Here is a 56,328-nt window from a genome sequence, read left to right on the forward strand (position 1 = left end):
TGGGCTCGCTGAAGGTCAACCTGCTGCCCGACCTGAGCTATCCCACGCTCACGGTACGCACCGAGTACACCGGTGCGGCGCCTTCGGAAATCGAAACCCTCATCAGCGAACCGGTGGAAGAAGCCGTCGGTGTCGTGAAGAACCTGCGCAAGCTGAAGTCGGTCTCGCGTACCGGCCAGAGCGACGTCGTGCTCGAGTTCGCCTGGGGCACGGACATGGACCAGGCCAGCCTGGAAGTCCGCGACAAGATGGAAGTGCTGTCGCTGCCGCTGGAGGCGAAGGCGCCGGTGCTGCTGCGCTTCAACCCCTCCACCGAGCCGATCCTGCGCCTGGTGCTGTCGAACAAGCAGGACCCGAAGAACGACGCGGATTCGATCCGCCTGCTGACCGAGTTGCGCCGTTACGCCGACGATGACCTGAAGAAGAAGCTCGAGCCCGTCACCGGCGTGGCCGCGGTGAAGGTCGGCGGTGGCCTGGAAGACGAGATCCAGGTCGATATCGACCAGCAGAAGCTGGCGCAGCTCAACCTGCCGATCGATACCGTCATCCAGCGCCTGCAGCAGGAGAACATCAACATCTCCGGCGGCCGCCTGGAAGAAGGCTCGCAGCGTTACCTGGTGCGTACGGTCAACCAGTTCGCGACGGTCAACGAGATCCGCGAAATGCTGGTGACCACGCAGAGCGGCGGCGACAACGCCGCGGCGTCGGCCGCGGCGCAGATGGCGGCAATCGCCGCTTCCACTGGCTCGGCCGAGGCCATGGCCGCGGCGGCATCGGTGCAGAGCGCGTCGGGCGGCGGCGGCAGTGTCGTCGCCGGCGGCATGCCCGTGCGCCTCAAGGACGTGGCCGACGTGAAGCAGGGCTTCAAGGAACGCGAGGCGATCATCCGCCTGGCGGGCAAGGAAGCGGTCGAACTCGCCATCTACAAGGAAGGCGACGCGAACACCGTCTCCACCGCCGAGGCCCTGAAGGCCAAGCTGGAGCAGCTGAAGCAGCAGGTTCCGCCGGATGTCGAACTGACGATCATCGACGACCAATCGTTGTTCATCGAGCACGCCATCAGCGACGTCAAGAAGGACGCGGTGATCGGCGGCGCGCTGGCCATCCTGATCATCTTCCTGTTCCTGCGCGATGGCTGGAGCACCTTCGTCATCAGCCTGTCGCTGCCGGTGTCGATCGTGACCACGTTCTTCTTCATGGGCGAACTGGGCCTGAGCCTCAACGTCATGTCGCTGGGCGGCCTGGCGCTGGCCACGGGCCTGGTGGTGGACGACTCCATCGTGGTGCTGGAGAGCATCGCCAAGGCGCGCGAACGCGGGCTGGGCATCCTCGAAGCGGCCATGGTAGGCACGCGCGAAGTAAGCATGGCGGTGGTGGCGTCGACGCTGACGACCATCGCGGTGTTCCTGCCGCTGGTGTTCGTGCAGGGCATCGCCGGACAGCTGTTCCGCGACCAGGCGCTCACGGTGGCCATCGCCATCGGCATCTCGCTGATCGTGTCGATGACGCTGATCCCCATGCTCAGTTCGCTTAAGGGACGCCCGCCGCTCGCGTTCCCGGACGAAGCCCCGCATCCGCAATGGAAGCCCGCCTCGCGCTGGCAGAAGCCGATCGCGGCCAGTGGTCATGGCATTGGCGCGACGTTCCGCTACGCATTCTTCGGCATCGCCTGGCTGGTCGTGCGCATCTGGCGCGGCGTGGTGGCCGTGGTGGGGCCGGTCATGCGCAAGGCCTCCGACCTGACGATGGCGCCGTACCATCGCGCCGAGTCCGGCTACATGCGCCTGCTGCCGGCCTCGCTGCAGCGCCCTTGGCTGGTGCTGGGTTTCGCGGCGGCCGCATTCTTCGCGTCGCTGGCGATGGTGCCGTTGCTGGGCGCGGACCTGATCCCGCAGCTGGCGCAGGATCGTTTCGAAATGACCGTCAAGCTGCCGCCAGGTACGCCGCTGGCGAAAACCGACGCCCTGGTGCGCGAGTTGCAGAACAAGCACGCCAAGGCCGAGGGCATCCATGCGCTGTACGGCGTGAGCGGCAGCGGTACGCGCCTTGACGCCAATCCCACCGAGAGCGGCGAGAACATCGGCAAGCTCACCGTGGTGATGGCCAATGGTGGCAACGAGGCGATCGAGGCTCGCGAGACCGAAGCGCTGCGCTCGACGATGAAGAACCATCCCGGCGCGCAGGTCGACTTCAGCCGCCCGGAGCTCTTCAGCTTCTCCGCGCCGCTGGAAGTCGAATTGCGCGGACAGGACCTGGCCAGCATCGAGCGCGCGGGCCAGAAGCTGGCGGCGCTGTTGCGTGCCAACCCGCACTACGCCGACGTCAAGTCGACGGTCGAGCAGGGCTTCCCCGAGATCCAGATCCGCTTCGACCAGGAACGTGCCGGTGCACTGGGCCTGACGACGCGCCAGATCGCGGACGTGGTGGTGAAGAAGGTGCGCGGCGAAGTGGCCACGCGCTACAGCTTCCGTGACCGCAAGATCGACGTGCTGGTGCGCGCGCAGGAGAACGATCGCGCGTCGGTGGAGAGCATCCGCCGCCTGATCGTCAACCCCGGCAGCGCCCGCCCGGTAACGCTGTCCGCGGTCGCCGACGTGGTGTCCACCAGCGGCCCCAGCGAGATCCACCGTGCCGACCAGGTGCGCGTGGCCATCGTGTCGGCCAACCTGCGCGATACCGACCTGGGTAGCGCGGTGCAGGAAGTGCAGAAGCTCGTGGCGGAGAACCCGCTGGGTGCCGGCGTGGGCATGCACATCGGCGGCCAGGGCGAGGAACTGCAGGAATCCGTCAACTCGCTGCTGTTCGCGTTCGGTCTGGCCGTGTTCCTGGTGTACCTGGTGATGGCGTCGCAGTTCGAGTCGCTGCTGCATCCGTTCGTCATCCTGTTCACCATTCCGCTAGCCCTCGTGGGTGCGATCGGTGCGCTGTTCCTGACCAATTCGCCGGTCTCGGTAGTGGTGTTCATTGGTCTGATCCTGCTGGTCGGCCTGGTGACGAAGAACGCCATCATCCTGATCGACAAGGTCAACCAGTTGCGCGAGGCCGGCGTGGCCAAGCGCGAGGCATTGGTGGAAGGCGCACGCTCGCGCCTGCGTCCGATCATCATGACCACGCTGTGCACGCTGTTCGGCTTCCTGCCGCTGGCGATCGCGCCGCTGTTCGGAAGCCCGGGCGCGGAAGTGCGCTCGCCGATGGCGATCACCGTGATCGGCGGCCTGCTGGTATCGACGTTGCTCACGCTGCTGGTCATCCCGGTGGTCTACGACCTGCTGGACCGCCGTGCGGACGAGTACTACCTGGAGCGCGGTCGTCGCGCCCGCCGCCTGCAGGCCCTGCAGCCCGACGGCGAGGGTGAACCCGCATGAGCGTCGCGGAGTTCAGCATCAAGCGACCCGTCACGGCGGTGATGTTCTTCATCTCGCTGTTCGTGATCGGCCTGATCGCAGCGATCCGACTGCCGCTGGAAGCCTTCCCCGAGGTCTCGCCGCCCTTCATCTTCGTGTCGCTGCCCTACACGGGCTCGACACCGGAAGAAGTGGAGCGCACGGTGCTGCGCCCGGCGGAAGAAGCGCTGTCGACGATGGCCGGCATCAAGCGCATGGAGTCCAACGCCAAGGCGGAGGGCGCCCAGATCTTCATCCAGTTCTCTGACTGGGATCGCGACGTGGCGATCGCTGCGTCGGAGGCGCGCGAGCGCCTGGATGCGATCCGCGACGACCTGCCTGACGACCTGCAGCGCTACTTCGTCTTCAAGTTCTCCACCACCGACCAGCCCGTGTTGCGGGTACGCCTGGCCAGCAAGACCGACCTGACCGGCGCGTACGACATGATCGAGCGCGAGTTCAAGCGCCGCATCGAACGCATCCCGGGCGTCGCGCGCGTGGACGTGTCCGGCGCGCCGCCGAATGAAGTCGAGATCGCGATCAACCAGGATCGGCTGACGGCGCACAACCTCAGCCTCAATGACCTCACCGCGAGGCTACAGGCGGTCAATTTCTCGATCTCGGCGGGCGTGATCAGTGATGGCCCGCAGCGGCTGCGCGTGCAGCCGGTGGGCGAGCTGACCGACCTGCAGCAGCTGCGCGATCTGGTGGTCGGCAGCGGCAACGTGCGGTTGGGCGATATCGCCGACGTGCGCCTGAAGCCGGCACGGATGGACTACGGTCGTCGCCTGGACGGCCAGCCGGCGGTCGGCCTGGACATCTTCAAGGAGCGCAACGCGAATCTCGTCGACGTGTCGAGCAAGGCGCTGGCCGAAGTCGAGGCCATCCGTGCCCAGCCAGAGATGAGCGACATCCAGGTCAAGATCATCGAGAACCAGGGCGACAACGTCACCTCGTCGCTGCTCGAATTGGCCGAAGCCGGCGTGATCGGCCTGGTGCTGTCCATCGTCGTGCTGTGGTTCTTTCTGCGTCATTGGCCGTCGGTGTCGATGGTGACGCTGGCCATTCCGATCTGCTTCGTGATGACGCTGGGCTTCATGTACTTCGCCGGCGTGACCTTGAACATCCTGTCGATGATGGGCTTGCTGCTGGCCATCGGCATGCTGGTGGACAACGCCGTGGTGGTGGTCGAAAGCATCTACCAGGAGCGCGAGAAGTATCCCGACAATCCCATCTGGGCCTCGATCGTCGGTACGCGCCACGTGGCGATCGCGTTGTCGGCGGGTACGCTGTGCCACTGCATCGTGTTCGTGCCCAACCTGTTCGGTGAGCGGAACTTCCTCAGCATCTACCTGGGCCAGATCGCGATCACCATCTCGGTGTCGCTGTTGGCCTCGTGGCTGGTGGCGGTGAGCCTGATCCCGATGATCTCCGCGCGGTTGAAGACCCCGCCGCTGGTGAAGACGGAGAAAGGCATCATCCCGCGCATGCAGAATCGCTACGCCCGCTTGCTGCGCTGGACGCTGGAGCATCGCGGCTGGAGCGTGCTCGGCATCCTGCTGATCATCGTCGTCAGCTTCGTGCCGATGAAGCTCACCAAGTTCGACATGTTCGGCAACGATGGTGGTGGCGAGGCGGAGCTCTACTACCAGTGGAAGGGCGCCTACACCAAGGAGCAGATGTCGGCCGAGATCCTCAAGGTCGAGCAGTTCCTGGATACCAATCGCAAGAAGTACCGCATCACCCAGGTCTACTCGTACTTCAGCGAGCAAGGCTGGGGTGGCACCCAGATCAAGTTCGATACGGAGAAATCGAGCGAGACCAAGCCGATCGTCGAGCAGTTGCGCAAGGACCTGCCGAAGTCGGCACGTGCCAACATCGGCATCGGCGGCGATGGCGGCAACCAGGGCGGCGGTGGCCAGCCCGGCCAGAGCGTGTCGTTCCAGCTGGTGGGTGATTCCACCCAGACGTTGGGTGAAATCGCGGCCGAGCTGGTGCCGATCCTCGCCAAGCGCAAGGAACTGCGCGACGTCCGCGTCGATGTCGGCGACCAGAACAGCGAGCTCAACGTGCGTGTCGATCGCGAACGTGCGGCGGCCTTCGGCTTCAGTTCGCAGCAGGTGGCGAGCTTCGTCGGCGTGGCACTCCGCGGCGCTCCGCTACGCGAGTTCCGCCGTGGCGAGACCGAAGTGCCGGTGTGGGTGCGTTTCGCAGGCGCCGAGGATTACGGCACCGAGGATCTGGCCGGCTTCATGGTGCGCGCACCTGACGGTCGCACGGTGCCTTTGCTGAGCCTGGTGGACGTGGGCATCACGCCGTCGGCCACGCAGATCCAGCGTACCAATCGGCAGACCACGCTGACGGTGCAGGCCAACCTGGCCGAGAAGGTCACGGTGCCGGATGCGCGCAAGGCCATGGAGGAGACGCTGAAGGGCATGTCGTTCCCGGCAGGCTACAGCTACTCGTTCGACGGCAGCGCCTTCCAGGAGGACGATGAGGCGATGGGGCAGATGATGTTCAATCTGCTGATCGCCCTGGTGATGATCTACATCGTCATGGCCGCGGTGTTCGAATCGCTGCTGTTCCCGGCAGCGATCATGAGCGGCGTGCTGTTCTCGGTGTTCGGCGTGTTCTGGCTGTTCGCGCTGACCGGTACCACGTTCGGCATCATGTCATTCATCGGCATCCTGGTGCTGATGGGCGTGGTGGTGAACAACGGCATCGTCATGGTCGAGCACATCAACAACCTGCGGCGGCGTGGCATGTCGCGGACCGATGCGCTGGTTGAAGGCAGTCGCGAGCGGCTACGCCCGATCCTGATGACGATGGGTACGGCGATCCTGGCGATGGTGCCGATCGCGATGGCCAACACGCAGATGGCAGGCGACGGCCCGGCTTACGCGCCGATGGCCCGTGCGATCGCCGGCGGCCTGGCGTTCTCGACCGTGGTCAGCCTGCTGTTCCTGCCGACCATCTACGCGATCCTCGATGACCTGCGCAGCGGTACCGCCCGGGCCATCAAGCGGGCGCAGGGTCGACGGGCGGATGCGCCGACGGCAGCGAGCGTGGCGGCACTGCACGTCGAATGATGCAGGCGCTGGAATGAAAAGAGCCGGGCAATGCCCGGCTCTTTTTTTGCTGGAATCGGCGTCAGCCGACCAACTTGCCCAGCATCCTCAAACCGCCGGTCCATACGCCAATGGCGGTACCCAGGCTGGTGAGGAAGAAGTTCAGCAGGACACGCGCGACGCGATTCTTCCACCAGCCACGCGTGGTCTGCACGTCGTCGCGCAGCGCCATGAAGTCTGCGTAGGTCGGCTTGCGCAGCGTCGCTTCTACGAAGGCGCTGACGGTGCCCGAAGCCAGTGCGGGATGCAGCGGCGTCAACGGCGATGCGATGAACGCCGCGAGGATGCTCAGCGGATGCCCGCCGGCGATCGCACAGCCGAGCGCGCCCAGCAGGCCGGTGGCCAGCACCCACTGCACCAGCAGGTCGGAGCCGACGTCCACGCCACCCTGCCAGAAGCCCCAGGCGAAGCCGCCGACCAGGAACGCGCCGATGATCAACTCCATCCACGGCATGCGCGACTTGGGTTTCACCGTCTCCAGCGAGCGGCGGAGCTGTGCGGGGTCTTCCGCGTCGTCCTTCAGGTGGCGGACGAGGCCGGGCAGGTGGCCGGCGCCGACCACCGCCAGCACACGATAGGGCGAACCCTGGCCGGTGGGTGCGTTGGCGGCCACTTGGCGCAGCGCGGAAGCCATGTACTGATCGCGCTCGGCGATGATGGTGCTGTACAGCTGTGGGCTCTCCGTCGCGAACTCGCCGAAGCTCGATTCCAGCATGTCGCCCTGCTTGAGCTTCTCGATCTCGTCGTCGCCCACTTCCTCATCGGCGAACATGCTGGCGAGGATGCCGGCGCCCACTTTGGTGCGTTGCCACCAGCCCAGCGACTGCAGCGCGCGCTTGAAGGTCAGGCCGACTTCCCGGTCGATCAGGTGCACCGGCAGGCCGCGCGCCTGCGCGTCCAGCGCGCCGGCCTTCAATTCTTCGCCGGGCTCGACGCCCAGTTGTTCGGCCAACCGCCGCTGGTAGGCGGCCAGCGCCAGATTGGCGGCGAACAGATGCGTCTTGCCTTCGCGGATCACCTTCACCAGGTCCAGCCGCGCGAGCGTATCGGGATCGGTCAGCGACTGCAGGCGGCCGGCATCCAGCTCGACCGCGACGCTGTCGTAATCACCGCTGGCCACGGCGGCGCGCACGGCATCCACGCTGGCGCGGGAGACATGCGCCGTGCCCAGCAAGGTGAAGCGTACGCCGTCGCGCTCGACGATCTCGTAGGGTTGGCCCTGCAGCGGGTCGGAGGCGGTATTCGTGTCGGTCATCGTGTCATTCGTCTTGCGGAGGCGCGTCGGTGCCAGCGCCGAGGGTACGTTGCATCTGCACGGTATCCAGCCAGCGGCCGTGCTTCCAGGCGATGCCGCGGAAGATGCCGACCAGGGTGAAGCCGAACTTCTCGTGCAGCCGGATGGAGGCGGTGTTGGTAGGCTCGCCGATCACCGCGATCATCTGCCGGTAGCCACGGGCTTCGCAGGCATCGATCAACGCTTGCATCAACGCGGCGCCGATGCCGCGGCCCTTCAGGCCGGGCACCACGTACACGGAATTCTCGACGGTCTTGCGGTAGCCGATACGGGCGCGGTAGCCGCTGGCATAGGCGTAGCCCGCGAATTGTCCATCCAGTTCGGCCACCAGGTAGGGATAGCCGCCATCGAGCACGGTGCGCATGCGACGCGACATCTCCGCTTCGTCGGGTACGTCGTACTCGTAGGTATTGACGTGCTCGCGGACTTCTGTGGCGTAGAGATCGGAGATCGCCGGCACGTCGGCCGGCGTGGCATCACGAACGATCAGCGGCACGTGCGGGCCTCAGTCGATGTAGCGCTTGAGCAGGTCGCCGTACGCATCGATGCGGCGATCGCGCAGGAACGGCCAGATGCGACGCACATGCTCGCTGCGTTGCAGGTCGACGTCGGCCATCAGGATGGTCTCGTCGCCACCGGCTTCGGCGATGAACTCGCCCTGCGGACCGAGCACATGGCTGTTACCCCAAAACTGGATGCCGGAGGCGCCGAGCGGCGAGGCTTCGTGGCCGACGCGATTGCAGCTCAGGACCGGCAAGCCGTTGGCGACCGCATGGCCGCGATGGCTCAGTACCCATGCATCGCGCTGGCGGTTCTTCTCGCCCTGTTCGTCGTCCGGATCCCAGCCGATCGCGGTCGGATACAGCAGCAGGTCCGCACCGGCCAGCGCCATCAGGCGCGCGGCCTCCGGGTACCACTGGTCCCAGCACACCAGCACGCCGAGGCGGCCGACGGAGGTATCGATCGGCGTGAAGCCGATGTCGCCCGGCGTGAAGTAGAACTTCTCGTAGAAGCCCGGGTCGTCCGGGATGTGCATCTTGCGGTACTTGCCCGCGATGCTGCCGTCCTTTTCGTAGACCACGGCGGTGTTGTGGTACAGGCCCGCGGCACGACGCTCGAACAGCGACGACACGAGCACCACGCCGTGCTGCTTGGCGAGCTTGCCCAGGCGCTCGGTGCTCGGGCCGGGGATGGGTTCGGCCAGGTCGAATTCCCGTACCGATTCGTGCTGGCAGAAGTAGGCGCCGTTGTGCAGTTCCTGCAGCAGCACGAGCCGCGCGCCGCGCTTGGCGGCTTCGGTCACGCGCGCTTCGATCACCGACAGGTTGGCGTCGGCATCGCCGTGGTTCTTTTCCTGGATCAGGGCGACGGGCAGGGTGGTGCGGTTCATCGGGCGCGGTCGGGCAGCGGCGGGGAAGGGGACGCATGGTACCGCGTCCACCCTTCACGCAGGCGCACGCGGCGTGAACACGCCGTGCCGCGCTCAGGACGTCGCGGCCCGCTCGCGACGGCGGTGCTGGCGGCCCAGCGCCAGGCCGGTCATGGCCCATGCCAACGCCACCCCCGTGCCGATCAGCATGGCGGCGGCGGGGTGCTCGGCGAGCACGTCCAGCGCTCGCTTCACCCAGCCGCTCAGTGCATCGCCACCGCGGTACACCACGGTGTCGATGAAGTTCTTGGCTTTGTATTTCTGCCCGGGCGGCACCATGGTGTAGAGCATCTCGCGGCCCGGGCGGACGAAGGCGTACTCGCCGGCGCGGCGCGCGACCATCACCACCACGAACACGCCGAACACCGGCGCGAGCGCAAGCCAGAGGAAGCCCGCCGCCATCACCAGCGGCACCGCGACCAGCAGCACGCCTACGCCGAGTCGCTGGGCGATGCGGCCGGTGATGAACAACTGGGTGAGGATGGCCAGCGCCTGCACGACAGTATCGATCGTGCCGAAGACGCGGGTTTGTTGCTCCTTGTCGGGGAACAACTGCTCCACCAGTTTGGCTTGTTCGAAATAGAGGAAGGTCGTCACCGTCGCCAGCAGCAGCACGAACAGCGCGATGCCGGCGAGATACGGCGACTTGAAGACTTCGGTGGCACCGGCGAACGGGTTTCCGCCCAGCGGCGCACGTCGTTGCTCGGCGGTGCTGACTCCGCCGTCCTGCAACGGGTTCGCATCGCGCCACTGGTGCAGCCATAGCGCGGTCGCACCACTCGCGCCCATCAGCAGTGCCGACAACAGCATCAGCCCACCATGCCCCAGGCTGCCGACCAGCAGCGTCGTCAGTAGCGGGCCCGCCAAGCCACCCAGGCTCGCGCCGCTGGCGATCAGGGCGAACAGACGCTTGGCCTCGCTGCTGGCCAGTACATCGGCGAGCACGCTCCAGGCGAGCGAGATCAGTAGCAGGTTGATCACCGACACCCAGATATAGAAGCCGCGCGCCAGCCATACGTCGTCCGGCTGCGCCAGCAAGGCCAGGCCGAATGCCAGCAGGCTGGCGACGACCGCACCGAACACCCAGGGCAGGATGCGGCGGCGCGACACCTTCGACGCGATCCAGCCGAACACCGGCAGCACGATGAGCGTGGCCACGAAGGTGCCGGTGAACAACCACTGCAGGTTGTCCACGCCCCCGGTGACGCCCATCGTTTCCCGGATCGGCCGCAACATGAAATAACCGGCGAACAGGAGGAAGAACATCAGCAGGCCGGCGCCCACCGCAGGCGCTTCGTGCGGGGCGACGTTGAACAGCCGTGACAGCAGGCGCGTCAGCGCGCTGCGCGGGGTGAAGTCCGGGGCGTGTGGCATGGAGGGCTCAGGCGAGGGCGGCGATCAGCGCGTCGCGCTGGGCGGAGGTCAGGTCCGGACCGATTCCGGCCTTGAGGTTGTCGGTCTGTCGGTCCGGTTTCCCTGTCGCCGGGATCACCGCCGTGACCGCCGGGTGGCTGAGCGCGAATTTCAGGAACGCCTGCGCCCACGACGTCACCCCGGCCTCGGTCAGCGCAGACGGAACGGGTTTGTCCTTCACTTGCGCGAATAGCTTGCCGTCCTCGAACGCGCGGTTGATCAGCACGGCCACGCCCAGGTCTTGCGCCAACGGCAGTACGCGCTTCTCGGCGCCACGGCTTGCCACCGAATAGTTGATCTGCAGGAAGTCGGGCTTCTCGGCTTGTACGACGTCGGCCAGTTCGTCCTGCGCGCGCTCGACGTAGTGGGTCACGCCTACGTACTTGATCTTGCCTTGAGCTTTCAGTTCGCGCGCCACGGCCATCTGCGTCTTCAGGTCGCCCAGGTTGTGGACCTGCAGCAACGCCACCTTGTCGGTCTTCAGGCGGCGCAGGGTGTCCTCGAACTGCGCCATGCCCGCTTCGCGACCGGTCACGCCGGACAGTTTGGTGGCCAACCAGGCTTTCGTCGTCAGGCCCTGCTCGGCGAGCAAGGTGCCCATGACGTCCTCGGCCACGCTGTAGGTGGGCGCGCTGTCGATCAGCGTGGCGCCGGCGGCGAAGAAGCGTTTGAGCACTTCGCGCAATGGGTCGAGCTCGGCAGGACGTTGACCGACTTCGAAGCTGCCGGAGGTGCCCATGCCGATCACCGGGATCTTCTCGCCGGTCGAGGGGATGGCCCGCGTGTTCAGTGGGCCCGCGGCGGCGGTCGCGCTCGTGGTCGGCGCTTGTGCCTGGGCGGCATCGCGGCAGGCCGCCAAGCCGAGGCCGGCGGCCGCGATCGCGGAGGTGGTGAGGAACTTGCGTCGTGTGTACACGGCCGTCTCCTTCGGGGGAAACGGTCGTTATCGGGGATCAGCCCACGCAGGGTGTAAACGAAACGTTCAATCTGCGCCCAACTGATGTCACGGTGCCACGCGTCGTGGCACGAAGGCGATGCTCAGCCCAGCAGTCCGGCCGGCAGCTGCATGGTGATGCAGTGCAGGCTGCCGTTCTGCCAGATCAGCGCGCGACAGGGCACCTGAACGATCTCGCGGTCCGGATAGGCCTGCGCCAGCACGGCGGCGGCGGCATCGTCCGCGGCGTCGCCGTAGGCCGGCATCAGCACGGCGCCGTTGATGATCAGGTAGTTCGCATACGACGCGGCCAGGCGGCGCCCGTTGTCGATCACCGGCTGGGCCCACGGCAGCGGGAACGCGCGGTACGGGCGGCCGTCGGCCGTGCGCAACGCGGCGATGTCCGCCGCCATGGCCTGCAGCTCCGCGTGGTGCGCGTCGGAAGCGTCATCGCAGGCCTGGTAGACGATGGCATCGTCCGGGGCAAAGCGGGCGAGGGTGTCGATGTGGGCGTCGGTATCGTCGCCCTCCAGGTAGCCATGATCGAGCCACAGCACGCGTTTCTGCTTCAGCCAGCCGGCCAGTTTTTCGGTCAGCACGTCGCGACTGACATCGGGGTGACGCTCGTGCAGGCACTGCCAGGTGGTCAGCAGCGTGCCCGCGCCGTCGGTCTCTATAGCGCCGCCTTCCAGAGCAAAATCAATGCTTTGGACGAAATAGTTATGAAAGAGCTGTAGGCCGGACAATTCGCCCACCAGGCGATCGTCGCGGCTGGCTTCGTACTTGCCGCCCCAGCCGGTGAAGCGGAAATCCAGCAGCTTGAAACGATGCCCGTCGCCCAGCGTGATCGGGCCCGAATCACGCAGCCAGGTGTCGTCGTACTCCGCCGGCACGAAATGCACCTTGTCCATGTCCACGCGCGCAGAGCGCAGGCGCGCTTCGGCATAGGTCTGGAGGTCGTCGTCGGCCACGCAGATGACGGCCGGTTGGAACCGCGTGATGGCGGCGACCAGCGCCACGTAGGTCTCTTCCACGTCCGCTAGGCGGTCGGCCCAGTCGGTGTCGGCATGCGGCCACGCGATCAGGACCGCGGATTGGGGTTCCCACTCCGCGGGGAAGCGAAAGGCATCGGTCATGGCATCAATGTCGCGGCCGCGCCGCGCGGGTGTCAGCGGATGGGGGGCTTCGGGCCGACTTCTTCGGCACTTGCCTTGTTGATCACCACGTCGATGACGCGGCTCTTCTCGAAGTATACGGTGAAACCCGGATACACCCAGCGATGGATCACCGGCCACTGGCGCTTCTGTCCACCGCGCGGCTCCAGCTTTTGCTGCGGGGCGCCGAAACGGGCTTCCACGTCGGCTGCGGTTTGGCCGCGGACGGGTGCGGCGGCAGGGGTTTCCTGCGCACGCTCGACCAGCAGGGTGTCGGCGAACGCCGGGCCGGACAGGCCGAGCAGGGCGATCAAGGGCAGGGCAAGGACGCGACGGCTCATGGTTGGGTTCCCCTAGGTGACCCGCCTTTTATAACAAAAGCCGTAAAACAAAAAACCGCCCGGAGGCGGCTTTCTGCGCTTTGCCTGGGGCGCCGTGAAGCGGCCCGGCAGGCGATCCGTTCTTAGCGCTGACGCGCCTTGAAGCGGGGGTTGGACTTGCAAATCACGAAGACCTTACCGCGGCGGCGGACCACCTTGCAGTCGCGGTGACGGGCCTTCGCCGACTTCAGGGAGGACAGGACCTTCATGAGTTGAAACCTCGGCGTAAATGTATGGGGTGAAGCGAAGCCCGCTATTCTAGCGGCAATTCCATAGCCGGATCAAGCGGTTGCATCGCGTGCTCCGAAAGGCCGCCGCCGGCACCCATCGGCGCCGGGCCGGCGAGCGTCCATAATGAGGCATTCGATCGCTGGAAGCCCCCATGTCCGACCTCGCTCCCGTCCTGACCATCGATGGCCCTTCGGGCGCTGGCAAGGGGACCGTCAGTCGGATCGCCGCCTCGAGGCTGGGCTGGCATTACCTCGATTCCGGGGCGCTTTATCGCGCGGTCGGGGTGGCCGCCAGCTGGGCGGATCTGGACATTTCCGATCCGGCGGCCCTGGTTCGTTGCGCCTTCGACACCCGGGTGAGTTTCCGCGAGACCGAGGCGGGATTGCGCGTGATCGTCGACGATCTGGATGCCACCGACGAGCTTCGTCTGGAAACGACCGGTGCGCTGGCCTCGGCCATCGCGGCTATTCCGGAAGTACGTGCCGCCCTGAAGGAGCGCCAGCGCGCCTTCCGCCAGGCGCCGGGGTTGGTGGCGGACGGGCGCGACATGGGGACGGTCATCTTCCCGGATGCGGTCTATAAGGTGTTCCTGACCGCCAGCGCCGAGGAGCGGGCTGAAAGGCGGTATAAGCAGTTGAAAGACAAAGGGGTTTCAGTCACAATCGACGGTCTGCTACGCGAGATCCTCGCTCGCGACGCCCGTGACGCCCAGCGCACGGTGGCGCCCTTGCGGCCGGCTGATGATGCCGTCCTCATCGACACCACCGGCCTCGGCATCGACGCCGTCGTCGACCGCGTGCTGGCCCTGGTGCCGGTACGCGCGGGCTAGTTCCCGCGTCGCAGAAGGCCCCGTGCGGAATTCTCCGCGCGGTATTCCAACCACAACACTCACGGCCATACGCATCCCGCGCAGGCCGACAACGGGTGGACCGTTGCGCTTTCCGTGCGCACCGGTCTGTGTCATCAACTGAGTATTCAACAATGACCGAATCATTTGCCGAACTGTTTGAACAGAGCCAGACCCAACTGGCCAAGCTGAAGCCGGGCGCGATCGTCACCGGCGTCGTCGTGGAAGTCCGCAACGACGTCGTGGTGATCAACGCTGGTCTGAAGTCCGAAGGCATCGTGCCGATCGAACAGTTCCGGAACGACGCCGGCGAAATCGACGTGGGCGTGGGCGACGAAGTGAAGGTGGCCCTCGACTCGATCGAGAACGGCTTCGGCGAAACCGTCCTCTCGCGCGAGAAAGCCAAGCGCGCCATGGTGTGGGACGAGCTGGAGCAGGCGCTGGAGAAGAACGAAACCATCACCGGCCGCATCAGCGGCAAGGTCAAGGGTGGTTTCACCGTCGACATCAAGGACGTCCGCGCGTTCCTGCCGGGCTCGCTGGTCGACGTGCGTCCCGTGCGCGACCCGGGCTACCTGGAAGGCAAGGAGCTGGAGTTCAAGCTCATCAAGCTGGATCGCAAGCGCAACAATGTGGTCGTCTCCCGCCGTGCGGTGGTAGAGAGCGAGCATTCGGAAGAGCGCGAGCAGCTGATGGACAAGCTGCAGGAAGGCGTGGTGCTGAAGGGTGTGGTCAAGAACCTCACCGATTACGGCGCATTCGTCGACCTGGGTGGCATCGATGGCCTGCTGCACATCACCGACATGGCATGGAAGCGCGTGCGTCATCCGTCCGAAGTCGTGGAAGTCGGCCAGGAGCTGGACGTCCGCGTGCTGAAGTACGACCGTGAGCGCAACCGCGTCTCGCTGGGCCTGAAGCAGCTGGGCGAGGATCCGTGGGACAACATCGCTCGTCGTTACCCGGCCAACAGCCGCGTGTTCGGCAAGGTCTCCAACGTCACCGATTACGGCGCGTTCGTCGAGATCGAGCCGGGCGTCGAAGGCCTGGTGCACGTCTCCGAGATGGACTGGACCAACAAGAACGTCAACCCGTCCAAGGTCGTGCAGGTCGGCGACGAAGTCGAAGTGATGGTGCTGGACGTCGATGAAGAGCGTCGCCGCATCTCGCTGGGCATGAAGCAGGTCGCTGCCAACCCGTGGGAGACCTTCGCGGCCACCCACAAGAAGGGTGACAAGGTGTCGGGCCAGATCAAGTCGATCACCGACTTCGGCATCTTCATCGGCCTGGACGGCGGTATCGATGGCCTGATCCACCTGTCGGACATCAGCTGGAACACCACCGGCGAAGACGTTGTGCGCAACTTCAAGAAGGGCGACAACCTGGATGCCGTGGTGCTGGCCGTCGACCCGGAGCGCGAGCGCATCAGCCTGGGCGTCAAGCAGCTGGAGCAGGATCCGTTCGGCCAGTACATGGCGTCGCACCCGAAGGGCACGAAGGTCGAAGGCACGGTCAAGGAAGTGGACGCCAAGGGCGCCACGATCGAGCTGGCCGATGGCATCGAGGGCTATGTTTCGGCCCGCGACATCAGCTACGACCGCGTGGACGACGCCAGCCAGCACCTGAAGGTCGGCGACAAGGTCGAAGCCAAGTTCATCGGCATGGACCGCAAGGGTCGCACGCTGCAGCTGTCGATCAAGGCCAAGGACGAAGCCGAGACCGCCGAAGCGCTGGCCGAGTACAACAAGACCGCCGCTGAAGCCGCTACCGGTACCACCAGCCTGGGCGCGCTGCTGCGTGCACAGCTGGATGGCGGCAAGTCCGAGTAATCGGCTACCTGTCGTTCGTTTCCCTGCAGTACCGTCCCCACCGGCCCGGGTTCGCCCGGGCCGGTGCGGGTACATCCGCTCTGATCCCTAGCCGATGACCAAGTCCGAACTCATCGAAATCCTGAGCCGTCGCCAGCCCCACCTCAAGGCCGAGGACGTCGACCTTGCCGTGAAGTCCCTGCTGGAAATGATGGGCGGTGCCTTGTCCCAGGGCGACCGGATCGAGATCCGTGGTTTCGGCAGTTTTTCTCTGCACTATCGGCCGCCCCGCATGGGCCGCAATCCCAAGACCGGCGAATCCGTTGCGTTGCCGGCAAAACATGTTCCCCATTTCAAGCCCGGCAAGGAGCTGCGCGAGCGCGTCAGCGACGTCACGCCGATCGAGGAAGCCGGCGAGTAAGCCGCACTCGGGCGCGTGTCCTGCCGCGCCGTCTCCGTTAAGCTAGGCGCCGTCCTGTACGGAGTCGCCTGATGAATACCTTCCGCCTGGTCGTCGCGCTGTTGTTCCTGGCCTACGGACTCATCATCGGCGTACTCAATACGCAGCCGATCACGCTCAAGTTGGTTTTCAGCGAGTTCCAGACCTCATCGGGCGTCGGGATCATGCTGTCGCTCCTCCTCGGTGTCCTCATCGGCGGCCTGATCGTGGTCGCGACCGTGGTGTGGCCCCTTTACGCAAAGCTTCGCAAAGCGAACAGAGCGGCGGTTCCCAGCGTCGCGGTTCCGGCCTCTCCGGACGAGGGTGTTTGAACCATGGCCTTCCTGACCGAGTGGTTCTGGTTCTTCCTGTTCCTGCCACTGGCGGCGCTGAGCGGCTGGATCATCGGCCGGCGTGGCGGACAGCGGCATGGCGACACCCAGGTAAGCCGGCTCTCGAGTACCTACTTCCGGGGCTTGAACTATCTGCTGAACGAGCAGCCGGACAAGGCGATCGAGCTGTTCCTGCATATCGCGGAGCTGGACAAGGAAACGTTCGAGACCCAGGTCGCGCTTGGTCACCTGTTCCGCCGTCGTGGCGAGGTGGACCGTGCGATCCGCCTGCATCAGGGACTGGTGCAGCGCCCGGATCTCAATGACCAGCAGAAGGTCCAAGCACTGCTTGCTTTGGGCGAGGACTACATGCGGTCCGGCCTGCTCGACCGGGCCGAGACGGTCTTCAGCGACTTGGCTCGTATCGACCAGCGTGCACCGCAAGCGCTCAAGCATCTGATAGGCATCTACCAGGCCGAGCGCGATTGGGAAAAAGCCATCGACAACGCCCGGCGCTACGAAGAGGTCACCGGTGAGCCGATGGGAAAGCTGGTCGCTCAGTTCGAATGCGAACTCGCCGAAAGGCAGCGCACTGCGAACAGCGTCGACGCCGCGCGTACCGCGGTCGCGCGCGCCTACGAGGCCGACGCCGGCAGCGTGCGTGCCGGCATCATCGAAGGGCGGATCGAGTCCGATGCGGGCAATGCCGAAGCGGCGATCCGCGCCTTCGAGCGGGCCGCCCGGCATGATCCAGACTACCTGCCTGAGGTGCTGCCCAGCCTCTTGGCGAGCTACGACCAGGTGGGCGACCTCTCAGGCGCTCGCGCGTTCCTCTCCGAGATGTGCGAGCACTACCGCGGGATAGCGCCGGTGCTCGCGTTGACGAAATTGGTCGAGCGCCAGGACGGTGTGGCGGCGGCGCGCGCGTATCTCGCGCGCCAGCTCAAGGATCGTCCCTCCGTGCGCGGCGAAGCCGCGCTCATCGACCTGACCCTGGCCGAGGGTGCCGACCCCACGGCGACGCTCAACGACCTCAAGCACATCACCGACCAGTTGCTGGTACGCAACCCCAGCTACCGCTGCACGCGCTGTGGCTTCGGCGCGCGTACGCATCACTGGCAATGCCCCAGTTGCAAGGAGTGGGGCACGATCAAGCCGCTGCTCAACTACGCGGTGGTCTGATGCCGGCATTGCCTGTCTGGCTGCTGCTGCACTTCCTAGGTGCGGCGATCGGAACCTGGTGGGCACGTCGCTATGCCTTGAAGGGCAACCTGATGGATCACCCCGGCGAACGGCGAAGTCATGCCGTCCCGACGCCGAGGGGAGGAGGCATCGCGATCGTCGCCATGGTCCTGCTGGCTGGCGCGTCGGTCGGCGTGCTTGGCGCCGAGGACCGCTGGCTGCTATGGAGCTTTGCTCCCGGTCTGATGATCGTAGCCGGAATCGGCTGGTGGGATGACCACAGACCGCTCTCGCCTTGGCTACGTTTGGGTGTGCAGGCGATCGCCGCAACACTGTTGGCATTCGGGGTCTGGTCGGCTACTGACACCCTGGGTTACGCCATCTTTGCCTTCATGGCTGCCATGGTGTTGGTCAACGTCTGGAACTTCATGGATGGCATCAATGGCCTGGCCGCCAGCCAGGCAGCGTTGGCAGCGCTGGCATACGCAGCGTTGATGCCCGCCAGCGGGACCGTGACTTGGGTGGCTTGGGCGTTGTTCGCTGCTTGTGCGGGATTCCTGCCCTTCAACTTTCCGCGCGCACGCATCTTCATGGGGGACGTGGGCAGTGGCGCGCTGGGTTACGCCCTCGCGATGCTGGTAACGATGTCGGTCGTCGCTGCGCCCCTGGAATCTGCGCCATTAACCTTCCTGCCGCTCTGTGCGTTCCTTGTCGACGCCGGCTTCACGTTGGCGTGGCGCATGCTGCGCGGCGAACGTTGGTGGACCCCTCACGTGAGCCATCTGTATCAATGGGCCGCACGCCGATGGGGGCACAGTTGCGTAACCGTGATTTATTTGGTGTTCGGTAGCGTTACTTTATTGTTAAGCTTCACATTGCCGAATACGACTCATGGAACACATGCGGCGGTCGTGGCGGGCACCTACGCGGCCGGAGGGGCGCTGTGGGTCTTATTGCGCAGGGGATGGCGCGACTAGTATCTGGAGAAGGATCTGATGGAATCCTGGCGGGACCGAGTAAGCAGTTGGATACCCCGCGCCTTGGTGGCAGCCCATGATCTTGCGATGGTCTGGGTCTGCTGGCAGGTCCTTCACCGATTGCGCTACGCGATGCTAGCCCATGGGCCCGAGTTCCCCCTGTGGTCCAACGAGATCGCCATCGTGCTGGTCGCGCAGGGCGTTGTGTTCTGGTGGATGGGCCTCTACCGCGGCCTTTGGCGATTTGCCAGTCTGCCCGACCTCTGGAACATCGTTAAGGCGTGCGCGCTTGGTTTTCTGGGCGTCGTGCTGGGCCTGTTCTTCTACAACCGGTTCGGGTCCACGCCGCGTGCCGTACTCGGTTTTTATCCGTTCGCGCTCGTAGGATTCCTCGGCTTTCCCAGGCTGGCGTACCGCGCCTGGAAGGACAGCCAGGTTCAGCGCACCCACGAGAGTGCCTCGCGCGTGCTCATCATGGGTGCCGGGCGAGCCGGCGAGGCCTTGGTCCGCGAACTTCGCCGGACCGGCGTCTATCAGCCTGTTGCGTTCCTCGACGATGCCGGGCGCCTGCATGGCTCCAAACTCCAGGGCGTTCCTGTCCTTGGTGGATTGGAAGACGCGGCAGCGGTCGCGCGAGAAACCGCCGCCCGCATGCTGGTGATCGCGATGCCCTCGCTGGACGCCCCTGCGATGCAGCGTGTGGTCGCGATCTGCGAAAGCACGGGGCTGCCGTTCCGCATGGTGCCGCGCCTGGTGAACGTGCTCGAAGGCCAGTCGATGCCGGGCGACCTCAAGGAGGTCGCGATCGAGGATCTACTGGGCCGCAAGTCCGTGACCCCGGACTGGAAGCTCATCCGTGGCTGGTTGGGGGGGCGGACGGTCATGGTCACCGGCGCCGGCGGCTCGATCGGCTCGGAACTGTGCCGGCAATGCGCGCGCCATGGCGCGCAGCGCATCGCCCTGGTCGAGATCGACGAACTCGCCCTGATCACGATCCAGGGTGACCTGCGTCGAGCCTTTCCGGATCTTGAGGTGCTGCCGGTCCTGGGCAACTGCGGCGACCCCGCGGTGATCGCGCACGCATTGCGTATTGCCGAACCCGATGCGGTCTTCCACGCCGCGGCATACAAGCAGGTGCCCCTGTTGGAAGGACACCTGAGAGAGGCGGTCGGAAACAATGTACTGACCACCGAGACGGTGGCGCGCGCCTGTCGTGAAGCGGGCGTGGCAACGTTCGTGCTGATTTCGACGGACAAGGCGGTGGATCCGGTCAACGTGCTGGGGGCTACCAAGCGTCTGGCTGAAATGGCCTGCCAGGCCCTGGATGATGCGCGGTCGAGCACCCGTTACGTGACCGTCCGGTTCGGCAACGTACTGGATTCGGCGGGCAGCGTTGTGCCGCTTTTCCGCGACCAGATTCGCAAGGGTGGGCCGGTCACCGTGACCGACCCGGAAGTGACCCGTTACTTCATGACCATCCCCGAGGCCTGCCAGCTGATCCTGCAGGCGGCATCGGGCGCGGCCCACGCCTCGATCTACACGCTCGACATGGGCGACCCGGTGCCGATCCGCCTGCTGGCCGAGCAGATGATCCGTCTTGCCGGCAAGCAGCCCGGACGCGACATCGCCATCGTCTACACGGGCCTGCGTCCGGGCGAGAAGTTGCACGAGACGCTCTTCCATGCCGACGAGCGCTACCAGCCGACCTCGCACTCCAAGATCATGAAGGCCTTTGCGCGCGACGTTTCGCCGGAGTTCATCGAACTGGCGCTTCAGCGCCTCCGTGCCGCCCACGCGCGCTACGACACCACCGAGCTGGGGGAAGTGCTGCGCGTCGCCGTTCCCGAGTTCACGCCCTTGTCAAATGATCATGACGAGACTTCCGCTAACATCGTGGTCTTCCCAGGCCGTGATGCTCGCAGGACTCGATGACTTCCACCCGTATCCGCAAGGCCGTATTCCCCGTCGCGGGGCTTGGTACCCGTTTCCTACCCGCCACCAAGACCGTCCCCAAGGAAATGTTGCCGATCATCGATCGGCCGCTGATCCAGTACGCCGTCGATGAAGCGATCGAGGCCGGGTGCGACACGCTGATCTTTGTCACCAACCGCTACAAGCATGCCGTGGCCGATTATTTCGACAAGGCATACGAACTCGAGCAGAAGCTTGAGCGGGCAGGGAAGAGCGAGCAACTCGACCTGGTCCGCAACGTGCTGCCGTCGCATGTGCGTGCGGTGTTCGTGACACAGGCCGAGGCGCTCGGCTTGGGGCATGCGGTGCTGTGCGCCAAGCCCATCGTCGGGAACGAACCTTTTGCGGTCCTGCTCCCCGACGATCTGATATGGAACCGGGGACCCGGTGCATTGAAGCAGATGGCGGATGCCGCTGAACGGTCAGGCGCCAGCGTCATCGCGGTGCAGGACGTCGCTCCGGAACAGACGGGCAGCTACGGCATCGTCGCCACCGAATCCTTCAACGGACGCGAGGGCCGGATCGGTGCGATCGTCGAGAAGCCGAAGCCGGAAGACGCTCCGAGTACGCTCGCAGTGGTCGGTCGTTACGTGCTGGATGGCCGCATCTTCGAATTGCTGGAGAACACGACTCCGGGTGCGGGCGGCGAGATCCAGCTGACCGATGGCATCGCGCAGCTGCTGCAGGAAAAGCCTGTGCATGCCTACCGTTTCCAGGGCACGCGCTTCGACTGCGGAACGCATATCGGGTTGATCGAAGCGACGATCCGTTATGCGCTTGACCACGAGAAGCTCAGCGACGCAGCGCGCGACACCATGCAGAACGCGTTGAGCGAACTCGGCGTACGGGACCTGCAGTAAACCTTGGGCGGGATACCCTCGCGGGCCAGGCGGCTGGCTGCATAATCGCTCGCGATGTCAGAACCTGCCTCCAGCTACTACCTGGCGACGGCCGCGCCGTCCGTCCCGCACGCGACCCTCCAAGGGCGTCGCGAGGCTTCTGTATGCGTCATCGGCGGCGGTTTTGCCGGTTTGAACACAGCGCTTGGACTTGCAGAACGCGGGGCACGTGATGTCGTCGTCCTCGAAGCCCGGACGCCCGGTTTCGGCGCTTCCGGGCGCAACGGGGGGTTTGTTTTCGGCGGCTTTTCCCGCGGCGAGGATGCGTTGCTGCGCGAGCTCGGGCCGGCCCGCGCCAAGGCACTCTATGGCGGCACGATCCAGGCGGTCGAGCTGATCCGGGAACGGATCGCGCGATACGCGATCGATTGCGAGCATACCGAGCAGGGCGTGATCTGGGCGAACTGGTTCAAGGATGACGCGGTGCTGCGTAACCGCCAGGCGCTGCTTGCCGAGCATTACGACACCCATTGGGCCTGGTGGTCGCGCGATCGGCTGCGCTCGCAGGTCGACTCCCGTCGCTACCACGACGGACTGTTCGAGCCTCAGGGCTTCCACTTCCACCCGTTGAACTACGCGCGGGGCCTTGTGCGCGCGGCGACGGCCGCAGGCGTGGCCGTGCACGCCGGGTCGCCGGCCCTCTCGATCGAGCGCGCTGGTGGTGCATGGCGTGTCCGCACGCCGGAAGGCGAAGTCGAGGCAGTGCATGTTGTCCTGGCTTGCGGTGGGTATCTCGCCGGCCTTCGCGCGCGCGTGGATGCGGCGGTGTTGCCGATCGCCACGTATGTGATGGTGACCGCGCCGCTGGGCGGTCGATTGCAGGAGGTCTTGCGGACCGGCGCCGCCGTTTACGACACGCGTTTCGCCTTCGACTACTACCGGCCCCTACCGGACACCCGCATCCTGTGGGGTGGGCGGATTTCCGTGCTCGATCGCTCGCCGGTCGAGGTGCGGCGCCTGCTTTACCGCGACATGCTCAAGGTGTTTCCGCAACTGGACGGGATCGGCATCGACTACGCGTGGTCGGGGTTGATGAGCTATGCACGTCACCAGATGCCGCAGATCGGCCAGATCGAACCCGGGTTATGGCTGGCGCAGGCGTTCGGCGGACATGGCGTGGCGCCCACCACGTTTGCGGGCGAGGTTCTGGCGGCCGCCATTGCACACGATGATCCGCGGTGGCGTGAGTTCAACGACTACGGATTGGTCTCGGCGTTGAAGCCGGCGGGATTGCTGGGCGCGCAGTTGAGCTATTGGTGGGCCGGATCGAAAGACGCTTGGAAAGACTGGCGTGAACGGGTGGGGGGCGTATGAGCGTGCAGGACGAATCGATCAACTGGGCGGATTTCGAGAAAGTGCATCTTTGCGCTGGCACTGTTGTGCGAGTGGAGCCCTTTCCCGAGGCGCGCAAGCCAGCATGGAAGGTCTGGGTGGACTTCGGGCCGCATGGCGTCAAGAAGACCAGCGCGCAGATCCATGCGCTCTACGGCGTGGATGATCTCGTGGGCAGGCAGATCGTGGGCGTCATCAACTTCCCGCCCAAGCAGGTAGGGCCGTTCCTGTCCGAGTTCCTGCTCACCGGTTTCCACACCGATGCGGGCGTCGTCGTGACGGCGATCGAGCGGCCCGTCCCCGACGGCGCACGCCTGGCCTGAGTTCCGGTGCCCGAAAACGAACATGGCGCCTCGCGGCGCCATGTCGTTTGCAGCACTGCGCGTGTCAGAGCGATTCGAAGATGCCCGCCGCACCCATGCCGGTGCCGATGCACATGGTCACCATGCCGTACTTCTTCTGGTGGCGACGCATGCCGTGCACGATGGTGGCGGTGCGGATGGCGCCGGTCGCACCCAGCGGGTGGCCCAGTGCGATGGCGCCGCCCAGCGGGTTGATCTTCGACGCGTCCAGTTCGCTGTCGCGGATCACGGCCAGCGCCTGCGCGGCAAAGGCTTCGTTGAGCTCGATCCAGTCCAACTGGTCCTTGGTCAGGCCGGCCTGCTTCAGGGCTTTCGGAATCGCCGCGATCGGGCCGATGCCCATCACTTCCGGGCGCACGCCAGCCACCGAGAAACTGACGAAGCGTGCCAGCGGGGTCAGGCCGTAATCCTTGATCGCCTGCTCCGAGGCCAGCAGCACGCCGGCCGCACCGTCGCTCATCTGCGACGAGGTGCCCGCAGTCACCGTGCCGCCGAACTGCGGATTGCGGAATACGGTACGCAGCTTGGCCAGGCCCTCCAGCGACGTATCGGCGCGCGGGCCTTCGTCGTGTTCGACCAGCAACTTCTTCAGGCGCACCGTGTTGCCGGCAAGGTCGGGCTGGCGCGAGATCACTTCATAGGCGCTGATCTCGTCCCGGAACTCGCCCGCTGCCTGCGCCGCCAGGGCCTTCTGATGCGAAGCCACGGCGAACGCGTCCTGGTCTTCGCGCGAGATCTTCCATTCTTCGGCGACTTTCTCGGCGGTAATGCCCATGCCGTAGGCGATGGCGACATGGTCGTTGTCGAACACGCTGGGGGCCATGGCGATCTTGTTGCCCATCATCGGCACCATGCTCATGCTCTCGGTACCACCGGCGAGCATCAGGTCGGCATTGCCGAGCCGGATCTGGTCCGCCGCCATCGCCACGGCCTGCAAGCCGGACGAACAGAAGCGGTTGATGGTCTGCGCGGCGATCGTGTTCGGCAGGCCGGCCAACAGCAGGCCGATGCGCGCCACGTTCATGCCTTGCTCGGCTTCCGGCATCGCGCAGCCGATGATGGCGTCGTCGATGCGATTGACGTCGATGCCGGGGGCCTGTGCCACGACCGACTTCAACACGTGCGCCAGCATGTCGTCCGGACGGGTGTTGCGGAACACGCCCTTGGGCGCCTTGCCGACCGGCGTGCGGGTGGCGGCGACGATATAGGCTTCTTGTACTTGCTTGCTCATGTCTCGATGTCCTGTGTCGTCGGTCAGTTACGGAGCGGCTTGCCGGTCTTCAGCATGTGCGCGATCCGGGCCTGGGTCTTTTCCTGCTGGGCCAGTTCGACGAAGTGCTTGCGTTCCAGCTTGAGTAGCCACTCCTCGTCGACCACCGAGCCGCGGTCCACTTCGCCGCCGCACAGCACGGTGGCGATGCGCACCGCGATTTCGTAGTCGTACGGGCTGATGAAGCGGCCTTCCAGCATGTTCACCAGCATCATCTTGAAGGTGGCGATGCCGACGTCGCCGGCGACCTGGATGCGGCGGGCGGGCAGGGGCGGGCGGTAGCCCGTCTCGGCCAGCGCCAGCGCTTCCTGCTTGGCGATGTGGAGCAGCTCGTAGGCGTTGAAGGCGACCTTGTCGCCCGCGCGCATCAGGCCCAGTTCCTTCGCCTCGACAGCGGAAGCGGAGACCTTGGCCATCGCGATCGTCTCAAAGGTCTTCTTGAGCTCAGCGAATACGTCGCCGCCCGGGCCCGCGGCTTGCGACGCGCGCACGGCGAGTTCCTTCAAGCCACCACCGGCGGGCAGCAGGCCGACGCCCGCTTCGACCAAGCCGATGTAGCTTTCGAGGTGCGCCACGGTGCGCGCACTGTGCATCTGGAACTCGCAGCCACCGCCCAAGGCGAGACCGCGCACAGCGGCCACGACCGGTACCAGCGAGTACTTGATGGCCTGGCTGGTGGCCTGGAAGTTGGCGACCATGGCTTCGAACTCGGCGATCTTGCCGGCCTGCAGCGCGCCCAACGCACCGGCCAGGTCGGCACCGGCGGAGAACGGCTCCTTCGGCTGCCAGATCACGAGCCCCTTGAAGCGCTGCTCGGCGATCGCGACCGATTCCTGCACGCCGGCCAGCACCGCGTCAGAGACGGTGTGCATCTTGGTCTTGAAGCTGATCACGCCGATGCCGTCGCCGTCGGTCCACAGGCGGACGCCGTCGTTCTCGAACACGGTTTCGCCCGGCGCGAACGCTTCACCCAGCAGCGGGTCCGGGAAGCGCTGGCGCGCGTACACGTCCAGCGAGGAGCGCGGCAGCAGGGCGTTGCGGGCCGGGCTGTAGCTGCCCTCCGCTCCGTGTACGCCATTGCGGCCGTCGAACACCCAGTTCGGCAGCGGGGCGCTGCTCATGGTCTTGCCGGCCACGATGTCGTCTGCGATCCACTGGGCCACCTGCTTCCAGCCGGCGGCCTGCCAGGTTTCGAAGGGTCCCAGCGACCAGCCGTAGCCCCAGCGGATCGCCAGGTCGACGTCGCGCGCGGTTTCAGCGATGTCGGCCAAGTGATACGCGCTGTAGTGGAACAGGTCGCGGAACACCGCCCACAGGAACTGCGCCTGCGGGTGCTGGCTCTCGCGCAGCTTGGCGAACTTCTCGGCCGGGTTCTTGATCTTCAGGATCTCGACCACCTCGGGCGCCGCGGTGCGGTCGGCGGCGCGGTAGTCCTGCTTCTCCAGGTCGAGGACGACGATGTCCTTGCCGGCCTTGCGGAAGATGCCGGCACCGGTCTTCTGGCCCAGCGCGCCCTTGGCGATCAGGGCCTCCAGCCACTTCGGGGACTTGAAGTAGGCATGCCACGGATCGTCCGGCAGCGTGTCGGCCATCGTCTTGATGACATGGGCCATGGTGTCCAGGCCCACGACATCCGAAGTGCGGTAGGTCGCGGACTTCGGGCGGCCGATCAGCGGGCCGGTGACTGCGTCCACCTCGTCGAAGCCAAGCTTGAACTCACCGGTGTGGTGGGCCGTGGCCAGGATCGAAAACACGCCGATGCGGTTGCCGATGAAGTTGGGCGTGTCCTTCGCGTATACCACGCCCTTGCCGAGGGTCGTGGTCAGGAATGTCTCCAGCCCCTCGAGTACGGCCTTGTCCGTGGACTTGGCCGGAATGAGCTCGGCCAGGTGCATGTAGCGGGGCGGGTTGAAGAAATGCACGCCCGAGAAACGATGGCGAAGTTCTTCGGGAAGAACCTCCGCCAACTTGTTGATTCCCAAGCCGGATGTATTGCTCGCGAGCACCGCATGCGGCGCCACGAACGGCGCGATCTTCTTGTACAGGTCCTGCTTCCAATCCATCCGTTCGGCGATGGCCTCGATGATCAGGTCGCAGCCTTTCAGGTGCTCCAACCCGGTCTCGTAGTTGGCCGGCGTGATGGCCTCGGCCAGCGATTTGCTCGCCAGCGGGGCGGGGCTGAGCTTGGCCAGGTTGGCGATGGCCTTGTGCACGATGCCGTCCGGGTGGCCCTCCTTGGCGGGCAGGTCGAACAGCACGGTGTCGACGCCGGCGTTGGTCAGGTGCGCGGCGATCTGCGCGCCCATCACACCGGCGCCCAGCACGGCCGCCTTGCGTACAAGCAATGGATTGGACATGGAATTTCCTTGGATTGCAGGGGTTTCAGACATGGTCGGCGCGCAGGCCGGCCTCGGCGAAGCGGATGAGTTCGCGGGCGGCGCGTTCACGATGCGCCGCTTCCGTGACGCCCGGAGGGCGCTTGATCAGGCCGAAATCTGCCATGGCGTAGGTCAGGGCACCGGAGAAGAAGTCCAGCCGCCAGTACAGCTCTTCCTTGCTCAGGCCCGGCACGCAGGCGGCGATCGCCTTTCCGAATTCGCGCAGGACGTGGCCATAGTGGTCCGAGAGGAACTGGCGCAAGCCATCGTTCTTTTCGGCGTAGGCCCGGGCGATCACGCGGACGAAGGCGCCTCCGCCGTGGCGGTCCTGGGCAAGGGCCAGCGCCGGCTCGACGAAGGCGGCGAGGATGGGGGCCAGCTGGGCGGGATGCTCCGCCAGGGCCTTTTCCAACTGGGAGAGGCGGGCGGCGGTCATGTCGTCCATCCGGCGGCGGAAGACTTCGTTGACGAGGTTTTCCTTGCTGCCGAAGTGGTAATTGACCGCAGCGATGTTGACGTCGGCCCGGCTGGTGACCTGACGCAGGGACGTGCCGGCGAAGCCGTGCTGGGCGAACAGCTCTTCGGCCGCTCCCAGGATCCGTTCCTTGGTCGAAAAATGCGTGGTGTTGCCCATGGCCCCTCCGGGACTGAATCAAACGCTTGTTTGACTCATTGTCAGGGGTGGTCCCAGGCAAGTCATGCTGCTTTGCACAATCGCGGCGTGCGAGGGCTGCAAACCGGCACGCGGTACGTTAGAATCTCGCTACGCTTTCTAGTCTAAGCCCGCGTTTCGACGCGGGTTTTTCATGTTAACCTTGGGCCGTAACGTGGCCCGCCCAACGGAGATAATCCCCATGGCGCTGGAGCGCACCCTGTCGATCGTCAAGCCCGATGCCGTCGCCAAGAACGTCATCGGCGAAATCTATGCCCGTTTCGAAAAGAACGGTCTGAAGATCGTTGCCGCGAAGATGAAGCATCTGTCGCGTCGTGAAGCGGAAGGCTTCTACGCCGTGCACCGCGAGCGTCCGTTCTTCAATGCGCTGGTCGAGTTCATGATCTCCGGCCCGGTCGCCATCCAGGTGCTGGAAGGCGAGAACGCCGTGCTGAAGCATCGCGACATCCTCGGCGCGACCAATCCGAAGGACGCTGCGCCGGGCACGATCCGCGCCGACTTCGCCGATTCGATCGACGCCAATGCCGCGCACGGTTCGGACTCGGTCGAGAACGCCAACATCGAGATCGCGTACTTTTTCGCCGCCACCGAAGTGTTTTCGCGCTGAGCGACATGCGATGAGCAGCCACGAACTGCCGCCGATCGAGTTGAAACTGGCCACGGACGCACCGTCCGTGGCTATCGGCGTGCCCGTGTCTGCGAAACAGAACCTGATGGACCTTGACCGCGAAGGGCTGGAACAGTTCTTCGTCGGCAAGCTCGGCGAGCAGAAGTTCCGTGCGCACCAGGTGATGAAGTGGATCCACCATCGCTACGTCACCGACTTCGATCAGATGACCGATCTCGGCAAGAACCTGCGCGCGAAGCTGCAGGAACATGCCGAGGTCGTCGTACCGCAGGTGGTGTTCGACAAGCCATCGTCGGACGGCACCCACAAGTGGCTGCTGGGCATGGGCGTGGACGGCAAGAACGCCGTCGAAACCGTCTATATCCCCGACAAGAACCGCGGCACGCTGTGCGTGTCGTCGCAGGTGGGCTGTGGGTTGAACTGCACCTTCTGCTCGACGGCCACGCAGGGCTTCAACCGTAACCTGACCACCGCCGAGATCATCGGCCAGGTATGGGTGACCGCGCGCCATTTGGGCAACGTGCCCGCGCAGAACCGTCGCCTCACCAACGTGGTGATGATGGGCATGGGCGAGCCACTGCTGAATTTCGAGAACGTCGTGCGGGCGATGAACATCATGCGCGACGACTTGGGTTACGGCTTGGCCAGTAAGCGCGTCACGCTGTCGACATCCGGGCTGGTGCCGATGATCGACCGTCTGTCTACCGAAACCGACGTGTCGCTGGCCGTCTCGCTGCATGCGCCCAACGACGCGCTGCGCGAGCAGTTGGTGCCGCTCAACAAGAAGTACCCGATCGCCGAGCTGATGGCGTCCTGTGTGCGCTACCTGCGTGCGAACAAGAAGCGCGACTCGGTGACATTCGAATACACGCTGATGAGGGGTGTGAACGACCAGCCCGAACATGCACGCCAGCTCGCGCAGCTGATGCGCAAGTTCAGTAACGCCGCGCAACTGAAGGATGCGGGCAAGGTCAATCTCATTCCGTTCAATCCATTCCCCGGCACGCGTTACGAGCGTGCGCCGGAAGAAGACATCCGTGCGTTCCAGAAGCTGCTGCTTGATGCGCAGGTGCTGACGATGGTGCGCCGGACGCGCGGTGACGACATCGACGCCGCCTGTGGTCAGCTCAAGGGGCAGGTCATGGATCGCACGCGCCGGCAGGCGGAGTTCCGCCGCCAACTGCAGGAACAGGGCATCGACGATGCGGCATAAGGCGATCTGCCTGCTGCTGATCCCCCTCCTGCTGGCCACCGCCTGCAGCCGATTCACCTTCGTCCGCTCCAAGATGGAGCGCAAGGACGGCGAACAGCGGTCCCAGGACTATTCCGTCAAGGACAGTCCCGAGGTGAAACGCCGCCAATCGGTGCAGATGATGCTGGCACGCTCGGTGCAGCGTCTGCAGGCCGGCGACCTGGAGACGGCCGAAAAGGAAGCCCACGCCGCCCTGAAGCTGGCACCGGACTCTGCCGATGCCGTGACGATGCTGGCCGTGGTCGCGGATCGCCGCGGCCAGGCCGAAGTGGCCGGTCAGCATTACCGCCGGGCCGCCGAACTCTCGCCCCGGCAGGGTTCGGCTCAGAACAACTACGGTACTTGGCTCTGCGCGAACGGCTTCGCGGCCGAATCGCTCGTTTGGTTCGACAGGGCGATACAAGCGCCTGGCTACGGCACGCCCGAGGTCGCCCAGGCGAACGCCGGCAATTGCGCGCTGGCGGTCGGCCAGCTCGAGCGTGCCGAGGGAGACCTGCGGAAGGCGCTGTCGCGCGATCCGGCCAACACCACCGCACTTGGGGCGATGGCCGAACTTGAGTTCCGTCGCCAGCAGTACCTGGCGGCGCGGGCCTTCGTTGAGCGGAGGCTGGCTGCGGGGCCCGCTTCCGTGGCGGTGTTGAAACTCGCATCACAGATCGAGGAAAGACTCGGCGACAAGGCCGCTGCCAGTCGATATGTTCAGCGCATTCGGGCGGAGTTCCCCGACGCGCGGGACGTCACAACCGGGGGAAATGCAGGGCCATGATGGATACGGTAAGTGGGGGCATGCCGCAGGGGTGCGGCGATGCACTGCGGTCGGCGCGCGAGCAGGCCGGCCTGTCGATACAGGATGTCAGCCAACGGCTGAAGATGCCGGTCAAGGTCGTCCAGGCCCTGGAAGCAGGGCAGTGGGACCAGTCCGGTGGTGCCGTGTTCGTTCGCGGCCAGCTGCGCAGCTACGGACGCCTGCTGAAGGTGGACGTGGAGCCATTCCTGCATCAGGCGGAAACGGCGGTGACGCCGCCGGCTGAACTGGTCAGTCATGGCCATACGCCGCCCCTGCAATACTTCTTCGAAAGCTTCAAGCGTAGGGCGATCTACCTGGTGCTGACGCTGGTGATCGTGACGCCGATCTGGATGGCGCTGCGGCCGGCCTCCAATCCAACGCCGGCTGCTGCAACGGCCTCGCTCGATGTCGTGCCGGAAGCCGCCGCGGACGCCCCGGGCGTAAGTGCGTCCGCCACGCCGCCGAGTCGCCCGCAGGCGACGCCCATCGTCGCGTCCATGACGCCGATGCCTCGCAGTGCGGCATGGCTGTCGCTGACGTTCAAGGGCGACAGCTGGGTCGAGATCACTGCCCCCGATGGCCGCAGGCTGGAGCAAGCGCTGGTACGTTCCGGCGAGGAACGTCGCTATGCGCAGGGCGAAGTCGGGCGTATCAAGTTGGGCGATGCCACGGCGGTCGAGGTTCAGCAAGCGGGGAGTACGGTGGATCTGACGCCGTTCCAACGAGCTAACGTCGCACGCTTTACGGTATCCTCTGAGGGTTCCCTAGCGCCGGTCGGTGACTGACCCGCGTACGGGTCTGTCCAACCTAGACCAAGACCCCGCTTAGACGGGGCAAGAGAGCGCATGGCGATTGATGATCTGCTCGACGAGCACGAACAAAGCGAACGCGTCCGCAGCTGGCTGAGGAGCAATGGCGTCGGCCTGCTGGGCGGCGTGGCCCTTGGCCTTGCGGTTATCTTCGGCTGGCAATGGTGGAAGAACGGCCAGCAGGGCAAGCAGGAACAGGCTTATCAGGATTACCAGGCGGCCGTGGAAGGGCTCGCCAAGGACGATCTGAAGCAGGCAAAGACCGCGGTCGATGCGTTGGCCAAGGAAGACGAGGTCTACGCGGATGTCGCCGGCCTGCAGTTGGCCAAGGCACAGGTCCAGGCGGGCGAGCGTGATGCCGCCATCGCCACACTGCGCGGCCTGACAGCCGATGCTTCGTTGCAGCCGCTGGTCAACCTGCGGCTGGCCCGACTGTTGATCGACAGCGGCAAGCATGACGAAGCCCTCAAGCTGCTGGACAAGGCCAGCGATGCTTCGAGCCTCGAAGTACGCGGTGACGCGCTGTTCGCGACCGGCAAGACCAAGGAAGCGCAAGACGCTTACTCGCGCGCCCTGACCACGCTGGACGTGGCTTCGCCGCAGCGTCGTATCATCGAACTGAAACTCGTGCACGCAGGCGGCACGCTGCCCAAGACTGGGGGTGCCGCGTGAGTCGCTCTTCCCGTAAGACCATGGTGAGCCGCGCGCTGGCCGCCACCGCACTGGTGCTGATCCTCGGCGGCTGCAGCACCATCAAGGGTTGGTTTGGCAGCAAGCAAGACGGAAAGCCCAGCGAGCCCGCGGAATTGGTCGACATCACGCCAAGCGTCGCGGTCTCCAAGCTGTGGAGCGCGAACGCCGGCAAGGGCGAGGAGCGCCTGGGCCTCCAGCAGACGCCGGCGATCGACGGTGGTCGCGTGTACACCGCGGCGGTGGAAGGGGGCGTGCGCGCCTTTGACCTGCAGACCGGCAAGCAAGTGTGGCAGTACAAGTCGGACCTCCGTCTTTCCGGTGGGCCTGGCGCAGGGCAGGGCTTGGTCGTGGTCGGTACATTGAATGGGCAGGTGATCGCCCTGGACGCCACCACCGGCGCCGAAAAGTGGCAGGTCAAGGTGCCCAACGAAGTCATTTCGGCGCCTGCGATCGCCCAGGGGCTCGTGTTCGTCCGTACCAACGATGGTCGCGTGTCGGCGCTCAGTGTCGAGACCGGTGAGCGTCGCTGGTTCTGGACCCATGAGCTGCCCAGTCTGACGGTGCGCGGCAATGCGCCCGTCGTGGCGGGGCCCGGCGTGCTTTTCGCAGGCAGCGACGACGGCACGCTAACGGCGCTTTCGGCGAATGACGGTCGTCCGCTGTGGACACAGACGGTCGGCACGCCAGAAGGTCGCAGCGAGTTGGAGCGCATGGCGGACGTCGACGGAGCGCCCGTGCTGGAAGGTACGACGGTGTTCGCGACCAGCTTCAAAAAGGAAACCGTCGCCATCGAAGGCCCCTCGGGCCGCCCGTTGTGGAAACGGGAGAACGGTGGCGTGGGTGGCCTGGCGGTAACGAGCAGTGCGGTACTGGTGTCCGACCCGTCGGGTACCGTCTGGGCGCTGGACAAGTACAGCGGCGGCTCCCTGTGGTCGAACGCGACCCTCGCGCGCCGCTCGCTGACCGCCCCGACGATCCACGGCGACTATGCGGTGGTCGGCGATTACGACGGTTATCTGCACTGGCTCAAGGCGGACAACGGCGAAGTCGCCGGACGGGCGCGGGCCAGCCGCAAGGCGATCCGTGGCAAGCCGGTTGTCGTCGACGGCATCCTGGTCGTCCAGGACGTTGAAGGCGGCCTCACGGCCTTCGGCTTCAAGTAAGGCGCCCGCCAAGGGCGCATTCAGCGCCCTGGCCAGACCGGAAAGGGCCGACTCGTCGGCCCTTTTTCGCGAGCGCGGCCCAATTCCGATACCATGGCGCGCCCTCGCCGCGCCGTTCCGCGTACCCCGGTGCCCCGCGGCCGCTCCCCACGGCCCCGCACTTCTCCATCTGGTTGCCTCTCCATGTTGCCCCTCGTAGCCCTGGTCGGTCGTCCCAACGTCGGCAAGTCCACCCTGTTCAACGCGCTGACGCGCAGTCGTGATGCGCTGGTGCACGATCAGCCTGGCGTGACCCGTGACCGCAACTACGGCGTCTGCCGCCTGGACGAGGATGCGCCGTTCCTGGTCGTGGACACGGGCGGTATCGCCGGCGAAGAGGAGGGTTTGGCTGGCGCAACGGCACGCCAGGCACGCGCGGCCGCAGAAGAGGCGGATCTCGTGCTGTTCATCGTCGACGGGCGCGAAGGTCCTTCCGCCTTGGACGACGAAATCCTGGCCTGGCTGCGCAAGACTGCGCGCCCGACCTTGCTGGTGATCAACAAGATCGACGGCATCAACGAATCCACGGCCTTGGCGGACTTCGCCCGTTACGGCTTTTCCGACGTCACGACCATCTCCGCCTCGCATCGTCAGGGCATCGACGACCTGCTGGAAGAGGTGCATCAGCGACTGCCGGAAGAGGGTGCGGCCGCCGAACTGGACAATGATCCGGACCGCATGCGCGTGGCCTTCGTCGGCCGGCCGAACGTGGGCAAGTCCACGCTGGTGAACCGCCTGCTTGGCGAAGAGCGCATGATCGCATCGGAGGTGCCGGGCACCACGCGCGATTCGATCGCCGTCGACATGGAGCGGGATGGCCGCCAGTACCGCCTGATCGACACCGCCGGCCTGCGCCGCAAGGGCAAGGTGGAGGAAGCGGTCGAGAAGTTCAGCGTGGTCAAGACGCTGCAGGCCATCGAGCAATGCCAGGTGGCCGTGCTGTTGTTGGATGCCACCGAAGGCGTCACCGACCAGGACGCCACCGTGCTGGGCGCAGTACTCGACGCTGGTCGCGCGCTCGTGGTGGCGATCAACAAGTGGGATGGCCTGACCGCCTACCAGCGCGAGCAGGCCGAAGCACTGCTGGCCCGCAAGCTCGGCTTCGTGGAGTGGGCGGAAGCCGTGCGCATTTCCGCACTGCATGGCTCCGGCCTGCGCGAATTGTTCAAGGCGATCCACCGCGCACACGCCTCGGCGACGAAGGAATTCGGCACCAGCGAGGTCAACAAGGCGCTGGAGATCGCGTACGAGACCAATCCGCCGCCGAGCATCCGCGGCCACGTCTCCAAGTTGCGGTACGTGCACCCCGGTGGCGCCAATCCGCCGACCTTCATCGTGCACGGCACGCGCCTGAAGGTGTTGCCGGAATCGTACAAGCGCTATCTGGAGAACTTCTTCCGCAAGCGCTTCAAGCTGGTTGGTACGCCGGTGCGCTTCATCTTCCGCGAAGGCGCCAATCCCTACGAGGGGAAGAAGAACGTGCTGACCGAGAAGCAGATCGCCAAGAAGCGTCGTCTGATCCGGCACGTCAAGCGCAGCAAGTGAGCGCGTATCCCTCCCGCATCGCCGTCGATGAAGCCATCGGGCTGATCCGGGAGACGGCGCACTCGCACCGCACCGAAACCGAGTCCCTGGCGTTCAACCGTGCCGGCGGCCGCGTGCTGGCCGATGCGGTCCGCGCACCGATCGACCTGCCGTCGTTCGACAACAGCCGGATGGACGGCGTCGCCTTCGCCCATGCGAGCCTTCGGAATGGCGGTCCAACCTGGCTGAGATTGGTCGGTGAGCAGTACGCAGGCGTCGCGCGCGAACTGCGCGTCGGCCCGGGCGAATGCGTCCGCATCACCACGGGTGCGCCATTGCCCGAGGGCACCGACACGGTCGCGATCCGGGAAAACGTCGTCGAGCGAGACGGCGGCATCGAGGTGACGGCTGGGCTGCTTGCGGGCGCAGACGTACGCCGCATCGGCGAGGATGTCCTGGCAGGCACCGAGGTGTTGCGCAGGGGCCAAGTGCTGACGCCCGCGCGGATCGGATTGGCGGCTGCGTTGGGCTTGGCATCGCTGACGGTGGCAAAACGGCCGACGGTGGCGGTCTTCACGACGGGCGACGAACTGGTGGAGCCCGGGATGCCGCTGCTGCCCGGACAGGTCTACAACAGCAACCGCGACCTGCTCATGGGGTTGTTGCGTGCCGAAGGCCTGGAGCCCACCGCGTGGCCCACGCTGCCCGACGATCCGGAACGCATGCAGGTCATGCTGGCCGACGCCGCGTCCGCGTTCGATGTCGTCATCACCAGCGGCGGCGTGTCGGCGGGGCAGAAGGATCATCTTCCCGGCCTGCTGGATTCCCACGGCCGCATCGTGTTCTGGAAGGTACGCATGAAGCCGGGCATGCCGGTGCTGTTCGGGCAATGGGATCGCGCGCTGTTCCTGTGCTTGCCGGGCAATCCGGTATCGACCCTCGCTACCTTCCTGACCCTGGGCCGGACCCTGCTGGACGGCCTGCAGGGTAGGGGCGATCCGCGCCCCGCATGGCAGGCACGCATGGGGGCCGCCTGGCGCAAGGAACATGCCCGGCTCGAATTCCTGCGGGGCCAGTTGGCGCCCGATGGCACGGGCGGCTTGCGGGTCGTGCCCAACGCCGCCGATGCCTCGCACCAGTTGCGTGCGGCGGCCGACAGCAACGCCCTGATCGTGTTGCCGGAAGGCCCGCGCGACTACGCTGAAGGCGACATCGTCGACGTGCTGCCCTACTGACGGCGACACCGCGTTCCACACGGAACACCGTCGGCACCCATCGGTTGCGTGATAATCGCCGCATGCCGATCCAGGAAATCACTCCCGCCGACGTCGCCCAATGGCTGGCCGACGGTGCCGTCTTCATCGACGTACGCGAAGAACACGAACGCGCGAGCGGACAAGCGGCCGGCGCGCATGGCATCGCCAAGGCGGACCTGCTGGCGTCTCCGTCGCTGCACGTGCCGCAAAGCGAGACCGCCGTGGTGCTGATCTGCCAGAAGGGCGGTCGCTCACTGGATGCAGCGCGGGCGCTCGAAGCGGCAGGCTACACGCGCCTGGCTTCTGTCACCGGCGGCACAGCGCGCTGGCAGGAGGAAGGGCGTCCACTGGTGCGGCCCGAACTGCCGGCCGATGCGATGGACTTCAACGAACGCTACTCGCGGCACCTGCTGTTGCCTGAAGTCGGCGTCGAAGGCCAGCGGCGGCTCGAACGCTCGCGCGTGCTGATGATCGGCGCCGGTGGGCTTGGTTCGCCGGCCGCGTTCTATCTGGCAGCGGCGGGCGTAGGCCACCTGCGGCTGGCGGACGACGACGTGGTGGATCGCAGCAACCTGCAGCGGCAGATCCTGCATACCGAGGCACGTATCGGCGAACCGAAGGTGGTTTCGGCGCAGGCGACGCTGGGCGCGCTCAACCCACGCACGCAGGTCGAGGCCGTGCAGGCGCGTGTGACCGCCGGGAACGTCGAACGCTTGCTCGAGGGCGTGGACGTGGTGCTGGACGGCGCAGACAACTTCCCCGTGCGCTATCTGCTCAACGATGCCTGCGTGAAGCTGGGGATCCCGCTGGTGTACGGCGCGGTGCAGCGATTCGAAGGGCAGGTGAGCGTGTTCGATGCAGGGCGCCATCGCGGCGCGCTCCCTTGTTATCGCTGCCTGTTCCCGGAGCCACCGCCGCCCGAGTTCGCGCCCAACTGCGCGGAGGCTGGCGTCCTTGGTGTGCTGCCCGGCGTCATCGGGTTGTTGCAGGCCACGGAGGTCGTGAAGCTCCTGCTCGGTATCGGCGATTCGTTGGCTGGGCGCCTGTTGCAGTTCGACGCGTTGTCGATGCGCTTCCGCGAGACACGCCTGCGCCATGACCCGGAGTGCCCGGTATGCGCGGCCGGCAAGGATTTCCCCGGCTATATCGACTACGCGGCCTTCTGTCGCGTCGGCTGATCAGTCCAGGGGGCGCATCCGCAGGCCGTCGCGGAACTGGCGCGGGGTGATGCCGGTGTCCCGCTTGAACGCGGCGCTGAGATGACTGTGGCTGGCGAAACCGCAGGCAAGGGCGATGTCGGTGATGTCGTCGTTGCGGTTGAGCAGATGCCAGCGCGCCCGGCGCAACCGTTGCGCCAGGATGTATTGCGCCGGCGTGGTGCCGAACGTGCGACGGAACGCGATCAGCAACTGGTGCACGCTCATGTTGACGAGCGCAGCAAGCTCAGCCAGCGCGATCCGCTGGCCCAGCGCGTTTTCGATGTAGTCGCTCAATTGTCGTGCGCTCTGGCCGGACAGCGAGATGGGCGCTGTCATCGGCACCGCAGGAAGCCGGTAGCCGTCGTAAAGGTGCTGGCGTAGCAGCAGTTGCAGGCGTTCGGCCATCATTGTCGACAGGTCGTCGTCCTGCTGGCTGAGGCGCCCCAGTCGCGCGACGCTGTAATGGAGGAATTCGTCGCGATGGCCGAGCCGGGGCATCAGCCCCTCGATGGGAGCGCGACGATCCATGCCCACGTCCACGTCCGCTGTCGGTGACACGCGCAGCTCGGCATAGGTGATGACCTGTCCAGAGGCCTGGCTGGCGTAGCGTTTTCCTGCAGGAACCAACCAGATGTCGCCGGGGGACGGCGGGGTGTGCGTGGCGCCGACGCCGTCGATCTCGGTGTCGAGTTCGCGCATCGTGCCACCGAGATGGACGATGACGGTGTGTCGCGGCTCATCGATGGCCCACAGCGTGTGCTGCCGGATGTCTTCCTTGCAGAGCAGCAACTCGACGCCGGACCAGTGCGCTTGGGCCAGTACCCGGTACTGCGGTGCTTGACCGAACTCCTCATCGCGGCCTATCGCGATGGCGTCCTGCGGCTCACTAATGTGAGTTGAGGCCGGAGAATTTGATAGCGGATGGGACATCGTGAAAGCCCGCCGTTGTGCTTCCGCCGCATCTTAGACGCGCCTCGCCGCATCTGCCCAGCGTTCCCTCGAAACAGGGCGTCGCAGCGAGTTCCGTCCCCTGCCAGGAGCATTCCCATGACCGATCATTCCATCCAGGGCAAAGTCGCCCTGATCGCCGGTGGCGCCAAGAACCTCGGCGGCCTGATCGCGCGCGATCTCGCGCAGCAAGGCGCTGCCGCCGTCGCCATCCACTACAACAGCGACGCGACTCATGCCGACGCGGAGAAGACCGTCGCCGCGATCCGCGACGCCGGCGCCCGTGCCGTCGCATTGCAGGGCGACCTGACCACGGCGGGCGGCGTCGAGCGCCTCTTTGCCGATACCGTCGCGATGGTCGGCCGGCCCGACATCGCCATCAATACGGTGGGCAAGGTCTTGAAGAAGCCGATCACCGATATCAGCGAAGCCGAGTACGACGAGATGACCGCGGTGAACGCCAAGGCCGCGTTCTTCTTCCTCAAGGAAGCCGGGCGGCACGTCAACGACAACGGCAAGGTCGTCACCCTGGTCACTTCGCTGCTGGGTGCGTTCACGCCGTTCTATGCGTCGTATGCGGGCACCAAGGCACCCGTGGAGCACTTCACGCGGGCAGCGGCGAAGGAGTTCGGCGCGCGCGGCATCTCGGTGACGGCGATCGGTCCGGGCCCGATGGATACGTCGTTCTTCTACCCGGCCGAAGGGCAGGACGCAGTGGCTTATCACAAGACCGCCGCGGCGTTGTCGCCCTTCAGCAAGACGGGGCTGACCGACATCCAGGATGTGGTGCCCTTCATCCGCCATCTGGTGAGCGATGGTTGGTGGATCACCGGGCAGACGATCCTCATCAACGGCGGTTACACCACCAAGTAAGGGCGGGGGAGGGGCCTGGTGCCCCTCCACACCCTGGCCACCTTTGCGCTACCGTGGGCTAACGTGCCCAACCCTTTGGAGCAACCACCATGCGGACCCTGATCTTCATTGTTGTCGGGCTGGTAGTCGTGGGGATCGCCATGTGGTCGGCGGGCGCTGCGAGGCGCCGCCTCGTGGCGGCGCTGTTTACCGTCGGATGGCTGGCCGCGGTGCTGTGGAACCTGCGCACCGGCATGTCCCATGGCTACTCGCTGCAGGAGGAGTTGCCGATCCAGCTTCTGATCTTCGCGATACCGGTGGCGGCCGGATGGTGGCTGGCGTACAAGGCCCGGGTGCGCTGACGCGCTGTTCGAACACGGAACAATCTCCTTGAACGCACGCATCCACCCCTTGCTGCGCACGCCAGGTCAGCCGGCGAAAGTCGCCAACATCGAGTTGTTCTTCGATCTGGTCTACGTCTTCGCCGTCACCCAGCTGTCCCATCATCTGCTCGAGCACTTGACGCCATTGGGCGTGCTGCAGACCGCGACACTGTGGTTCGCGGTCTGGCTGGGTTGGCAATACACCGCCTGGGTGAGCAACTGGTTCAATCCCGAGCATCTCGTCATCCGCACCATGCTGATGGTGTTGATGGGCTTGGCGTTGCTGGTATCGGCTGCCATTCCCGAGGCGTTCGGCGAGCGCGGGCTGTTGTTCGTGATCAGCTTCATCGCCATCCAGGTCGGGCGCACGCTGTTCGTGCTGGCCAGTCTCGGTCGCGGCCATGCGTTGACGCCCAATTTCCTGCGGATCCTGTGCTGGGTGCTGGTCTCGTCCGCCTTCTGGATCGCCGGGGGACTCAGCGAAGGCTCCACGCGCCTGGCACTGTGGCTGCTGGCGGTCGCTTGCGAATACGCATCGCCGATGGCGGGGTTTCCCGTGCCTGGGCTGGGACGGTCCCGGACCTCGGACTGGACCATCGATGGCGGCCACCTGGCCGAGCGCTGCCAGTTGTTCGTCATCATCGCGCTGGGTGAATCGGTGCTGGCCACCGGTGCTTCGTTCGCGCATGCGCACCATCCCGGGCTCGCCGTGTGGGTTGCATTCGGCGTCTCCTTCGTCGGCTGCGTGGCGATGTGGTGGATGTACTTCGACACCTCCAGTGGCGACGCCGCCCACGTGATCGAGCACTCGGACGATCCGGGGCGCCTCGGTGCGTACTTTCACTACGTCCATGTGTTGTTGATCGCCGGCGTCATCGTCAGTGCGGTGGCAGACGATCTGGTGGTGGCGCATCCGCTGGATCCGGTGTCGCCGAAGTACGCTGCCGTACTGTTGGGCGGGCCGCTGGTCTATCTGTTCGGCAACGCGCTGTTCAAGCGCGTCGTCTATGGCCGCTTCCCGTTATCGCACCTGTTGGGCATGGCCGCGCTGATCGCTGCGTGGCCGTTGTTGTCGCGGCTCACTCTGTTGGCGGCGGGGGCATCGACCACCGCCGTGCTGGTGCTGGTCACGGTGTGGGGTGCGTACTACCGTCGCAGCGGAGATCGCGCCTCGTCGATGCAGCACGGCTGAGACATTCGCGCCGGGCGACATCCGGTAGACTCGCGGCATGAGTGCAGAATCGGGTGCCAGCCAACTGGTGAGTGTCGTCGCCCTGCTGGGTGCGGCGGTGGTGACGGTGCCGATTTTCCGGCGCCTGGGATTGGGCTCGGTGCTGGGCTATCTGGCTGCCGGCCTCGCGATCGGTCCGTTCGGCCTGAAATGGTTCAACGATCCGCAATCCATCCTGCACGTCGCCGAATTGGGCGTGGTGATGTTCCTGTTCGTCATCGGCCTGGAAATGCGGCCCAGCCACCTGTGGAGCCTGCGCAAGCAGATCTTCGGCTTGGGAGCGCTGCAGATCACGGTGTGCACGGTGCTGCTGACAGGCGTGGGCCTCGCATTCGGCTATCCGCTGGCTGTCTCCTTCATCGGCGGCATGGGGTTCGTGCTGACGTCCACGGCGGTGGTGATGCAGCTGCTGGCCGAGCGGGGCGATGTCGCGCTGCCGCACGGGCAGAAGGTGGTCTCGATCCTGTTGTTCGAAGACCTGCTGATCGTGCCGTTGCTGGTGTTGGTGGCCTTCATGTCCCCACAGGTCGTGCAGCCGGAGGAAGGCTCGCGCTGGCTGGCGATCGGCATCGGCGTGGCGTCGCTGGCCGGCTTGATCGCCGCGGGCATCTGGTTGCTCAATCCCTTGTTCCGCGTGCTGGCAGCGGCCAAGGCGCGCGAAGTGATGACGGCGGCGGCGTTGCTGGTCGTGCTGGGCGCTGCGCTGTTGATGCAGTTGGGTGGTCTGTCGATGGCGATGGGCGCGTTCCTGGCGGGCGTGCTGCTGTCGGAATCGACCTTCCGTCACCAGATCGAAGCCGACATCGAGCCGTTCCGCGGCATCCTGCTCGGCCTGTTCTTCCTCGGCGTGGGCATGGCGCTCGACCTGGGCGTGGTGGCGAACAACTGGCCGCTGATCGTCAGCGCGGTGCTGGCGATGATGGTGGTCAAGGCCGCCTGCATCTACGTCGTCGCGCGGGTGACGCGCAGTCCGCATGCCGAAGCGCTGGATCGCGCGGTGTTGATGGCGCAGGGCGGCGAGTTCGCCTTCGTGCTGTTCGCCGCTGCGGCCGCGGCCGGGATCATCGATGCGACCGTCAATGCCAACCTGACCGCCATCGTGGTGCTGTCGATGGCGCTGACGCCGTTGTTCGTACTGCTGCTGCGCCGCTTCACCCACCCCGATGCCCCGTCGATGGAGGGCATCGAGGAAGCCAAGGGCCTCTCCGGCAGCGTGCTGATCATCGGCTTCGGGCGCTTCGGCCAGGTGATGAGCCAGTCGCTGCTGGCACGCGACGTGGATGTGACCATCATCGATACCGACATCGAGATGATCCGCAGCGCCGAGGAGTTCGGCTTCAAGATCTACTATGGCGACGGCACACGGCTCGACGTGCTGCGCGCCTGCGGTGCGCAGACGGCGCAGTCGATCGCGATCTGCATCGACGACAAGGATGCGGCGAGCCGCATCGTGGAACTGGTCAAGCACGAGTTCCCGCAGGCCCAGGTGCTGGTGCGCTCGTTCGACCGCGAGCATTCGCTGGCGCTGATCGGCGCAGGCGTCGACTACCAGATCCGCGAGACGTTCGAGTCCGCGGTGGAGTTCGGCAAGGCGGCGCTGGTGAGCGTGGGCATCTCGCGCGAGGATGCCGATACCATCGCGCTGGAAATCCGTCGGCGCGATGCCGAACGCCTGGAACTCGAGATCGCCGGTGGCGACCTGCGGTCCGGCATCCCGGCGCTGTATGGCAACGCGAAGCACACCAAACCGACGCCGACGCCGTTCACCAAGCCCAAGCGCGAAGCGAAGGCGCTCAACGAGGAAGCCGCCGAGATCATCGGCGAGGAAGAAGAGGAATAGCCGGCCCGCTCAGTGGGTGCGGGGTTCCAGGAAGGCCGTGAGCGCCGCCTCGTAGGCTGGATCCAGCGACAGATCGTCATGGCCGGCGGTGGGGAAATCGACCACGTCAGCGCGCCCCGGAAAGGCACCGAGCAGCCGGTCGGTATGCGGAGGTGGTACGACCACGTCGCGGCCTGCCCGTAGGACCAGCAGCCTTCCCTGATGATGGGGAAGGCGCGCGTGCGAGTCGTAGCGGTCCTTGAGCAGCCACCTTACGGGAAACATCGGGTAGTGCGCCTGTGCGACGGCAGCCAGGCTGTCGAACGGCGTCACGAGTACCAGCGCCGGCACCTCGCGTTCGGACGCAACGTAGCTGGCCACGCCGCTGCCGAGGCTCCGTCCGATTACATCGACCTCACCGGCGGGATGGCGTCTGGCGACCTCATCGTGCAGGGCGAGTGCGTCGGCGAGCAAGCGGGCTTCCGTTGGTTCACCGTCGCTGGCGCCATAGCCGCGATACGCCACCAGGTAGACCGTGTGCGCGGGCAACGCACGGGTGAATGCCTCGCGGTTGGCGTCGACGGATTCCGCGTTGCCGCCGAAGTACAGCACGGCGTCGCGTTGACCGGGATTCGCGACCCAGCCCCGCAGCACGGCTCCGGGCCGTGGCAGGGCGAAATCCGTCTGCGCCGCGTCCACCCGGGTGAACTGCGGGTAATAGATCAGTCGCCGCTGCTGCAGGTAGAGCAAAGCGCACAGCGCGAGGTAGGTGGCGAGGAGTGCGGCCGCGGCCCAGGCCAGCATCCGCGGTGGCCTACCCATGCCGCTCCTGCGCGGCCTTGAACGCGGCCAGTTGCTCGGGTGTCGCCTCGCGCTGGTGGCGCGCCTTCCAGTCGCTGAAGGGCATGCCGTAGACGTGTTCGCGGGCCTGCTCCTTGTCCATCGCCACGCCTGCGGCGTCGGCGGCCTCGCGGTACCAGTCCGCGAGGCAATTGCGGCAGAAACCCGCGAGGATCATCAGGTCGATGTTCTGTACATCGGTGCGCGCCTCGTTGAGGTGCTGGAGGAGGCGACGGAAGGCGGCGGCTTCCAGGGCGGTGGTATCGGTCATCGGTGGTTGATCCAGGACGGGCAGGTGGGCGCGATGTCGGTCGCGAAACCGGTGTTCGAAACGGCGTCCGATGCGCGCATCGCGCGGTTTCCACAGACACCCATGCCGGAATCGGGGACAATACGCGCCGACTCTACACCCCACGTTCCCATGACTGCCCGAATCCTGGACGGCCGCCGCATCGCCGAGAACCTGCTGGACGAACTCAAGGTCCGGGTGGACGCGCGCGTCGCGGGCGGCTTGACGCGGCCTGGCCTGGCCGTGGTGCTGGTGGGCGGCGACCCGGCCTCGACCGTGTACGTGCGCAACAAGCGCCGCGCGGCCGAGAAGGTCGGCATCGAGGCGTTCGACTACGACCTGCCGGCCGGCACGTCAGAGGCGCAATTGCTGGCCCTGATCGACCAGTTGAATGCCGACACCAAGATCCACGGCATCCTCATCCAGCTGCCGCTTCCCGGCATTCCAGACGCCACCCGCCTGATCGAGCGCATCGACCCGCGCAAGGACGTGGACGGGTTCCATCCGGCCAATGTCGGCCATCTGGCGCTGCGCCAGTTCGGTCTGCGCCCGTGCACGCCACGTGGCATCACCACCTTGCTCGGCTACACCGACCAGCCTGTCCGCGGCCGCAACGCCACCATCGTGGGTGTCAGCAACCATGTGGGCCGCCCGATGGCGCTGGAACTGCTGATCGCCGGCTGCACCGTGACCAGCTGCCACAAGTTCACCCCCCGCGAGGTGCTGCAGGCCCGGGTGGGGGACGCCGACATCCTGGTGGTGGCGGCGGGCAAGCCGGGCCTGATCCCGGGCGAATGGGTCAAGCCGGGCGCCGTGGTGATCGATGTCGGCATCAACCGGTTGGAGGACGGACGCCTGGTCGGCGATGTCGGCTTCGACGCGGCCGCACAGCGGGCCAGTTGGATTACCCCGGTCCCGGGCGGCGTGGGGCCCATGACGGTGGCCACGCTGATGCAGAACACCCTCGAAGCGGCCGAAGCGGGCGCCTGAGGCGCTTCCAGCGTTGCGGCCACGGTACCGGGCCGTTCCATCCGCGACCGTCCGACGCAGGCCATCGGGCGCCGTTGTGCGGTACAATATCGCGCTTCCCCAACTATCCGGGCCCGCCGATGCTGCGCATCCAGGCTGAAGCACTGACGTACGACGACGTCTCCCTCGTCCCCGCCCATTCCACCGTCCTGCCCAAGGATGTCAGCCTGGAGACGCGCCTGACGCGCGACCTGCGGCTGAAGCTGCCGATCGTCTCGGCCGCCATGGATACGGTCACCGAGGCCCGCCTGGCCATCGCCATGGCCCAGTTGGGCGGCATCGGCATCCTGCACAAGAACCTGACCGTCGAGCAGCAGGCCGCCGAAGTGGCCAAGGTCAAGAAATTCGAAGCCGGCGTCATCAAGGAGCCCTTCACGGTCGGGCCCGAAACGACCATCGCCGAAGTGCTCAAGCTCACCCGCGCCCGCAACATCTCCGGCGTGCCGGTGGTGGACGGCGGCCAGCTGGTCGGCATCGTCACCAGCCGCGACATGCGCTTCGAAACGAAGCTCGATGATCCGGTCCGCCACATCATGACCAAGAAGGATCGCCTGATCACCGTGCGCGAAGGCGCCAGCGACGGCGAAGTGCTGCAGCTCCTCCACAAGCACCGCATCGAGAAGGTGCTGGTGGTCAACGACGCCTTCGACCTGCGCGGGCTGATCACCGTCAAGGACATCCAGAAGAAGACCGACAACCCCAACGCCGCCAAGGACAGCGCCAGCCGCCTGGTCGTCGGCGCCGCGGTGGGCGTGGGCGGCGATACCGACCAGCGCATCGAAGCGCTGGTGGCCGCGGGCGTGGACGTCATCATCGTCGACACCGCGCACGGCCATTCGCAGGGCGTGCTGGATCGCGTCAGCTGGGTCAAGAAGCGCTTTCCGCAGCTGCAGGTCATCGGCGGCAACATCGTCACCGGCGACGCTGCGCTCGCATTGATGGACGCCGGCGCCGATGCGGTGAAGGTCGGCGTGGGCCCGGGTTCGATCTGCACCACCCGCATGGTGGCCGGCGTGGGCGTGCCGCAGATCACCGCGATCGACATGGTCGCCGAAGCGCTGCAGGACCGCATTCCGCTGATCGCCGATGGCGGCATCCGCTACTCGGGCGACATCGGCAAGGCGATCGCCGCCGGTGCGTCGACGGTCATGATCGGTGGCCTGTTCGCGGGCACCGAAGAGGCGCCGGGCGAAGTCGAACTGTTCCAGGGCCGCAGCTACAAGAGCTACCGCGGCATGGGCAGCCTGGGTGCGATGGAGAAGGGGTCGAAGGACCGCTACTTCCAGGACGCCAGCGATGCAGACAAGCTCGTGCCGGAAGGCATCGAAGGTCGCGTGCCGTACCGCGGTTCGGTCGGCGGCATCATCCACCAGCTCGTCGGCGGCCTGCGCGCCACGATGGGCTACGTGGGCTGCGCGACCATCGAGGACATGCGCAGCAAGCCGAAGTTCGTGGTCATCACGGGCGCCGGCCAGCGCGAGAGCCACGTGCACGACGTGCAGATCACCAAAGAGCCACCGAACTACCGGATGGGCTGATCGTTGCCAGAGAAGGGAGACGCCAGCGTTTCCCTTCTTCGTTTATAGCCGCAGGACACCATGACGAATATCCACACCGACAAGATCCTCATCCTCGATTTCGGCGCGCAGTACACGCAGCTGATCGCCCGTCGCATCCGCGAGATCGGCGTCTACTGCGAAATCTGGGCGTGGGACCACGATCCGGACGAAATCGCGAAGTTCGGCGCCAAGGGCATCATCCTGTCGGGTGGGCCGGAGTCGACCACGCAGCACGGCGCACCCGCGGCGCCGCAGCAGGTGTTCGATAGCGGCCTGCCGATCCTCGGCATCTGCTACGGCATGCAGACCCTGGCCGCGCAGCTGGGCGGTGCGACGGAAGCCGCCGACGCGCGCGAGTTCGGCCACGCCGAGGTGCAGCTGGTCGCGCACGACGCGTTGCTGGGTGGCCTGAGCGACCACCAGGGTGCGCCGCGCATCGACGTGTGGATGAGCCATGGCGACCACGTCGCGAAAGCGCCGCCGGGCTGGACGATCACCGCCACCACCGACCGCATCCCGGTCGCGGCGATGGCGTTGGAAGAAAAGCGCTGGTACGGCGTGCAGTTCCATCCGGAAGTGACGCACACCAAGCAGGGTCAGACGCTGCTCCGCCGCTTCGTCGCCGAGATCTGCGGCTGCAAGACGCTGTGGACGGCCGCCAACATCATCGACGACCAGATCGCCCGCGTGCGCGAGCAGGTCGGCTCGGACGAGGTGATCCTGGGCCTATCCGGCGGCGTGGATTCATCGGTCGTGGCCGCGCTGCTGCACAAAGCGATCGGCGATCAGCTGACCTGCGTGTTCGTCGATACCGGCCTGCTGCGCTGGCAGGAAGGCGACCAGGTGATGGCGATGTTCGCCGAGCACATGGGCGTCAAGGTCGTGCGCGTCAACGCGGCCGACCGCTATTTCAGCGCGCTGGAAGGGGTCGCCGACCCGGAGGCCAAGCGCAAGATCATCGGCAACCTGTTCGTCGAGATCTTCGAAGAAGAGTCGAACAAGCTGAAGAACGCCAAGTGGCTGGCGCAGGGCACCATCTATCCGGACGTGATCGAGTCGGCCGGCAGCAAGACCGGCAAGGCGCATGTCATCAAGAGCCACCACAATGTCGGTGGCCTGCCCGAGCACATGAAGCTGGGCTTGGTCGAACCGCTGCGCGAGCTGTTCAAGGACGAAGTGCGCCGCCTCGGCGTCGAACTCGGCCTGCCGCGCACGATGGTCTACCGCCATCCGTTCCCGGGCCCCGGCCTGGGCGTGCGTATCCTGGGCGAAGTGAAGCCCGAGTACGCCGAACTGCTGGCCAAGGCCGATGCGATCTTCATCGACGAACTGCGCAAGGCCGATCTGTACGACAAGACCTCGCAGGCTTTCGCCGTGTTCCTGCCGGTCAAGTCGGTGGGCGTGGTGGGCGATGCGCGCGCGTACGAGTGGGTGATCGCGCTGCGCGCGGTCGAGACGATCGATTTCATGACCGCGCATTGGGCGCACCTGCCGTACGACTTCCTCGGCACCGTCTCCAACCGCATCATCAATGAGCTGCGCGGCGTCTCGCGCGTGGTCTACGACATTTCAGGCAAGCCGCCGGCCACCATCGAGTGGGAGTGATGGCCGGCCACGACGACGAGCACTGGATGCGGCACGCGTTCGCCCTGGCGGACCGTGCCGAGCGCGAGTTCGATGAAATCCCGGTCGGCGCCGTGCTGGTGGGTGCGGACGGCGAGGTGTTGGGTGAAGGCTGGAACCGCAACATCCTAGATCACGATCCGACGGCGCATGCCGAGATCGTGGCGATGCGCGAAGCGGGCCGGGCGCTGGGCAACCATCGGCTGGTCGACAGCACGCTCTACGTGACCCTGGAGCCGTGCGCCATGTGCGCCATGGCGCTCGTGCACGCCCGGGTGTCGCGGGTGGTGTATGGCGCGACCGATCCCAAGACCGGCGCTTGCGGGAGTGTCTTCGACCTGATCACCGATCCACGCCACAACCACCGCATCGAGGTCTTGGGGGGCGTACTGGGCGAAGAAGCGGGGCGCCGCTTGACCAACTACTTCCGCGCCAAGCGCGGAAGGCCCCTGGTTTAGTTCGTCGAGGCAGGCGTCTTTCGCTTCACCTTGCGGTGGTCCATCTCTTCGTTGATCGCGGTGACCGCCAGCGTCGACTCGCGCGCAAGCAACAAGCTGGCGGCCAGCATCGCGACCACGCCGAGGGCGGCCAGCCAGGTCGGTAGCGATCCCAAGCGGTGTCCTGTGAACGTATCCACCGCGACCGCCAGGCTCGTACCCACGAAGCAGCTGATCGCGGCATACAGCAACTGGCCCGCGCGCAGGATTATCAGGCTGCGCAAGCGCTGCAGGCCGATGCGCTTCTCGAGCAGCCCGCGTTCTGCGTCGTCGTCCACGTCCGCCAGTTCGCGCAGCAGTGTGCGTGCTCGATCGATGATGCGGGCCAGGCGGTTGTTGGCGGAGAGCAGCAGTGATGCGGTCGCCGTGAGGAAGAAGGCCGGCGCCAGCATTGCGGTGAGGACGGCGTGATCGGTCGAAGGATTCATGGGCCGGTCGCAGGAAGAGGCTGCGTTATCATGACATGATGCGGCCAGACCGCATTCCTGTGGCGGGATTCCCCGGCCACTCCCCATCACGGACAGGTGCATGGCATCCCAAAACGCGAACAACGACCGCCTGATCTGGATCGACCTTGAAATGACCGGGCTCGATACCGACCGCGATTCCATCCTCGAGATCGCCACGGTGGTCACCGATTCGAAGTTGAACGTGCTGGCCGAAGGGCCGGAGTTCGCGATCGCCCACCCGGTCGCGGTGTTGGAAGCCATGGACGACTGGAATCGCAACCAGCACGGCAAGTCGGGCCTGTGGCAGCGCGTGGTCGAGAGCCAGGTGACGATCGCCGAGGCCGAAGCGCGTACGGTGGCGTTCCTGCACGAGTGGCTGCCCGCAGGCGCATCGCCGATGTGCGGCAACTCGATCTGCCAGGACCGGCGCTTTTTGCACCGGCTGATGCCGCGGCTGGAGAAGTATTTCCACTATCGCAACCTCGACGTCAGCACCCTCAAGGAACTCGCGCGCCGCTGGGCGCCGCAGGTGCTCGAAGGCGTGCGCAAGCAGGCCAGCCACACGGCGCTGAGCGACGTGCGCGATTCGATCGAGGAACTGCGCCACTACCGCAAGCACATGGCGGCACTGGCCGGCGAATGAGCCGGCAGGCGATTACGTGGCCGGCTTGGCCACGTCGCCGTCGTCGACGACACCCTTGGTGACGATGTCGCCCAACGGCGCACCATCGCCGTTGTGGTGGTACACGTGCAGGTCGCGCTGCGGGTAGGGGATGTTGAGGCCCTGGCCGATGATCTCGGTGCGCACGGCTTCGGTGAGGTCGCTCTTGGTCTCGCCGAAATCCTTGGTCTTCGTCCACGCCAGCAAGATCAGGTCGACGCTGCTCTCGCTCAGCTTGCTGACGATGACGCTCGGTGCCGGTTCGTCCAGTACGTGGGGATGATCCTGGGCGAGCTTCAGCAGGATCGCCTTGGCCTGCTTGAGGTCATCGTCGTAGCCCACGCCGACCGGGATATCGATGCGGCGTCGCGGCTTGGCGGTGAAATTGATGATGGGTGCCGTGGTGATCAGGCTGTTCGGCAATACGATCAGGCGGTTGTCCAGCGTGCGCATGCGGGTCTGGAAGATGCGCACTTCCTCGACGATGCCCTCCAGTCCCCCGGCCTGCACATAGTCGCCATCGCGGAACGGGCGCAGCACGATCAGCATCACGCCGGAGGCGATGTTGGACAGCGAATCCTTCAGCGCCAGGCCGACGGCCAGGCCGGCGGCACCCAGCACCGCCAGCATCGAAGTCGGATTCACGCCCAGCGAGGTGAGCGCGGTGATGATGACGAGCACCATCATCGCGGCATAGCTCGCGCGGCGCAGGAAACCACCCAGCGTCGCGTCCGCATGGGTGCGCCCCAGCACGCGCTCCAAGCCGAGGCTCAACCGCTTGGCCAGCCACATGCCGACCAGGAAGATGATCGCCGCCGCCAGCAGCTTCAGGCCCCATGTCTCGAGCAACTGCAGCCAGTCGATACCGCGCAGTTCCTGCATCAGCGCGGCGGGCTCGGTCGGGATCTCGGGCAGGGCGGGCGGGGTCTTGGCGGGGGCGGACATCGGGGCTCCTGAAAAACGGCACGCCCCATCAGGGGCGTGCAGTGGCATGAGGCGATGTTAACCGTCTTCACGTGAAGACGGTCGGGCGCGGCGTCAGCCTGCCTTGGTCTTCGCCAGGCGCAGCCAGGTGTCGACGACCGTGTCGGGGTTTAACGACACCGACTCGATGCCTTCGGCCATCAGCCATTCCGCGAGGTCCGGATGATCGCTGGGACCCTGGCCGCAGATGCCGATGTACTTGCCCTTCGTGCGTGCGGCCTTGATCGCCATCGACAGCATCTTCTTGACCGCGGGATTCCGCTCGTCGAAGAGGTTGGCGACGATGCTGGAATCGCGGTCCAGGCCCAGGGTCAGCTGGGTCAGGTCGTTGGAGCCGATCGAGAAGCCATCGAAGATGTCGAGGAATTCCTCGGCGAGCAGCGCGTTCGACGGTACCTCGCACATCATGATGATCTTCAGTCCGTTCTCGCCCTGGCGCAGGCCGTGCTTCGCGAGCACGTCGATGACCTTGCGGCCTTCTTCCAGCGTGCGCACGAACGGGATCATCACCCACAGGTTGTCCAGGCCCATCTCGTCGCGGACGCGACGCACGGCCTGACATTCCAGCGCGAAGGCGGGTTCGAACGACGCATCGACGTAGCGGCTGGCGCCGCGGAAGCCGATCATCGGATTTTCTTCATGCGGCTCGTAGCGGCTACCGCCGATGAGGTTGGCGTACTCGTTCGACTTGAAGTCCGACAGGCGCACGATCACCGGATTCGGCGCGACCGAGGCGGTGATGGTGGCGATGCCTTCGGCCAGGCGGTCCACATAGAAGCTCACCGGGTCGGCGTAGCCGGCCGTCTTGGCGTCGATCTTCTTGCGGACGTCCAGTTCCTGGCGGTCGTACTCCAGCAGCGCGAGCGGATGCACGCCGATGTGGCTGGCGATGATCATTTCCAGGCGCGCCAGGCCGATGCCGGCATTGGGCAGCTGACCGAAGTCGAACGCGCGCTCGGGGTTGGCGACGTTCATCATGATCTTGAGCGGCGCGGCCGGCATCGCGGCGAGATCGGTGGTGGTGCGTTCGAAGGGCAGGGCGCCCGCGTAGATGAAGCCGGTATCGCCCTCGGCGCAGCTGACGGTCACTTCGACGCCGTCGGTGATGTGGTCCAGCGCGTTACCGGTGCCGACGACGGCGGGCACGCCCAGCTCGCGCGCGATGATCGCGGCATGGCAGGTGCGGCCGCCGCGATTGGTGACGATGGCGCTGGCGCGCTTCATCACCGGCTCCCAGTCGGGGTCGGTCATGTCGGCCACCAGGACGTCACCGGGCTGCACGCGGACCATGTCGTCCAGCGAGCGCACCACGCGGGCCACGCCACTGCCGATCTTCTGACCGATGGCGCGGCCCTCGGCGATGACTTCGCCGCGCTTCTCCAGCGCATAGCGCTCGATCTGCGTGGCCTTGGCGCGCGACTTCACGGTCTCGGGACGGGCCTGGACGATGAACAGCTTGCCGGTCACGCCGTCCTTCGCCCACTCGATGTCCATCGGGCGGCCGTAGTGCTGTTCGATGACGAGCGCCTGCTTGGACAGTTCATGCACATCGCCGTCGCTGATCGAGAAACGGCCGCGCTGGTCGGCCGGCGTGTCTTCGATCTTCACGCGTTCGCCCGGTACGTCGGAATAGACCATCCGCAACAGCTTGCTGCCGAGCGCGCGGCGCAGGATCGCCGGCTTGCCCTGCTTGAGGGTGGGCTTGTAGACGTAGAACTCGTCGGGGTTCACCGCGCCCTGCACGACCATCTCGCCGAGGCCGAAGGAGGACGTGACGAACACCACGTCGCGGAAGCCGGATTCGGTGTCAAGGGTGAACAGCACGCCAGACGCACCCACGCCGGAACGCACCATCAGTTGCACGCCGGCGGACAGGAATACGTCTTCGTGCTTGAAACCGTGGTGCACGCGGTAGGCGATGGCACGGTCGTTGTAGAGGCTGGCGAAGACTTCCTTGACCTTGTGCACGACGTCGTCGGCACCGGTGACGTTGAGGAAGGTTTCCTGCTGGCCGGCGAAGCTGGCATCGGGCAGGTCTTCGGCGGTGGCCGAGGAGCGCACGGCGACAGCGACGTCACCGCCGCCGTTGTCGGCGCAGAGCTTCGTGTAGGCCGCGCGGATATCGGCATCCAGGTCCGGCTGCAGCGGGGCATCGATCACCCAGCCACGGATTTCCTTGCCCGCCGCGGTCAGGGCGGGCACGTCTTCCACGTCCAGCGTGGCCAGCTTGTCGAAGATGCGCTTGGACAGATCGTTGTGGGCGATGAAGGCCTTGAAAGCCTCCGCCGTGGTCGCGTAGCCGCCGGGCACGGAAACGCCCAGGTTGGCTAGGTGGCCGATCATCTCGCCCAGCGACGAATTCTTGCCGCCGACGCGGGCCAGGTCGGCCAGGCGCAGCTCGTGCAGCCACAGGATGTTCTCGTTCAAGCGCATTGCTCCGAAATGGACCACACCGCGCCGAGGACCGTCGGCGTGGGGCCGTGTCTAGGGGGAAGAAGCGATATGATGCAGTGCATACCAATTGCAGACAAGCTTGATTTAACAGGGGTTTCCATGGTGAAGCAGGGGGAAAGTGGCCATGTCTGAACTGCGTCCGGTGTTCTACGTGTCCGATGGCACCGGTATCACGGCCGAGACCATCGGCCACAGCCTGCTGACCCAGTTCGCGGGCATGCGGTTCCAGACCGACCGGCTGTCCTTCGTGGACGACGAGGAAAAGGCGAGGGATGCCGCCGACCGCATCCGCCGCACGGGTGAGCGGATGGGCTCTCGTCCCATCGTGGTGAGCTCCTGCGTGGATCCGGCGCTGAGCGCACTCATCGCGGAGAGCGGCGCGTTGATGCTGGATGTGTTCGCGCCCTTCATCGAGCCGCTGGAGCGCGAGCTGGGCGAACAGCGCCAGTCGCGCGTCGGCCAGGCGCATGGCCTGGTGGATTTCGAGACCTACCATCGCCGCATCAACGCGATGAACTTCGCGCTGACCCACGACGACGGCATGGCGGTGAACTACGACGAGGCGGACGTGATCCTGGTCGCCGTGTCGCGCGCGGGCAAGACGCCCACCTGTGTCTACCTGGCACTGCATTACGGCGTGCGGGCGGCGAACTATCCGCTGACGGATGGCGACCTGGAAACCGATCGCCTGCCTGCACGGCTGCGTCCCTATCGCCGCAAGCTGTTCGCGTTGACCATCGATCCGGAGCGCCTGCAGCAGATCCGGCAGGAGCGTCGCCCGAACTCGACCTATTCGAAGCTGGAAACCTGCAGGCGCGAGGTCGCGGCGGCAGAAGCGATGTTCCAGGTGGAGCGCCTGCCCACGCTGAGCACCACCAACAAGTCGATCGAGGAGATCTCCAGCAAGGTGCTCTCCACGCTGGGCCTGCAGCGCGAGATGTACTGAGCGGGGAGGGTGCGGCACGGGCCCGGAAATCCACGGGCGGTAGACCCTTAACTTAGGCCGCACGCGGGTGCGCGTCAATGCTGCCGCGCGGGGATTTACGCGTGTAGGATCGAGCCATGTCCCAGGCCCTGGCCCGTACCGCGCGTATCCCCCGGCTCAGCCGATTTGGTTGGCTGATGGCGCTGTATGCGGAGAACCACGCGCGGCTGCTGCGCCTGTTCGCACCCGAGCACCTGGCGCCCGGCCTGTACGTATCGTCCATTGGCGATGGGCTGGACGTGCGTCTGGAGGTCATCGAGACCCATCGCTATACGGTGGAACTGCGGCTGACCTACGACCTGTGCGACCCGCTGACCGGCGAACCCGATCCTTCGGCTTTCGTGCGGTTGTATCGCGATGCGCACCAGGCCGAAGCGACGCATTGCTATGTCGGGCGCCGCTGGCAGGACGTGATCGGGTTGTATCCCCCGCCCGCAGAGGTCATCAGCCATCGCATGAGGATGAACACCTTCCTCGGCAAATGGCTGGAGTATCTCGCCGAGCAGGGTCATGGCGTCGCCACGCTGCGCCCCGTCGAGGCAGCGCGCGCCATCGCCTGATCCTGATGGGTTCAGGCCACCCGCATGAAGCGGATGGCGTTCAACCGGCGCAGGCCGTTGCTCGCGTCCCGAGAAAGATTCATCACGTCGACCGCGCCGACGGTTTCCAGTTCGAGCAGTCGCTGGGCGACCGCGTCGAAAGCGGCTTCATCCAGGCCTAGTGACCCGGCGGTCCACCGTGTATCCCGATTGATGGGCAGTTGGGAAAGCAGTTCGTCTGTAAGCGAATCGTGGGTCATGACGGCAGGCTCCGGGCAAGGGGGCACCAGCTTCCACTGCACTTGTCTCAGGACGTGCGCCCGGCCAGCGATGACGCGATGGCGGGGCACACTCCGCTTCTACGCCGTCTGCCGTCAGATTCTTGTAAATGCCTGCGAAAGCGACGTTACGATCGTACGGCCGCCGCGAAAACAAAAAAAAGGCCCGGTTTCCCGGGCCTTCAAGAAGAGTGGCGTCCCCACGGGGATTCGAACCCCGGTCGCTACCGTGAAAGGGTAATGTCCTAGGCCTCTAGACGATGGGGACACACGAAAAATTTCGCCAGATTTTCATCCCGGACGGCCTATTGTCCGGAAGTTGGTGGAGCCAGGCGGGATCGAACCGCCGACCTCCTGCATGCCATGCAGGCGCTCTCCCAGCTGAGCTATGGCCCCACGTGCTGGCAGGAGCGGAATGATAGCCAGCCTCTTTCCGATGCGCAAGCGTTCGTAGAAAAAATTTCACGACTGGCGAACGTTGCGGCATGCGGGTGAAATACGACGCTTGAAGAACAACGGGGCCACGCGCGGCGCATGATCGGTTTGTCGGTGAAGGAATGGGCGGCGTGGGCACCGGGCCTGGTGGACCAGGCCGCGTGGTCGGCGTGGGCGCACGCGCCTTGGTTGCCGTCGGGAGAGGAAACCCCCGCATTGTCCGAAGTTCCGGCGATGCAGCGCCGGCGCATCGAGCGGCTGGGGCGCATGGCGATCCAGACCGCATTCTGGTGCCAGCGTGCGGACGGGGGCGGTGTACCGATGGTGTTCGCGTCCCGGCATGGGGATGTCGCGCGTTCGATGGAATTGCTGGAGGCGCTCGTCGCGGGCGATTCGCCCTCGCCGACGACGTTCGGGCTGTCGGTGCACAACGCCATCGCGGCGCTGTATTCCATCCTGCGGGGCGAGCGCGGCAATTATGTGGCGACGGCGGGAGGCATGGCCACGGTCGAGACGGCGTTCATCGAAGCGGCGGCGCTGCTCGCCGATGGCGCGTCCGAAGTGCTGTTGGTCGTTTACGACGCGCCGTTGCCAGCGGTCTATGCCAGTTTCGCGGACGAACCGGACGCGGGTTTCGCCTGGTGTTGGCGACTGGTGCCCACCGATCCCGTTCTGCCGAGCCTGCGGCTGGCCTGGGCCGCGGACGAGGCTGAAGGCGAAGGCGTGCCCGCTTCGCTGCCTCACGGGCTGGACGTGCTGCGCTTCCTGCTGGCGCGCGATGCGCAACTGGCATGGAGCGGCGACGGTGTGCGCTGGCAATGGCGGCGCGATGCGTGAGCGGCTGGGTCATGCGTGGCGGGTGGCAGGCACCGGCCTGAGCTTCCTCGCCTTCGGCGTGGGTGGCTTGATCCTTGGCGTGCTGGTGCTTCCGCCACTGCTTTGGCTAGTGCGCGACCCGGTGCGCCGTCGGCGCTGGTCCCGCCGCATCGTGCAGCGCAGCTTTGCCGCGCACGTCGGACTCATGCGGCGGCTCGGGGTGATGACCTACGAGATCCGCGGGCGCGAGCGGCTGGCGCGCGATGGACTTCTGGTGCTTGCCAATCACCCGACGCTGATCGACGTCGTGTTGCTGATCTCTTTGCTGCCGAACGCAGATTGCGTGGTGAAGTCGGCGGTGGCACGAAATCCGTTCATGCGGGGGCCGGTCCGGGCCGCAGGTTACGTATCCAACGACGACGGCGCAGGGCTGGTCGAGGACTGCATCGCCGCCGTCCGGGCGGGCGGGACGCTGGTGATCTTTCCCGAAGGTA

Annotated in this window: 52 protein-coding genes and 2 tRNA genes (2 of these 54 only partly in view); 34 read left to right on the forward strand and 20 right to left on the reverse strand. The window is 65.8% G+C overall.

Annotated elements, in window-relative coordinates:
• Both ACSION_RS10150 and ACSION_RS10155 read left to right on the forward strand, forming a co-directional pair.
• On the forward strand, window positions 1–3,365 hold the 3' portion of the coding sequence (locus tag ACSION_RS10150; RefSeq protein ID WP_435305871.1) for an efflux RND transporter permease subunit. Its footprint begins 151 nt before the window's first position; only the last 3,365 of its 3,516 coding nucleotides appear in the window; the start codon falls outside the window, past its left edge; it ends in the stop codon at window positions 3,363–3,365.
• Window positions 3,362–6,472 (forward strand): efflux RND transporter permease subunit, encoded by a 3,111-nt coding sequence (locus tag ACSION_RS10155; RefSeq protein ID WP_435305872.1) that lies wholly within the window; start codon window positions 3,362–3,364, stop codon window positions 6,470–6,472. Before ACSION_RS10150 ends, ACSION_RS10155 begins: the two co-directional genes overlap by 4 nt.
• Window positions 6,473–6,533: 61 nt before the next feature.
• Here ACSION_RS10155 and ACSION_RS10160 read toward each other — a convergent pair whose 3' ends face one another.
• The 8 genes from ACSION_RS10160 to ykgO form a co-directional block, all read right to left on the reverse strand.
• The gene (locus ACSION_RS10160) at window positions 6,534–7,766 is read right to left on the reverse strand and encodes a TraB/GumN family protein (protein ID WP_093485834.1); all 1,233 of its coding nucleotides are present in this window, start codon (window positions 7,764–7,766) and stop codon (window positions 6,534–6,536) included.
• Window positions 7,767–7,770: 4 nt separating this feature from the next.
• Window positions 7,771–8,301, reverse strand: coding sequence for a GNAT family N-acetyltransferase (locus ACSION_RS10165; protein WP_435305873.1), 531 nt, complete (start codon window positions 8,299–8,301; stop codon window positions 7,771–7,773).
• Window positions 8,302–8,310: 9 nt separating this feature from the next.
• Window positions 8,311–9,195, reverse strand: coding sequence for a carbon-nitrogen hydrolase (locus ACSION_RS10170; protein ID WP_435305874.1), 885 nt, complete (start codon window positions 9,193–9,195; stop codon window positions 8,311–8,313).
• Window positions 9,196–9,288: 93 nt separating this feature from the next.
• Window positions 9,289–10,608 (reverse strand): NTP/NDP exchange transporter, encoded by a 1,320-nt coding sequence (locus tag ACSION_RS10175; protein WP_435305875.1) that lies wholly within the window; start codon window positions 10,606–10,608, stop codon window positions 9,289–9,291.
• Window positions 10,609–10,615: 7 nt separating this feature from the next.
• A complete protein-coding gene (locus ACSION_RS10180) occupies window positions 10,616–11,563 on the reverse strand; it encodes an aldo/keto reductase (RefSeq protein ID WP_435305876.1) in 948 nt (315 codons plus the stop codon).
• 122 nt (window positions 11,564–11,685) lie between these two features.
• Window positions 11,686–12,717 carry an agmatine deiminase family protein gene (locus tag ACSION_RS10185; RefSeq protein WP_435305877.1) on the reverse strand — a complete coding sequence of 344 codons (1,032 nt, stop codon included), beginning with the start codon at window positions 12,715–12,717 and terminating at the stop codon, window positions 11,686–11,688.
• Window positions 12,718–12,749: 32 nt separating this feature from the next.
• Window positions 12,750–13,076 (reverse strand): hypothetical protein, encoded by a 327-nt coding sequence (locus tag ACSION_RS10190; protein ID WP_056878655.1) that lies wholly within the window; start codon window positions 13,074–13,076, stop codon window positions 12,750–12,752.
• A gap of 122 nt (window positions 13,077–13,198) precedes the next feature.
• The gene (ykgO, locus tag ACSION_RS10195) at window positions 13,199–13,324 is read right to left on the reverse strand and encodes a type B 50S ribosomal protein L36 (RefSeq protein WP_010342887.1); all 126 of its coding nucleotides are present in this window, start codon (window positions 13,322–13,324) and stop codon (window positions 13,199–13,201) included.
• A gap of 173 nt (window positions 13,325–13,497) precedes the next feature.
• Here ykgO and cmk point away from each other — a divergent pair, with 173 nt between their 5' ends.
• The 10 genes from cmk (at window position 13,498) to ACSION_RS10245 (ending at window position 23,453) form a co-directional block, all read left to right on the forward strand.
• Complete coding sequence (gene cmk / locus ACSION_RS10200; protein WP_435305878.1) at window positions 13,498–14,175, forward strand: (d)CMP kinase; 678 nt, start codon at window positions 13,498–13,500, stop codon at window positions 14,173–14,175.
• Window positions 14,176–14,303: 128 nt separating this feature from the next.
• Window positions 14,304–16,019, forward strand: a complete 1,716-nt coding sequence (rpsA, locus tag ACSION_RS10205; protein ID WP_435305879.1) for a 30S ribosomal protein S1 — start codon at window positions 14,304–14,306, stop codon at window positions 16,017–16,019.
• Between the two features lie 94 nt (window positions 16,020–16,113).
• Window positions 16,114–16,419, forward strand: coding sequence for an integration host factor subunit beta (locus tag ACSION_RS10210; protein ID WP_056878658.1), 306 nt, complete (start codon window positions 16,114–16,116; stop codon window positions 16,417–16,419).
• A 71-nt stretch (window positions 16,420–16,490) separates the two neighbouring features.
• Complete coding sequence (locus ACSION_RS10215) at window positions 16,491–16,769, forward strand: lipopolysaccharide assembly protein LapA domain-containing protein (protein WP_435305880.1); 279 nt, start codon at window positions 16,491–16,493, stop codon at window positions 16,767–16,769.
• 3 nt (window positions 16,770–16,772) lie between these two features.
• Window positions 16,773–17,951, forward strand: a complete 1,179-nt coding sequence (gene lapB / locus ACSION_RS10220) for a lipopolysaccharide assembly protein LapB (RefSeq protein ID WP_093485852.1) — start codon at window positions 16,773–16,775, stop codon at window positions 17,949–17,951.
• Window positions 17,951–18,928, forward strand: a complete 978-nt coding sequence (locus tag ACSION_RS10225; protein WP_435305881.1) for an MraY family glycosyltransferase — start codon at window positions 17,951–17,953, stop codon at window positions 18,926–18,928. The genes lapB and ACSION_RS10225 overlap by 1 nt, the downstream gene beginning before the upstream one ends.
• An 18-nt stretch (window positions 18,929–18,946) precedes the next feature.
• Window positions 18,947–20,860 (forward strand): polysaccharide biosynthesis protein, encoded by a 1,914-nt coding sequence (locus ACSION_RS10230; RefSeq protein WP_435305882.1) that lies wholly within the window; start codon window positions 18,947–18,949, stop codon window positions 20,858–20,860.
• Complete coding sequence (gene galU, locus ACSION_RS10235; RefSeq protein WP_093485858.1) at window positions 20,857–21,759, forward strand: UTP--glucose-1-phosphate uridylyltransferase GalU; 903 nt, start codon at window positions 20,857–20,859, stop codon at window positions 21,757–21,759. The genes ACSION_RS10230 and galU overlap by 4 nt, the downstream gene beginning before the upstream one ends.
• Window positions 21,760–21,813: 54 nt before the next feature.
• The gene (locus ACSION_RS10240) at window positions 21,814–23,112 is read left to right on the forward strand and encodes an NAD(P)/FAD-dependent oxidoreductase (RefSeq protein ID WP_435305883.1); all 1,299 of its coding nucleotides are present in this window, start codon (window positions 21,814–21,816) and stop codon (window positions 23,110–23,112) included.
• Window positions 23,109–23,453, forward strand: a complete 345-nt coding sequence (locus ACSION_RS10245; RefSeq protein WP_435305884.1) for a tRNA-binding protein — start codon at window positions 23,109–23,111, stop codon at window positions 23,451–23,453. The genes ACSION_RS10240 and ACSION_RS10245 overlap by 4 nt, the downstream gene beginning before the upstream one ends.
• A gap of 64 nt (window positions 23,454–23,517) precedes the next feature.
• Here ACSION_RS10245 and ACSION_RS10250 read toward each other — a convergent pair whose 3' ends face one another.
• Genes ACSION_RS10250 through ACSION_RS10260 form a run of 3 tightly spaced genes read right to left on the reverse strand, consistent with a single transcriptional unit; the run spans window position 23,518 to window position 27,774 of the window.
• A complete protein-coding gene (locus ACSION_RS10250) occupies window positions 23,518–24,723 on the reverse strand; it encodes an acetyl-CoA C-acyltransferase (RefSeq protein WP_435305885.1) in 1,206 nt (401 codons plus the stop codon).
• A gap of 23 nt (window positions 24,724–24,746) precedes the next feature.
• Window positions 24,747–27,119 carry a 3-hydroxyacyl-CoA dehydrogenase/enoyl-CoA hydratase family protein gene (locus ACSION_RS10255; protein WP_435305886.1) on the reverse strand — a complete coding sequence of 791 codons (2,373 nt, stop codon included), beginning with the start codon at window positions 27,117–27,119 and terminating at the stop codon, window positions 24,747–24,749.
• A 25-nt stretch (window positions 27,120–27,144) separates the two neighbouring features.
• Window positions 27,145–27,774, reverse strand: a complete 630-nt coding sequence (locus ACSION_RS10260) for a TetR/AcrR family transcriptional regulator (RefSeq protein ID WP_435305887.1) — start codon at window positions 27,772–27,774, stop codon at window positions 27,145–27,147.
• 220 nt (window positions 27,775–27,994) lie between these two features.
• On the opposite strand from ACSION_RS10260, the gene ndk reads away from it, so the two are divergent.
• From ndk to moeB, 9 genes are all read left to right on the forward strand, one after another.
• The gene (ndk, locus tag ACSION_RS10265; RefSeq protein WP_093485870.1) at window positions 27,995–28,420 is read left to right on the forward strand and encodes a nucleoside-diphosphate kinase; all 426 of its coding nucleotides are present in this window, start codon (window positions 27,995–27,997) and stop codon (window positions 28,418–28,420) included.
• A 10-nt stretch (window positions 28,421–28,430) separates the two neighbouring features.
• Window positions 28,431–29,654, forward strand: coding sequence for a 23S rRNA (adenine(2503)-C(2))-methyltransferase RlmN (gene rlmN / locus ACSION_RS10270; protein ID WP_435305888.1), 1,224 nt, complete (start codon window positions 28,431–28,433; stop codon window positions 29,652–29,654).
• A complete protein-coding gene (gene pilW, locus ACSION_RS10275; protein ID WP_435305889.1) occupies window positions 29,644–30,459 on the forward strand; it encodes a type IV pilus biogenesis/stability protein PilW in 816 nt (271 codons plus the stop codon). Before rlmN ends, pilW begins: the two co-directional genes overlap by 11 nt.
• On the forward strand, window positions 30,456–31,265 hold the full coding sequence (locus ACSION_RS10280; RefSeq protein WP_331174482.1) for a RodZ domain-containing protein: 810 nt from the start codon (window positions 30,456–30,458) through the stop codon (window positions 31,263–31,265). The genes pilW and ACSION_RS10280 overlap by 4 nt, the downstream gene beginning before the upstream one ends.
• 60 nt (window positions 31,266–31,325) lie before the next feature.
• The gene (locus ACSION_RS10285) at window positions 31,326–31,961 is read left to right on the forward strand and encodes a YfgM family protein (RefSeq protein WP_435305890.1); all 636 of its coding nucleotides are present in this window, start codon (window positions 31,326–31,328) and stop codon (window positions 31,959–31,961) included.
• Between the two features lie 20 nt (window positions 31,962–31,981).
• On the forward strand, window positions 31,982–33,145 hold the full coding sequence (gene bamB / locus ACSION_RS10290; RefSeq protein WP_435306696.1) for an outer membrane protein assembly factor BamB: 1,164 nt from the start codon (window positions 31,982–31,984) through the stop codon (window positions 33,143–33,145).
• Between the two features lie 183 nt (window positions 33,146–33,328).
• Entirely contained in the window at window positions 33,329–34,729 is a 1,401-nt protein-coding gene (gene der / locus ACSION_RS10295; RefSeq protein WP_435305891.1) for a ribosome biogenesis GTPase Der, read from the forward strand.
• Entirely contained in the window at window positions 34,726–35,943 is a 1,218-nt protein-coding gene (locus ACSION_RS10300) for a molybdopterin molybdotransferase MoeA (protein WP_435305892.1), read from the forward strand. The genes der and ACSION_RS10300 overlap by 4 nt, the downstream gene beginning before the upstream one ends.
• 44 nt (window positions 35,944–35,987) lie before the next feature.
• Complete coding sequence (gene moeB / locus ACSION_RS10305; RefSeq protein ID WP_435305893.1) at window positions 35,988–37,142, forward strand: molybdopterin-synthase adenylyltransferase MoeB; 1,155 nt, start codon at window positions 35,988–35,990, stop codon at window positions 37,140–37,142.
• Here moeB and ACSION_RS10310 read toward each other — a convergent pair whose 3' ends face one another.
• Window positions 37,143–38,093, reverse strand: coding sequence for a helix-turn-helix transcriptional regulator (locus tag ACSION_RS10310; protein ID WP_435305894.1), 951 nt, complete (start codon window positions 38,091–38,093; stop codon window positions 37,143–37,145).
• 117 nt (window positions 38,094–38,210) lie between these two features.
• Here ACSION_RS10310 and ACSION_RS10315 point away from each other — a divergent pair, with 117 nt between their 5' ends.
• The 4 genes from ACSION_RS10315 (at window position 38,211) to ACSION_RS10330 (ending at window position 42,417) form a co-directional block, all read left to right on the forward strand.
• Complete coding sequence (locus tag ACSION_RS10315; RefSeq protein WP_435305895.1) at window positions 38,211–38,984, forward strand: SDR family oxidoreductase; 774 nt, start codon at window positions 38,211–38,213, stop codon at window positions 38,982–38,984.
• Between the two features lie 89 nt (window positions 38,985–39,073).
• A complete protein-coding gene (locus tag ACSION_RS10320; protein ID WP_435305896.1) occupies window positions 39,074–39,325 on the forward strand; it encodes a hypothetical protein in 252 nt (83 codons plus the stop codon).
• Between the two features lie 22 nt (window positions 39,326–39,347).
• On the forward strand, window positions 39,348–40,538 hold the full coding sequence (locus ACSION_RS10325) for a low temperature requirement protein A (RefSeq protein ID WP_435306697.1): 1,191 nt from the start codon (window positions 39,348–39,350) through the stop codon (window positions 40,536–40,538).
• 37 nt (window positions 40,539–40,575) lie between these two features.
• The gene (locus ACSION_RS10330) at window positions 40,576–42,417 is read left to right on the forward strand and encodes a monovalent cation:proton antiporter-2 (CPA2) family protein (protein ID WP_435305897.1); all 1,842 of its coding nucleotides are present in this window, start codon (window positions 40,576–40,578) and stop codon (window positions 42,415–42,417) included.
• Between the two features lie 9 nt (window positions 42,418–42,426).
• On the opposite strand, the gene ACSION_RS10335 is transcribed toward ACSION_RS10330, so the two are convergent.
• Together ACSION_RS10335 and ACSION_RS10340 are read right to left on the reverse strand one after the other, a co-directional pair.
• Window positions 42,427–43,218 (reverse strand): alpha/beta hydrolase, encoded by a 792-nt coding sequence (locus ACSION_RS10335; RefSeq protein WP_435305898.1) that lies wholly within the window; start codon window positions 43,216–43,218, stop codon window positions 42,427–42,429.
• The gene (locus tag ACSION_RS10340) at window positions 43,211–43,507 is read right to left on the reverse strand and encodes a DUF1244 domain-containing protein (protein WP_435305899.1); all 297 of its coding nucleotides are present in this window, start codon (window positions 43,505–43,507) and stop codon (window positions 43,211–43,213) included. Before ACSION_RS10340 ends, ACSION_RS10335 begins: the two co-directional genes overlap by 8 nt.
• Before the next feature lie 150 nt (window positions 43,508–43,657).
• Between ACSION_RS10340 and folD the strand changes: the two genes are divergently transcribed.
• From folD to tadA, 4 genes are all read left to right on the forward strand, one after another.
• Entirely contained in the window at window positions 43,658–44,515 is an 858-nt protein-coding gene (gene folD / locus ACSION_RS10345) for a bifunctional methylenetetrahydrofolate dehydrogenase/methenyltetrahydrofolate cyclohydrolase FolD (protein ID WP_435305900.1), read from the forward strand.
• 119 nt (window positions 44,516–44,634) lie between these two features.
• Complete coding sequence (guaB, locus tag ACSION_RS10350; RefSeq protein WP_056878680.1) at window positions 44,635–46,092, forward strand: IMP dehydrogenase; 1,458 nt, start codon at window positions 44,635–44,637, stop codon at window positions 46,090–46,092.
• Between the two features lie 60 nt (window positions 46,093–46,152).
• A complete protein-coding gene (gene guaA, locus ACSION_RS10355) occupies window positions 46,153–47,718 on the forward strand; it encodes a glutamine-hydrolyzing GMP synthase (protein WP_299346985.1) in 1,566 nt (521 codons plus the stop codon).
• Window positions 47,718–48,194 carry a tRNA adenosine(34) deaminase TadA gene (gene tadA / locus ACSION_RS10360; protein WP_435305901.1) on the forward strand — a complete coding sequence of 159 codons (477 nt, stop codon included), beginning with the start codon at window positions 47,718–47,720 and terminating at the stop codon, window positions 48,192–48,194. The genes guaA and tadA overlap by 1 nt, the downstream gene beginning before the upstream one ends.
• On the opposite strand, the gene ACSION_RS10365 is transcribed toward tadA, so the two are convergent.
• Entirely contained in the window at window positions 48,191–48,661 is a 471-nt protein-coding gene (locus ACSION_RS10365; protein ID WP_093485906.1) for a DUF2721 domain-containing protein, read from the reverse strand. The genes tadA and ACSION_RS10365 overlap by 4 nt on opposite strands.
• A gap of 100 nt (window positions 48,662–48,761) precedes the next feature.
• Between ACSION_RS10365 and orn the strand changes: the two genes are divergently transcribed.
• Window positions 48,762–49,325, forward strand: coding sequence for an oligoribonuclease (gene orn, locus ACSION_RS10370; RefSeq protein ID WP_093485908.1), 564 nt, complete (start codon window positions 48,762–48,764; stop codon window positions 49,323–49,325).
• 12 nt (window positions 49,326–49,337) lie between these two features.
• On the opposite strand, the gene ACSION_RS10375 is transcribed toward orn, so the two are convergent.
• Together ACSION_RS10375 and ppsA are read right to left on the reverse strand one after the other, a co-directional pair.
• On the reverse strand, window positions 49,338–50,288 hold the full coding sequence (locus tag ACSION_RS10375) for a mechanosensitive ion channel family protein (RefSeq protein WP_435305902.1): 951 nt from the start codon (window positions 50,286–50,288) through the stop codon (window positions 49,338–49,340).
• A gap of 93 nt (window positions 50,289–50,381) precedes the next feature.
• A complete protein-coding gene (gene ppsA / locus ACSION_RS10380; protein WP_435305903.1) occupies window positions 50,382–52,754 on the reverse strand; it encodes a phosphoenolpyruvate synthase in 2,373 nt (790 codons plus the stop codon).
• A 151-nt stretch (window positions 52,755–52,905) separates the two neighbouring features.
• On the opposite strand from ppsA, the gene ppsR reads away from it, so the two are divergent.
• Both ppsR and ACSION_RS10390 read left to right on the forward strand, forming a co-directional pair.
• A complete protein-coding gene (gene ppsR, locus ACSION_RS10385; RefSeq protein WP_435305904.1) occupies window positions 52,906–53,727 on the forward strand; it encodes a posphoenolpyruvate synthetase regulatory kinase/phosphorylase PpsR in 822 nt (273 codons plus the stop codon).
• Window positions 53,728–53,843: 116 nt separating this feature from the next.
• The gene (locus ACSION_RS10390) at window positions 53,844–54,326 is read left to right on the forward strand and encodes a DUF1249 domain-containing protein (RefSeq protein WP_435305905.1); all 483 of its coding nucleotides are present in this window, start codon (window positions 53,844–53,846) and stop codon (window positions 54,324–54,326) included.
• 11 nt (window positions 54,327–54,337) lie between these two features.
• Here the strand turns inward: ACSION_RS10390 and ACSION_RS10395 are convergent, their stop codons facing one another.
• From ACSION_RS10395 to ACSION_RS10405, 3 genes are all read right to left on the reverse strand, one after another.
• A complete protein-coding gene (locus tag ACSION_RS10395) occupies window positions 54,338–54,565 on the reverse strand; it encodes a hypothetical protein (protein ID WP_056878688.1) in 228 nt (75 codons plus the stop codon).
• Between the two features lie 210 nt (window positions 54,566–54,775).
• A tRNA-Glu gene (locus ACSION_RS10400) sits at window positions 54,776–54,851 on the reverse strand.
• Window positions 54,852–54,903: 52 nt separating this feature from the next.
• Window positions 54,904–54,979, reverse strand: a tRNA-Ala gene (locus tag ACSION_RS10405).
• A 138-nt stretch (window positions 54,980–55,117) separates the two neighbouring features.
• On the opposite strand from ACSION_RS10405, the gene ACSION_RS10410 reads away from it, so the two are divergent.
• Complete coding sequence (locus tag ACSION_RS10410) at window positions 55,118–55,855, forward strand: beta-ketoacyl synthase chain length factor (RefSeq protein ID WP_435305906.1); 738 nt, start codon at window positions 55,118–55,120, stop codon at window positions 55,853–55,855.
• Window positions 55,797–56,328: the 5' portion of a lysophospholipid acyltransferase family protein gene (locus tag ACSION_RS10415; protein WP_435305907.1), read on the forward strand. 317 nt of this gene lie beyond the right edge of the window; 532 of the gene's 849 nt are visible here — the first part of the coding sequence; it begins with the start codon at window positions 55,797–55,799; its stop codon lies off the right edge, out of view. The genes ACSION_RS10410 and ACSION_RS10415 overlap by 59 nt, the downstream gene beginning before the upstream one ends.

The organism is Pseudoxanthomonas sp. LjRoot125, assembly GCF_964252705.1.
In the GTDB taxonomy this organism is placed as follows: domain Bacteria; phylum Pseudomonadota; class Gammaproteobacteria; order Xanthomonadales; family Xanthomonadaceae; genus Pseudoxanthomonas_A.

Bases quoted from the DNA above. Each gene is read 5' to 3' on its own strand.
- ACSION_RS10410 (WP_435305906.1), top strand. From the start codon at position 55,118: ATGATCGGTTTGTCGGTGAAGGAATGGGCGGCGTGGGCACCGGGCCTG.
- ppsR (WP_435305904.1), top strand. From the start codon at position 52,906: ATGTCTGAACTGCGTCCGGTGTTCTACGTGTCCGATGGCACCGGTATC.
- ACSION_RS10185 (WP_435305877.1), bottom strand. From the start codon at position 12,717: ATGACCGATGCCTTTCGCTTCCCCGCGGAGTGGGAACCCCAATCCGCG.
- tadA (WP_435305901.1), top strand. From the start codon at position 47,718: ATGGCCGGCCACGACGACGAGCACTGGATGCGGCACGCGTTCGCCCTG.
- ACSION_RS10155 (WP_435305872.1), top strand. From the start codon at position 3,362: ATGAGCGTCGCGGAGTTCAGCATCAAGCGACCCGTCACGGCGGTGATG.
- ACSION_RS10160 (WP_093485834.1), bottom strand. From the start codon at position 7,766: ATGACCGACACGAATACCGCCTCCGACCCGCTGCAGGGCCAACCCTAC.
- cmk (WP_435305878.1), top strand. From the start codon at position 13,498: ATGTCCGACCTCGCTCCCGTCCTGACCATCGATGGCCCTTCGGGCGCT.
- ndk (WP_093485870.1), top strand. From the start codon at position 27,995: ATGGCGCTGGAGCGCACCCTGTCGATCGTCAAGCCCGATGCCGTCGCC.
- ACSION_RS10170 (WP_435305874.1), bottom strand. From the start codon at position 9,195: ATGAACCGCACCACCCTGCCCGTCGCCCTGATCCAGGAAAAGAACCAC.
- ACSION_RS10320 (WP_435305896.1), top strand. From the start codon at position 39,074: ATGCGGACCCTGATCTTCATTGTTGTCGGGCTGGTAGTCGTGGGGATC.
- ACSION_RS10215 (WP_435305880.1), top strand. From the start codon at position 16,491: ATGAATACCTTCCGCCTGGTCGTCGCGCTGTTGTTCCTGGCCTACGGA.
- ACSION_RS10315 (WP_435305895.1), top strand. From the start codon at position 38,211: ATGACCGATCATTCCATCCAGGGCAAAGTCGCCCTGATCGCCGGTGGC.
- ACSION_RS10245 (WP_435305884.1), top strand. From the start codon at position 23,109: ATGAGCGTGCAGGACGAATCGATCAACTGGGCGGATTTCGAGAAAGTG.
- ACSION_RS10375 (WP_435305902.1), bottom strand. From the start codon at position 50,288: ATGTCCGCCCCCGCCAAGACCCCGCCCGCCCTGCCCGAGATCCCGACC.
- ACSION_RS10210 (WP_056878658.1), top strand. From the start codon at position 16,114: ATGACCAAGTCCGAACTCATCGAAATCCTGAGCCGTCGCCAGCCCCAC.
- folD (WP_435305900.1), top strand. From the start codon at position 43,658: ATGACTGCCCGAATCCTGGACGGCCGCCGCATCGCCGAGAACCTGCTG.
- galU (WP_093485858.1), top strand. From the start codon at position 20,857: ATGACTTCCACCCGTATCCGCAAGGCCGTATTCCCCGTCGCGGGGCTT.
- der (WP_435305891.1), top strand. From the start codon at position 33,329: ATGTTGCCCCTCGTAGCCCTGGTCGGTCGTCCCAACGTCGGCAAGTCC.
- guaA (WP_299346985.1), top strand. From the start codon at position 46,153: ATGACGAATATCCACACCGACAAGATCCTCATCCTCGATTTCGGCGCG.
- ACSION_RS10280 (WP_331174482.1), top strand. From the start codon at position 30,456: ATGATGGATACGGTAAGTGGGGGCATGCCGCAGGGGTGCGGCGATGCA.
- orn (WP_093485908.1), top strand. From the start codon at position 48,762: ATGGCATCCCAAAACGCGAACAACGACCGCCTGATCTGGATCGACCTT.
- pilW (WP_435305889.1), top strand. From the start codon at position 29,644: ATGCGGCATAAGGCGATCTGCCTGCTGCTGATCCCCCTCCTGCTGGCC.
- ykgO (WP_010342887.1), bottom strand. From the start codon at position 13,324: ATGAAGGTCCTGTCCTCCCTGAAGTCGGCGAAGGCCCGTCACCGCGAC.
- ACSION_RS10260 (WP_435305887.1), bottom strand. From the start codon at position 27,774: ATGGGCAACACCACGCATTTTTCGACCAAGGAACGGATCCTGGGAGCG.
- ACSION_RS10225 (WP_435305881.1), top strand. From the start codon at position 17,951: ATGCCGGCATTGCCTGTCTGGCTGCTGCTGCACTTCCTAGGTGCGGCG.
- rlmN (WP_435305888.1), top strand. From the start codon at position 28,431: ATGAGCAGCCACGAACTGCCGCCGATCGAGTTGAAACTGGCCACGGAC.
- ACSION_RS10310 (WP_435305894.1), bottom strand. From the start codon at position 38,093: ATGTCCCATCCGCTATCAAATTCTCCGGCCTCAACTCACATTAGTGAG.
- ACSION_RS10175 (WP_435305875.1), bottom strand. From the start codon at position 10,608: ATGCCACACGCCCCGGACTTCACCCCGCGCAGCGCGCTGACGCGCCTG.
- lapB (WP_093485852.1), top strand. From the start codon at position 16,773: ATGGCCTTCCTGACCGAGTGGTTCTGGTTCTTCCTGTTCCTGCCACTG.
- ACSION_RS10340 (WP_435305899.1), bottom strand. From the start codon at position 43,507: ATGACCGATACCACCGCCCTGGAAGCCGCCGCCTTCCGTCGCCTCCTC.
- ACSION_RS10255 (WP_435305886.1), bottom strand. From the start codon at position 27,119: ATGTCCAATCCATTGCTTGTACGCAAGGCGGCCGTGCTGGGCGCCGGT.
- ACSION_RS10330 (WP_435305897.1), top strand. From the start codon at position 40,576: ATGAGTGCAGAATCGGGTGCCAGCCAACTGGTGAGTGTCGTCGCCCTG.
- ACSION_RS10190 (WP_056878655.1), bottom strand. From the start codon at position 13,076: ATGAGCCGTCGCGTCCTTGCCCTGCCCTTGATCGCCCTGCTCGGCCTG.
- ACSION_RS10230 (WP_435305882.1), top strand. From the start codon at position 18,947: ATGGAATCCTGGCGGGACCGAGTAAGCAGTTGGATACCCCGCGCCTTG.
- ACSION_RS10335 (WP_435305898.1), bottom strand. From the start codon at position 43,218: ATGGGTAGGCCACCGCGGATGCTGGCCTGGGCCGCGGCCGCACTCCTC.
- ACSION_RS10395 (WP_056878688.1), bottom strand. From the start codon at position 54,565: ATGACCCACGATTCGCTTACAGACGAACTGCTTTCCCAACTGCCCATC.
- ACSION_RS10285 (WP_435305890.1), top strand. From the start codon at position 31,326: ATGGCGATTGATGATCTGCTCGACGAGCACGAACAAAGCGAACGCGTC.
- ACSION_RS10390 (WP_435305905.1), top strand. From the start codon at position 53,844: ATGTCCCAGGCCCTGGCCCGTACCGCGCGTATCCCCCGGCTCAGCCGA.
- bamB (WP_435306696.1), top strand. From the start codon at position 31,982: ATGGTGAGCCGCGCGCTGGCCGCCACCGCACTGGTGCTGATCCTCGGC.
- ACSION_RS10240 (WP_435305883.1), top strand. From the start codon at position 21,814: ATGTCAGAACCTGCCTCCAGCTACTACCTGGCGACGGCCGCGCCGTCC.
- ACSION_RS10365 (WP_093485906.1), bottom strand. From the start codon at position 48,661: ATGAATCCTTCGACCGATCACGCCGTCCTCACCGCAATGCTGGCGCCG.
- guaB (WP_056878680.1), top strand. From the start codon at position 44,635: ATGCTGCGCATCCAGGCTGAAGCACTGACGTACGACGACGTCTCCCTC.
- ACSION_RS10250 (WP_435305885.1), bottom strand. From the start codon at position 24,723: ATGAGCAAGCAAGTACAAGAAGCCTATATCGTCGCCGCCACCCGCACG.